Annotated in this window: 50 protein-coding genes (1 of these 50 only partly in view); 30 read left to right on the forward strand and 20 right to left on the reverse strand. The window is 60.9% G+C overall.

The window, feature by feature from the left end:
- Positions 1-338 precede the first annotated feature (338 nt).
- Positions 339-491 carry a hypothetical protein gene (locus tag BLV11_RS18265; RefSeq protein ID WP_175528241.1) on the forward strand — a complete coding sequence of 51 codons (153 nt, stop codon included), beginning with the start codon at positions 339-341 and terminating at the stop codon, positions 489-491.
- Positions 492-557: 66 nt separating this feature from the next.
- A complete protein-coding gene (locus BLV11_RS00010; protein WP_091810896.1) occupies positions 558-3,233 on the forward strand; it encodes a mechanosensitive ion channel domain-containing protein in 2,676 nt (891 codons plus the stop codon).
- A gap of 4 nt (positions 3,234-3,237) precedes the next feature.
- Here the strand turns inward: BLV11_RS00010 and BLV11_RS00015 are convergent, their stop codons facing one another.
- From BLV11_RS00015 to BLV11_RS00025, 3 genes are all read right to left on the reverse strand, one after another.
- Positions 3,238-3,579, reverse strand: a complete 342-nt coding sequence (locus BLV11_RS00015; protein WP_091810897.1) for a hypothetical protein — start codon at positions 3,577-3,579, stop codon at positions 3,238-3,240.
- A gap of 75 nt (positions 3,580-3,654) precedes the next feature.
- Entirely contained in the window at positions 3,655-4,350 is a 696-nt protein-coding gene (locus BLV11_RS00020) for a PspA/IM30 family protein (RefSeq protein WP_091810898.1), read from the reverse strand.
- Positions 4,351-4,365: 15 nt separating this feature from the next.
- Positions 4,366-4,770 (reverse strand): YjfI family protein, encoded by a 405-nt coding sequence (locus tag BLV11_RS00025; protein ID WP_091810899.1) that lies wholly within the window; start codon positions 4,768-4,770, stop codon positions 4,366-4,368.
- 278 nt (positions 4,771-5,048) lie between these two features.
- Here BLV11_RS00025 and BLV11_RS00030 point away from each other — a divergent pair, with 278 nt between their 5' ends.
- From BLV11_RS00030 to BLV11_RS00050, 5 genes are all read left to right on the forward strand, one after another.
- Positions 5,049-5,681 carry a hypothetical protein gene (locus tag BLV11_RS00030; protein ID WP_091810900.1) on the forward strand — a complete coding sequence of 211 codons (633 nt, stop codon included), beginning with the start codon at positions 5,049-5,051 and terminating at the stop codon, positions 5,679-5,681.
- A 29-nt stretch (positions 5,682-5,710) separates the two neighbouring features.
- Entirely contained in the window at positions 5,711-7,648 is a 1,938-nt protein-coding gene (locus BLV11_RS00035) for a flotillin family protein (protein WP_091810901.1), read from the forward strand.
- Positions 7,649-7,748: 100 nt separating this feature from the next.
- Positions 7,749-12,992, forward strand: a complete 5,244-nt coding sequence (locus tag BLV11_RS00040) for a DNA repair ATPase (protein ID WP_091810902.1) — start codon at positions 7,749-7,751, stop codon at positions 12,990-12,992.
- 121 nt (positions 12,993-13,113) lie between these two features.
- Positions 13,114-14,010, forward strand: coding sequence for an esterase/lipase family protein (locus BLV11_RS00045; protein WP_245725863.1), 897 nt, complete (start codon positions 13,114-13,116; stop codon positions 14,008-14,010).
- Complete coding sequence (locus tag BLV11_RS00050) at positions 14,007-14,282, forward strand: hypothetical protein (protein WP_091810904.1); 276 nt, start codon at positions 14,007-14,009, stop codon at positions 14,280-14,282. Before BLV11_RS00045 ends, BLV11_RS00050 begins: the two co-directional genes overlap by 4 nt.
- Before the next feature lie 45 nt (positions 14,283-14,327).
- On the opposite strand, the gene BLV11_RS00055 is transcribed toward BLV11_RS00050, so the two are convergent.
- Positions 14,328-14,579, reverse strand: a complete 252-nt coding sequence (locus tag BLV11_RS00055; RefSeq protein WP_091810905.1) for a thiamine-binding protein — start codon at positions 14,577-14,579, stop codon at positions 14,328-14,330.
- A gap of 219 nt (positions 14,580-14,798) precedes the next feature.
- Here BLV11_RS00055 and BLV11_RS00060 point away from each other — a divergent pair, with 219 nt between their 5' ends.
- Positions 14,799-16,340 (forward strand): flavin-containing monooxygenase, encoded by a 1,542-nt coding sequence (locus BLV11_RS00060; protein WP_091810906.1) that lies wholly within the window; start codon positions 14,799-14,801, stop codon positions 16,338-16,340.
- A 38-nt stretch (positions 16,341-16,378) separates the two neighbouring features.
- Here BLV11_RS00060 and cysK read toward each other — a convergent pair whose 3' ends face one another.
- The 4 genes from cysK to BLV11_RS00080 form a co-directional block, all read right to left on the reverse strand.
- Complete coding sequence (gene cysK, locus BLV11_RS00065) at positions 16,379-17,347, reverse strand: cysteine synthase A (protein ID WP_091810907.1); 969 nt, start codon at positions 17,345-17,347, stop codon at positions 16,379-16,381.
- A gap of 155 nt (positions 17,348-17,502) precedes the next feature.
- Positions 17,503-17,934: a thioredoxin TrxC gene (trxC, locus tag BLV11_RS00070; RefSeq protein ID WP_091810908.1), complete on the reverse strand. Its 432-nt coding sequence runs from the start codon at positions 17,932-17,934 to the stop codon at positions 17,503-17,505.
- Between the two features lie 62 nt (positions 17,935-17,996).
- On the reverse strand, positions 17,997-18,446 hold the full coding sequence (locus tag BLV11_RS00075; protein WP_091810909.1) for a DUF4124 domain-containing protein: 450 nt from the start codon (positions 18,444-18,446) through the stop codon (positions 17,997-17,999).
- Positions 18,447-18,486: 40 nt separating this feature from the next.
- Entirely contained in the window at positions 18,487-18,927 is a 441-nt protein-coding gene (locus BLV11_RS00080) for a methylglyoxal synthase (protein ID WP_091810910.1), read from the reverse strand.
- A gap of 78 nt (positions 18,928-19,005) precedes the next feature.
- Here BLV11_RS00080 and BLV11_RS00085 point away from each other — a divergent pair, with 78 nt between their 5' ends.
- Positions 19,006-19,788, forward strand: coding sequence for an ATP-binding protein (locus tag BLV11_RS00085; RefSeq protein ID WP_091810911.1), 783 nt, complete (start codon positions 19,006-19,008; stop codon positions 19,786-19,788).
- A 10-nt stretch (positions 19,789-19,798) separates the two neighbouring features.
- On the opposite strand, the gene BLV11_RS00090 is transcribed toward BLV11_RS00085, so the two are convergent.
- From BLV11_RS00090 to pdsR, 3 genes are all read right to left on the reverse strand, one after another.
- Positions 19,799-21,112 (reverse strand): DUF3422 family protein, encoded by a 1,314-nt coding sequence (locus BLV11_RS00090; RefSeq protein ID WP_091810912.1) that lies wholly within the window; start codon positions 21,110-21,112, stop codon positions 19,799-19,801.
- Positions 21,113-21,307: 195 nt separating this feature from the next.
- The gene (locus BLV11_RS00095; protein ID WP_091810913.1) at positions 21,308-23,275 is read right to left on the reverse strand and encodes an ATP-binding protein; all 1,968 of its coding nucleotides are present in this window, start codon (positions 23,273-23,275) and stop codon (positions 21,308-21,310) included.
- 3 nt (positions 23,276-23,278) lie between these two features.
- Complete coding sequence (pdsR, locus tag BLV11_RS00100; RefSeq protein WP_091810914.1) at positions 23,279-23,980, reverse strand: proteobacterial dedicated sortase system response regulator; 702 nt, start codon at positions 23,978-23,980, stop codon at positions 23,279-23,281.
- Positions 23,981-24,179: 199 nt separating this feature from the next.
- Here pdsR and BLV11_RS00105 point away from each other — a divergent pair, with 199 nt between their 5' ends.
- The 5 genes from BLV11_RS00105 (at position 24,180) to BLV11_RS00125 (ending at position 28,446) form a co-directional block, all read left to right on the forward strand.
- The gene (locus tag BLV11_RS00105) at positions 24,180-26,330 is read left to right on the forward strand and encodes a marine proteobacterial sortase target protein (protein ID WP_091810915.1); all 2,151 of its coding nucleotides are present in this window, start codon (positions 24,180-24,182) and stop codon (positions 26,328-26,330) included.
- A complete protein-coding gene (locus BLV11_RS00110) occupies positions 26,327-26,908 on the forward strand; it encodes a class GN sortase (RefSeq protein ID WP_091810916.1) in 582 nt (193 codons plus the stop codon). Before BLV11_RS00105 ends, BLV11_RS00110 begins: the two co-directional genes overlap by 4 nt.
- A 49-nt stretch (positions 26,909-26,957) precedes the next feature.
- Positions 26,958-27,665, forward strand: a complete 708-nt coding sequence (locus tag BLV11_RS00115) for a lysophospholipid acyltransferase family protein (RefSeq protein ID WP_091810917.1) — start codon at positions 26,958-26,960, stop codon at positions 27,663-27,665.
- A 131-nt stretch (positions 27,666-27,796) separates the two neighbouring features.
- Positions 27,797-28,042 (forward strand): GlsB/YeaQ/YmgE family stress response membrane protein, encoded by a 246-nt coding sequence (locus BLV11_RS00120; protein ID WP_245725864.1) that lies wholly within the window; start codon positions 27,797-27,799, stop codon positions 28,040-28,042.
- 2 nt (positions 28,043-28,044) lie between these two features.
- Complete coding sequence (locus BLV11_RS00125) at positions 28,045-28,446, forward strand: MAPEG family protein (RefSeq protein WP_091810918.1); 402 nt, start codon at positions 28,045-28,047, stop codon at positions 28,444-28,446.
- Positions 28,447-28,497: 51 nt separating this feature from the next.
- Here BLV11_RS00125 and BLV11_RS18440 read toward each other — a convergent pair whose 3' ends face one another.
- Positions 28,498-29,211, reverse strand: coding sequence for an OmpA family protein (locus BLV11_RS18440; RefSeq protein WP_245725865.1), 714 nt, complete (start codon positions 29,209-29,211; stop codon positions 28,498-28,500).
- Between the two features lie 141 nt (positions 29,212-29,352).
- Between BLV11_RS18440 and BLV11_RS00135 the strand changes: the two genes are divergently transcribed.
- Entirely contained in the window at positions 29,353-30,810 is a 1,458-nt protein-coding gene (locus BLV11_RS00135) for a rhomboid family intramembrane serine protease (RefSeq protein ID WP_091810919.1), read from the forward strand.
- An 11-nt stretch (positions 30,811-30,821) separates the two neighbouring features.
- On the opposite strand, the gene BLV11_RS00140 is transcribed toward BLV11_RS00135, so the two are convergent.
- On the reverse strand, positions 30,822-32,276 hold the full coding sequence (locus BLV11_RS00140; RefSeq protein WP_091810920.1) for a B-box zinc finger protein: 1,455 nt from the start codon (positions 32,274-32,276) through the stop codon (positions 30,822-30,824).
- Here BLV11_RS00140 and BLV11_RS18270 point away from each other — a divergent pair.
- The 7 genes from BLV11_RS18270 to BLV11_RS00170 all read left to right on the forward strand — a co-directional run bounded on the left by BLV11_RS18270 (position 32,208) and on the right by BLV11_RS00170 (position 39,815).
- Positions 32,208-32,417, forward strand: coding sequence for a hypothetical protein (locus BLV11_RS18270; protein ID WP_175528240.1), 210 nt, complete (start codon positions 32,208-32,210; stop codon positions 32,415-32,417). The two genes, BLV11_RS00140 and BLV11_RS18270, sit on opposite strands and share 69 nt — an antisense overlap.
- Before the next feature lie 136 nt (positions 32,418-32,553).
- Positions 32,554-34,248 (forward strand): diguanylate cyclase, encoded by a 1,695-nt coding sequence (locus tag BLV11_RS00145; RefSeq protein ID WP_091810921.1) that lies wholly within the window; start codon positions 32,554-32,556, stop codon positions 34,246-34,248.
- Complete coding sequence (locus tag BLV11_RS00150) at positions 34,245-35,402, forward strand: HDOD domain-containing protein (protein WP_091810922.1); 1,158 nt, start codon at positions 34,245-34,247, stop codon at positions 35,400-35,402. The genes BLV11_RS00145 and BLV11_RS00150 overlap by 4 nt, the downstream gene beginning before the upstream one ends.
- Positions 35,403-35,417: 15 nt before the next feature.
- On the forward strand, positions 35,418-38,048 hold the full coding sequence (locus tag BLV11_RS00155) for a GAF domain-containing protein (protein WP_091810923.1): 2,631 nt from the start codon (positions 35,418-35,420) through the stop codon (positions 38,046-38,048).
- 28 nt (positions 38,049-38,076) lie between these two features.
- Positions 38,077-38,460, forward strand: a complete 384-nt coding sequence (locus tag BLV11_RS00160) for a response regulator (protein WP_091810924.1) — start codon at positions 38,077-38,079, stop codon at positions 38,458-38,460.
- A gap of 74 nt (positions 38,461-38,534) precedes the next feature.
- Positions 38,535-38,861, forward strand: a complete 327-nt coding sequence (locus BLV11_RS00165; protein ID WP_091810925.1) for a DUF2288 domain-containing protein — start codon at positions 38,535-38,537, stop codon at positions 38,859-38,861.
- Positions 38,862-38,906: 45 nt separating this feature from the next.
- Positions 38,907-39,815, forward strand: a complete 909-nt coding sequence (locus BLV11_RS00170) for a LysO family transporter (protein WP_091810926.1) — start codon at positions 38,907-38,909, stop codon at positions 39,813-39,815.
- On the opposite strand, the gene BLV11_RS00175 is transcribed toward BLV11_RS00170, so the two are convergent.
- Both BLV11_RS00175 and BLV11_RS00180 read right to left on the reverse strand, forming a co-directional pair.
- Entirely contained in the window at positions 39,812-41,020 is a 1,209-nt protein-coding gene (locus tag BLV11_RS00175; protein ID WP_091810927.1) for a cyclic di-GMP phosphodiesterase, read from the reverse strand. The two genes, BLV11_RS00170 and BLV11_RS00175, sit on opposite strands and share 4 nt — an antisense overlap.
- Before the next feature lie 76 nt (positions 41,021-41,096).
- Entirely contained in the window at positions 41,097-41,906 is an 810-nt protein-coding gene (locus BLV11_RS00180) for a TatD family hydrolase (RefSeq protein WP_091810928.1), read from the reverse strand.
- 103 nt (positions 41,907-42,009) lie between these two features.
- Between BLV11_RS00180 and BLV11_RS00185 the strand changes: the two genes are divergently transcribed.
- From BLV11_RS00185 to BLV11_RS00195, 3 genes are read left to right on the forward strand one after another with little or no spacing between them, the layout of a single operon-like run.
- Positions 42,010-42,834: a polyphosphate kinase 2 family protein gene (locus tag BLV11_RS00185; RefSeq protein ID WP_091810929.1), complete on the forward strand. Its 825-nt coding sequence runs from the start codon at positions 42,010-42,012 to the stop codon at positions 42,832-42,834.
- 18 nt (positions 42,835-42,852) lie between these two features.
- A complete protein-coding gene (locus BLV11_RS00190; RefSeq protein ID WP_091810930.1) occupies positions 42,853-44,124 on the forward strand; it encodes a D-amino acid dehydrogenase in 1,272 nt (423 codons plus the stop codon).
- Positions 44,125-44,127: 3 nt separating this feature from the next.
- Positions 44,128-45,336, forward strand: coding sequence for a methyltransferase (locus BLV11_RS00195; RefSeq protein ID WP_091810931.1), 1,209 nt, complete (start codon positions 44,128-44,130; stop codon positions 45,334-45,336).
- A 22-nt stretch (positions 45,337-45,358) separates the two neighbouring features.
- Here the strand turns inward: BLV11_RS00195 and BLV11_RS00200 are convergent, their stop codons facing one another.
- From BLV11_RS00200 to BLV11_RS00210, 3 genes are read right to left on the reverse strand one after another with little or no spacing between them, the layout of a single operon-like run.
- Complete coding sequence (locus BLV11_RS00200) at positions 45,359-45,829, reverse strand: DUF4124 domain-containing protein (RefSeq protein WP_091810932.1); 471 nt, start codon at positions 45,827-45,829, stop codon at positions 45,359-45,361.
- Between the two features lie 29 nt (positions 45,830-45,858).
- Positions 45,859-47,088, reverse strand: coding sequence for a DUF445 domain-containing protein (locus tag BLV11_RS00205; RefSeq protein ID WP_091810933.1), 1,230 nt, complete (start codon positions 47,086-47,088; stop codon positions 45,859-45,861).
- Between the two features lie 42 nt (positions 47,089-47,130).
- Positions 47,131-47,859, reverse strand: a complete 729-nt coding sequence (locus tag BLV11_RS00210; protein ID WP_091810934.1) for an Abi-alpha family protein — start codon at positions 47,857-47,859, stop codon at positions 47,131-47,133.
- Between the two features lie 116 nt (positions 47,860-47,975).
- Here BLV11_RS00210 and BLV11_RS00215 point away from each other — a divergent pair, with 116 nt between their 5' ends.
- Together BLV11_RS00215 and BLV11_RS00220 are read left to right on the forward strand one after the other, a co-directional pair.
- A complete protein-coding gene (locus BLV11_RS00215; RefSeq protein ID WP_091810935.1) occupies positions 47,976-48,197 on the forward strand; it encodes a hypothetical protein in 222 nt (73 codons plus the stop codon).
- Entirely contained in the window at positions 48,187-49,626 is a 1,440-nt protein-coding gene (locus BLV11_RS00220; protein WP_091810936.1) for a hypothetical protein, read from the forward strand. The genes BLV11_RS00215 and BLV11_RS00220 overlap by 11 nt, the downstream gene beginning before the upstream one ends.
- Positions 49,627-49,728: 102 nt before the next feature.
- On the opposite strand, the gene BLV11_RS00225 is transcribed toward BLV11_RS00220, so the two are convergent.
- Both BLV11_RS00225 and BLV11_RS00230 read right to left on the reverse strand, forming a co-directional pair.
- The gene (locus BLV11_RS00225) at positions 49,729-50,937 is read right to left on the reverse strand and encodes an OmpA family protein (protein WP_091810937.1); all 1,209 of its coding nucleotides are present in this window, start codon (positions 50,935-50,937) and stop codon (positions 49,729-49,731) included.
- 224 nt (positions 50,938-51,161) lie between these two features.
- Complete coding sequence (locus tag BLV11_RS00230; RefSeq protein WP_091810938.1) at positions 51,162-53,435, reverse strand: ATP-dependent helicase; 2,274 nt, start codon at positions 53,433-53,435, stop codon at positions 51,162-51,164.
- 137 nt (positions 53,436-53,572) lie between these two features.
- Between BLV11_RS00230 and BLV11_RS00235 the strand changes: the two genes are divergently transcribed.
- From BLV11_RS00235 to BLV11_RS00245, 3 genes are all read left to right on the forward strand, one after another.
- Positions 53,573-53,956, forward strand: coding sequence for a DUF2237 family protein (locus tag BLV11_RS00235; protein ID WP_245725866.1), 384 nt, complete (start codon positions 53,573-53,575; stop codon positions 53,954-53,956).
- A gap of 16 nt (positions 53,957-53,972) precedes the next feature.
- Positions 53,973-56,108, forward strand: coding sequence for a tRNA(Met) cytidine acetyltransferase TmcA (locus BLV11_RS00240; RefSeq protein ID WP_091810940.1), 2,136 nt, complete (start codon positions 53,973-53,975; stop codon positions 56,106-56,108).
- 77 nt (positions 56,109-56,185) lie between these two features.
- On the forward strand, positions 56,186-56,850 hold the 5' portion of the coding sequence (locus tag BLV11_RS00245; protein WP_091810941.1) for an ankyrin repeat domain-containing protein. Its footprint extends 34 nt past the window's final position; 665 of the gene's 699 nt are visible here — the first part of the coding sequence; it begins with the start codon at positions 56,186-56,188; its stop codon lies off the right edge, out of view.

The raw sequence follows: 56,850 nt of genomic DNA on the forward strand, positions 1-56,850 counted from the left end.
TTGCCTGGCCCACATCATGAGAAACCGGAATCGGTCGGTATCAGCGCAGGACGTTTTTGTGAACAATTGAGCCTGCAGGTTTCAGAGGGCAGGACGCCCAAGGGAAGAGAACAATGGATGTGTGCAGCAACGGCGCTGACCGACGGGGAGGGGCGCCCAACTCAACGGTCGGTGGCTATTATGGCCTCACAGCCTATCGTCCGGACTCGGTACCGGATCAGCCTGCCCAGCAACAGGACTTTAATCACTCCGCCTTGCGCCGCTCAGCGAGTTTCCGGGTGCCTTGGGGCGGGGCTCAAGACGTTATGCCTGCTAATCTTTAAACCCGAGGATGCAGAATGAGTACACCAGCCCCGTTGCTGGATTACACCTCCACGGCCTTCCTCAGTGAAGGGTGGATGGGGGCGATCATGGTTGAGGGGCCAGAGGGTCGTCTGCTTCGGGTCAGCACTGGCTTTTCTGATGCTGAACGGGCGTCGCTTTCAGCTTGATCACAGTCGCCAGATAAGGTCTGATAAACCATACTCTTTTCGACGAAATATCAGGCGTGTACGAACATGGAACGACGGCAGCTTAGTGGGCGGGGCAGATGGTGGCCTGGTGGTGGCGTTTGGCCATTGCTGATGTGGTTGCTGTTGTCGGTTGCGATGCCTGCGATGGCCCAGGAGCCAGCAGCGGGAGGCGCGGAGGCAGAGGGGCCGGCCCAGAGTACGGTTGTGCAGGCGCCGGAGCCAATCATTGCTGCGCCCGAGGCATCGGATACCCCAGCGCCGTTGCCAATAAAGACGCTGTCCCAATCGGAAACGGGGGTTCGTGAGGAAATTCAGTCCTTGCGGTCGGCGCTATGGGAGCGGCAGGCGGCACTGGCGCAAACCCGTGAGCGACTGACGTATGCAAAGTCTCTGCAGCAGCGGCTGGACAATGAGTTTGCCAGTCTCGAACAGCGGCTGGAGTCTGCCGGTCTGGGATTGTCGGACAACTACGCCAATCTTCTGCGTCGGCGCCTGGATCGGCTGGAACAGCAACACCTCGCGGATAATCTGGTTCCCGCCATCAAGGAGCAGTTGGAAGCGGCTCGTATCGAGCAGTTTCAGCTGGAAGAGTTTGGCGCCGTGCTGGACCCGGATGAGCCGGTCAGTGACCGTCTGATTGACCAGCGGGTTCAGGTCCTGAATCAATTACGCTCGTTGGTTGATGATCATGTGCATGTGCTGACGGAGTACTTTCAGGTGATCACCGCTCTGGAACAACGGCTCAGGGCCTATCAGGAGCTGGTTCGTCGTCGTCTGTTCTGGTTGCCGAGCGTTGAGCCTGCTGGTCCGGCGATGTTTGCCGAGTTACTGCAGGCCGTCAGGAGCATCTTTGATCCATCGGGCCTGATGGAGATCGTTAAAGGTTTTCCTGCCTCCGTCAGCGCCCGGCTGCCACTGCTGGTGTTGCTGGGGCTGCTGTTTGCTGGTCTGTCGTATTCCCGTCGCCGCCTTAAAGAACGGATGAAGGAAGACAACCGGTCCATCGGGAAGGTCGGCAAGGACCGGATCGGACTGACCGTAACGGCGTTGTTGAGCTCGGTGGCTCTGGCACTGCCCGGGGTGCTTTTGTTGTTTGTCGGGGCTCTGCTGGTGGCCGAAGGCGGCCCTCTTGGGCAGGGGTTGGCGAGCGGTCTGGTTGATGCCGCCCTGGTGTTATTCCTGTTGGGATCGGTATCGCAGATTGCACGCCCGCAAGGGGTGGCTGAGTGCCATTTCAAATGGCAAGCGACGGGATTAGCCGCCATTCGTCATGGCATGCCCCGTCTGCTGGTTGTGTTGTTACCGGTGGCGGCCCTGAGTCCGGTTACACAGTCTGGTGCTTTCATGGAGTTCGACGCCAGCTTTGGCCGGATTGCTTTCACCATAGCGTCGCTGGCTTTGGCGATCTTTATTCACCGGCTGGCAGCGGCGTATCGGAGTGTGACGCCTGCCCGGCGTGATTCCCGTGGGTGGCAGGCCGTTCATTTACTGGCGGTGGCGACGCCCCTGATACTGGCGCTGGCGTCGTTGCTGGGTTACCACTACACCGCAGTGCAGTTGGAGGGGGCCCTGTTTATCAGCGTGTGCTGGCTGGTGTTCCTGACCCTGATGCGCTATCTGGGGTTGCGGGCTCTGGCGGTACGGGAGCGGCGGTTGAAAATGGAGCGCTTGCGGGCCAAGCGTGCGAAAGATCAGGAGCTGGAAGCTCAGCTGGAGGCATCTGCGTCCTCGGGGGAGGGGCAGCCTGGCAGCCTGGACCTTCCGGAGATGGATCTGTACGACATCAGTGCCCAGAGCCAGGCGCTGCTGGCGATTTCGACCCTGTTTGTGGCAATAGCCGGGCTCTGGGTACTGTGGGCACCCATCATTCCGGCTCTCCATCTGTTCGACGAAATTACCCTCTGGACAGTGAGTGACGGCGACGCAAGCCTGACTGTCACCCTGTCGGATCTTGGCAAGGCCGCACTGGTCGCATTTGTCACCGTTTACGCGACCCGAAACCTGCCGGGAACGCTTGAGGTGATGATACTCAGCCGTCTGCAGTTGGCACCGGGCTCCGGTTACGCCATTACCACGGTAGTGACCTACCTGATCGTAATCATTGGCGCGATAGCCTCGCTGAATATTCTGGGGGCCGAGTGGTCTAAGTTGCAGTGGCTGGTTGCGGCGCTGGGGGTTGGTCTGGGGTTTGGTTTGCAGGAAATTGTTGCCAACTTTGTGTCTGGCATCATTCTGTTATTCGAGCGGCCCATCCGGGTAGGGGACACGGTGACCATCGGAGGCATTACCGGCACGGTCTCCCGAATCCGTATCCGCGCAACGACTCTGGTGGATTGGGATCGCAAAGAACAGATTATTCCGAACAAGACGTTCGTCACCCAGGATCTGACCAACTGGACCCTGAGCGATTCCATTACCCGGGTGATTGTGCGGGTAGGGGTGGCCTATGGCTCTGATGTTGATGTGGTACGGGAGCTGCTGCTCGGTGTGGCGGCCAACAACGACCGGGTGGTAGAGGAACCTCCACCCGCAGTGTTCTGTGTGGGGCTGGGTGATAGCAGTATTAACTTTGAGATCCGTGCGTTTGTCCGCAGCATGCTGGACATCATGCCGTTGTCTCACGAAATACACTCAGCGATTACCCGCGAACTCGCGAAGTCGGGTATCGAAATTCCATTCCCGCAACGGGATATTCATATCCGCACGGAGGCGGGCAAGTGAATGATTACTTACCGGGAGTGTCCTGGTCGGCAAGAAAGGCGGTGGCGAATTGTCCCAGCTCTTCTGCGACCCGCTGGCGGATAGCGGCGCGATCATCGGCCGGTAGGTTGTAGCGGGCGGCCAGCTGTTCAAAATCCTCTTCGTGCAGGGTCACCGTGATCCGTGGTCGAATCCGTTTTCTGCGATAGGGTAGATTGAGTGCTTTGCGCACCATTGCGGAGGTGTTCAGGTCCTGCATGGCGGCGGCAACACGAAAGGCGCGCTGGATGTCGCTGGACAGATCAAATGCCAGCTGAACGGCCTTCAGCGCTTCGACTTCCTTTGGCCAATCTTTCTTGTCACTCATCTGGGCGCACTTGCATCAAGGCCCGAAGACACTGATGTGCCTTCGGGCGCAGTCATCATGGAGGTCACGGGGGCGTCAGGATGGCTGATCGCCTTTCAGGCGGGCCAGCACATCGTTGACCGAATCCTGCTCGGCATCAATGCCCGCGGCTTTCAGTTTTTCATCCAGGTCCTGTCCGGTGAGTTCCTTCTCCAGCTGCGCACGGGCGCCCTGACGGTCTTCCTCGCGGGCCTGACGCTCGCGAATGCGTTCCAGGGTTTCCCGGGCGGTACTCAGCGACGACTGGTTGCTGTTGATGTTGGTGTCGATCTGGGCGGTGGTGCGAAGTACCCGTTCGTTGGTTTTGACCACCTGCAGTTCGCGGCGGTATTCGGCCAGTTGTTTTTCGGCTTTCTGAACCCGATCTTTAAGCCCGCGGGTGCGCTCCTCAAGCTGGACGCGGGCCTGGGTCAGTTCGGCCTTACGCCGCTCGTGGCCAACAATGCGCTCGGCCACTTCCCGGGCCAGCTCTTCCTGACCGGCGGCCAATGCTTTACGGGCGTCCTGCTCACGGCTTTCCGCGCTGTCGGACTCAGTCTTGATCTGGCGGTTCAGGGAGGCGACTTCCGCCATCAGGGCGGCCAGCTCGTTCTTTGCCTGCTTCAGCTCGTGCTCGGAGTCGCGGAGTTCCTGCTCAAGAATGCGGCTGCCCTGGCTGTCGACCACGGCCTCACCCAACTCATTTACGCTGCCGCGCATGGCAGTCAGTAGCTTTTTCAGTACGGCTTTCATGTCATCGTCCCCTGATTATTCCAGAAAGTCTTCAAACGTCTGTAACAAGTCGATCGCGTTGTCTGCGAGGGTGACCAGTTCCTGCATCACCTCGGTCTGGCTGGAGGTGGGGCTGAGGGAACCGTAGACCACGTAGTGGTTCTCGACTTTGCCCAGTGCACTCAGTGGCATCGGTACGCTGATTCGGAGCATGCTCTCGTGGAGCTCCGGCAGGGCCGAGGCGCGGATTTCGCTTTCCTCGAAAAGATAAACCAGGCACAGAATCTGCGACTCCGTTACCGTAAGGTAAACCGGCGTTTCATCCGCTCCGGAGACCGCGATCTGAAGGACGGGGTCGTCCCCGGCAACCGGCATCACATTGAACGTTCTGCCAGCGTGTGTAGCGTCTCCCAGTGCAAGGATGAGGGATTGAGTGTCCACATTAAGCTCCTTTTCCAGTGGCTCGGCTGCGCCCCGGGGCCCGGTTGTTGCTCCCGATGACAGGCTGGACTCCGGTCGCAGTGAGTTGACATGTTATGTCATGAATTCCAGTCTATACCGGAAATTAAAGAGTTTGCAATAAGCGGGTTTACTGGGGTATAAGAAAAAGGTTTTTGACAGAATATGTCATACAACTGTCGTGGTCGGCCGAAGCCGCTTCTGCTGTCACGGAAGGTTTGATAAAACAGCGTAGTTCAAACCGTGGAAAAGGATTGTTCATGGCAGCATTTCTTGCGATTACTTTCTCATTTCCGACTGTCGTCTTTACCATTTTGTTGGCAGTCGCGGTCATTTACTGGCTCATTTCCCTGTTGGGACTGGTTGATCTCGACGGTGGCGATGGGGATATAGACATTGATCCGTCCGCCGATGTGGGGGGGTTGATGGTGACCCTGGGCCTCCAGGGCGTGCCGTTGCCGCTGGTGCTGACCCTGCTGTTCCTGTCCAGCTGGCTGCTGGCCTACTTTGCTGATTTGCTGTTCGGCGCCGCACTCGGTGGCGGCTGGGGACACGTGGTGTTCGGCTTGCTGGTGATTCCCGGGGCGCTGTTTGCAGGGCTGCTGGTGACGTCAGTGCTGGTGCGCCCGTTGCGCCCCTTGTTCCGTCGTGCTTACAAGCGCCCACTCCAGAAACAGGTGATCGGCACGGCCTGTGTGGTGCTGGCTTTCAACGAAAGCACCGGCAAAGGTCGGGCGGAAGCCCACCGTGACGGTGCCCACCTGATTCTTCAGATTCGCAGTGATGCGTCGCTGGCTCGCCGTGACCGGGTTGTGCTGGTGGAGTATCTGTCCGATCAACAGGCTTACTGGGTCATGCCAGAAGCTGACTTCCTCTCCGGCTCCGCCGGTTAATTTGTTCGTCAACGCAGGAGACACACTAAATGGATTTGTCGTGGGTTATGCCGGTTCTTGTCACCATCGCCGTTCTGGTGGTTTCACTGCTGGCCATTCTGTCGCTGTTCAAAGCGTTCTACCGCAAGGTGGATCAGGGCCAGGCCCTGATCGTCAACGACATGTCGGCAACGCCGAAGGTCTATTTCACCGGAGCCATGGTGCTGCCGGTGATCCACCGTGCGGAAACCATGAAAATTTCCGTCATCACCCTGGAACTGAACCGCACCGGCAAGGACGGCCTGATCTGTAAGGACAACCTGCGGGCCGACATCACCGTGGCGTTTTACCTGCGGGTCAACGAGACCGCTGAAGATGTACTTCGGGTGGCCAAGTCCGTGGGCGTTGGCCGGGCTTCCGATCGCGGCGCGGTCAACGACCTGTTCAACGCCAAGTTCAGCGAGGCGCTGAAGACCGTCGGCAAGAAGCTGGAGTTCATGCAGCTGTTCGAGGAACGTCAGCGTTTCCGTGACGCCATCGTCGAGACCATTGGCGAGGACCTGAACGGTTACATCCTCGAAGACGTGGCCATCGATTACCTGGAACAGACGCCAAAGAGCTCCCTGGATCCCAATAACATCCTCGACTCGGAAGGTATCCGCCGAATTACCGAGATCACCGCCCTGCACAATGTGGAAACCAATCGTCTTGAGCGTGATCAGGAACTGGAAATCCAGCGCAAGAACGTGTCTGCGCGGGAGGCGGCCCTGGAGCTGGAACGTACTCAGGCCGATGCCGAGGCACGCCAGCGTCGTGAGATCGAGACCCTGCAGGCCCGCGAGACTTCGGAAACCGAGCAGGTCCGTCAGCAGGAGCGCGCCAAGGCCGAAGCGGCCCGCATCAAGACCGATGAGGAAGTGGAAATCGCCGAAGAGAACCGCCTGCGTCAGGTGGAAATGGCTACCAAGGCCCGTGAGCGTGCTATTCAGATTGAGGATGTCCGTATCCAGCAGGCCCGTGAGCTGGAAGACGTCAACCGTCAGCGCGCGGTAGAGATCGAGCGCATCGGTATGGAGAAATCCCTGGAGGAAGAGCGCAAGGAAATCGCGGTCATCACCAGTGAACGTATCGCCGTTGAACGCGGCGTGGCGGAGGAAGAAGAGAATATCAAGGACGTGCGTAACCGGTCCGAGGCGGATCGCCTGAAGGTGCAGACGGTGATTGCCGCCGAAGCGGAAGCGGAAGAGCGCAAACTGAAGGAAGTGAAGGCGGCGGAGGCCGCGTATGAACGCGCCAAGCTGGAGTCTGACGAAGTGGTGGTGCGTTCTCAGGCGGAGCTGGATTCAGCCGAGAAGAAGGCGGCTGCGGACGAGAAGCTGGCCCGTGGTCAGCAGGCCCTGGCGGCCGCCGATGGTCTGGCTCAGGCCCAGGTACAGGAAGCCCGAGCCACGGCCCAGCGTGCCGAAGGTCTGGTGGAAGCCGAGGTCAAGACCGCTAACGCCAAGGCCGAGGAAGAAGCCGGTATGGCGGAAGTACGGGTACTCGAGCAGCGCCTCGAAACCGAAGCCATGGGCGAGGAAAAACTCGGTCTGGCCAAGGCCCAGGCCCGCGAAGCCATGGCCAAGGCTGAAGCCAACGGTCTGGTGGAAAAACTCAAGGCTTACGACAACATGTCGGAGGAAGCCCGTCACTTCGAGCAGTTCCGCATGAACCTGGAAGTGCACGAGAAGGAAACCATGGCCAGCATCGATGCCCAGCGCATCGGTATGCTGGAGAACGGCAAGGTCATGTCTGCGGCGCTGAAGGATGCCAAGTTCGAGCTGATTGGCGGCGATGGCGATATCTTCGAGAAGTTCGCCAAGGGGCTGGGTTACGGCAAGACCGTTCAGGGTGTGCTGGACAAGTCGCCTGCCCTGCAGGCCGCACTGGCGGGCATCACCGACCGTGCCTTCAAGGGCCAGTCGACGGGTTCCACCGAAAACGCCTGATGACCCATGCCGGGGACCGGTGGCGACTGCCTGTCGCCGGTTCCCGTATGGCTGAACGCCCCTCCCGTTATTTTCGTGATTTGTTGCCAGGATGAACCCCATGTCGAAGGACCGCAGTCAACTCGAAAACATCGTCAAGGAAGGCACTGCCTTTGAAACCATCCAGCGCCGCCTGAAAGATCAGGGGCAGCAACTCCGCGCTGATGTGGATACCCTCAACAGCGCCCGCTCCGAGGTCTTCGGAGGCGCTGGCATGGGCGTGCTGGGGCGTGGCCGGGTACGGACCGAAAACAACGCCATCGCCCGTGATGTGGTGCGTATTGGTAATCAACTGTTGTTTGGCTTTAACCTGCAGTTGGGCTTGCGCAAGGCGCTGGCCATTGAAGATGTCTTCAGCCTTTACCACCTCAACGACTCCGAGGAGGGCTTCGAGGTCGGGGAGGCATCGGTCGCAGACAGTTTCCTGGCGGATGAGCGTTTCCGCACCGATTTCCGCGAACTCCAGCAGTACTACAGCCACGCCACCCTGGCCCAGCTGGTGGTGCTCAACGGCATGCTGCTGATGGCCTTCCGCATTGGCGAGAAACTCAGTGACCAGCGGGTGTTCCGCTGGGAGCTGACGGCCGCCGGCACGGTGAGTCGTTACATCGACAACCGGGGTGAACGTGACCTGGTGTTTCCAGACCGCTTCAGTTTCGAGTGGCGCTCCGCCGGACGGGACGCCCAGGTGCAGGGGCGGGCGCCACACCTGAACATTGCCGACACCCTGTTTATCGACAACCTGCGTGGCGATATCACCTTCAAGATTGAGAACAACACCAACACCGGCGAGGGGATCTACTCTGACCCGGTGACGTCGGATTCCCAGTCCCTGGACGATGCCACCTTTGAGTATGCCGATCTCAAGGACGTCATCCTGGTTCGCATCCTGCCCTATGGCGAGGATCATTGGCGCTATTACCTCTACAACCGAAGCACCCGTCAGGTGGAGCGTATTGATGCCCTGGGCGGCTCGGTAGTGACGCTGCCGGAAAACCACGGCCTGATTTTCCCGTCTGGCTATTACCTCACCAGCGGAGAACTGAAAACCTTCGAGGTGCCGGACACGGACCTTCGCTTCAAGCGCATGATCCGTTCGCCCAACGGCGAGGACGTGCTGTTTGTGTTCTATGGCGAAGCCGGTGGTGAGGTGGTGCTGTACCGCTACAACCTGATCCGCAAGCAGGCGGATACCCCCATGGTGGGGCATGGTTTCGCGCTGTTTGAGAACGGCCACCTGGCCATTTTCAACGCTGACCGTGAGCCGACGCTGGTTCATCCGCTGCAGGTGTGGAATACCCCGTTTATGTCGGAGAGCTTCCACGCCCGTGACAGTGTCAGGAACGACTCGCTGCTCGGCCGGATCGGCAACCCGGAACTGGTGCGGGGCATTGCCGAGCTCAACACCATTGTGGCGCTGGTCGAGCGGGCCGAAGTGTCCGAGCAGCATTTCACCACACTGATCCGCACCACCGACCGGGTACTGGACCAGTTCTACTGGATTGGTGAGGTCGGCGGTGAGGACGTGCCCGACTGTGCCCTGACCGAGCGCCTGTCGGAGGTGCGTAAGACCGCCGAGCTGATGCTGGATGAGTATGAAAAGGTCCAGAGTATCCGTGCCCAGACGGCGACGGCGGTGCAGGATACCGCCCAGCAGCAGGCGACCCTGCTGCGGGACCTCAAGCCCGACAGCTGGAAAACGCCCGACGTCTTCGTGGCCCACCTGAAAAAACTGCGGGATCACCGCGGCCGGGTACGGACCCTGAGGGATCGCCGCTACATCGATGAAGCCCAGATCGGTGAGCTGGAAGCGGAGCTGGACCAGGCTGAGGCCCGGCTCAGTGACCGTACGTTCAAATTCCTGGCCACCCCCGCGGCCCTGGACGGTTATCGTCAGACCCTGGCGCAACTGGCCACACGCTGCGACGAGGCCGATAACCGCGAAGCGCTGGCCAAGTGCGTGGATGAGTATCGGGAACTGACGGCCGGTCTGGATATGATCCAGGGCATGCTGGCGTCGTTGTCTGGCGATAACGCCAGCCTGGAAACCCAGATCACCGAGAACATTTCCGGTATCTACGCCACCATCAACCAACAGCGCTCGGAAGCGGAGATTCGCCTGAAGGCCCGCGGCAGCGAAGAAGCCAAGGCCCAGTTTGCCGCCCGTATGCGCCTGTTTGAGCAGAGCCTTGCCAATGGCGTGGGCGCGCTCACGGAGCCTGGGGCCTGCGACGGGTTAATGACCCGGATGCTGGATCAACTGCAGGAACTGGAGAGCCAGTTCGGCGAGTACGACGAGTTCCTGAGCGCTATCCTGGAGCAGCGTGAGACCGCCCACGAGAGCATTGAGGCGCGTCGCCAGCAACTGCAGGACCAGCGCCAGCGCAGGATCAACACCCTGACGGACGCCGCCAACCGCATTCTCAAGAACGTCAACCGGCGCACCGAGCGCTTCGAAAGCCAGGAAGAGCTGCACGCCTTCTTCGCCTCCGATGCCATGGTGGCCAAGGTTCGCAGTATGGCGGCGGAGTTGCGGGAGCTGGGCGCCAATATGGAGGCGGACGACTGTGAAGGTCGCCTGCGTTCCCAGCGGGATGCCGCCTTGCGCAGTGTCCGTGACCGTGCCGATATTTACGAGGAAGGTGGCCAGGTGATTCGCCTGGGGCCTCGTCACCGCTTTTCGGTCAATCACCAGGAAGTGGACCTGACGCTGGTACCCCGGGATGGCAAAATCATGCTGCACCTGACCGGAACCCAGTTCTACGAAGCTATTGAGGAGCCCGAGCTGGAGGCCCTGCGTTCCTATTGGGAGCTTAGTCAGCCTTCCGAGTCGGATCAGGTCTATCGCGGTGAATACCTGGCTTACCTGGTGATGGATGAACTGGCCAAGGCCGGAAGCACGCCGGTCAACGTTGCTGACCGGGACGAGCTGATCGATTACATCCGCCGTTTCGCCTCCCCCCGCTATCGGGAAGGGTATGAAAAAGGTATTCACGACCACGACGCGGCCCTGATTGTCGGCACCCTGTGGCCGGCCACCCAGAGTGCCGGTCTGCTGCGGTTCAGCCCCCAGGCCAGGGCCCTGGCCATGCTGTTCTGGGCCCGCCACGCCCAGGACGAGGCCCAGGCCCGTACCCTGCGTTCGCGCTGCCTGTCGGCCGGCATCCTCAGCCGGATGATGCATTCGCGGGAGTTGCTGAGCGCACTGACGGCCGAGATTGAACCAGCGCTTCAGGCCTTCGTCAGTGAACACCAGCTTCCAGGGGACGACAGCACGGTGCGCAATGCCGCGGATTACCTGGTACTGCAACTGGCGGAAGAACACGGCGGTTTTGAAACCACCCAGTATGCGTCGGCATTGGTGGAGGGCTTCGTTGCCGAGATGAAGCGCGAGGGGCACTACAGCCAGTATGAGGAGGCGTTGGTGGTGGTCAGGGATCAGCCCGGTGCCCGCTGGCGGATTACCGGCCACTGGTTAGACGCCTGGGCCCGCAAGACCGGGCGGGAGCAGGACCGTCACTACCTGCCGGAGGCCATTGCCATCCTTAACGCCGGTGAGCGCGTCACCACCCATCCCCGTAATGTTGAGTTGGCGTTTACTGTGGAGGGTCTGCTGGGCCAGCACCCGCGTATCGAGGAGCGGGCTTTCCGGCTGCAGCTTGATGAATTCAATCAGCGCCTGCGCTATCACCAGGAGCAGGTCATCCCGGCCTGGGTCCGGCTCCAGGAAGTTCGCCAGCAAGTCCTGAACAAGTGGCGGGACCGCCTGCGCCTGGAGGAGTTCCGGCCCAAGCCGCTGTCTTCTTTTGTTCGCAACAAGCTGATCAGCGAAAGCTACCTGCCACTGATTGGTGACAACCTCGCCAAGCAGATGGGCACGGTGGGTGAAAACCGCCGCACCGACCTGATGGGCCTGCTGATGATGATTTCGCCGCCGGGCTACGGTAAGACCACGCTGATGGAGTATGTCGCCAGCCGTCTGGGTCTGATCTTCATGAAGATCAACTGCCCGAGCCTGGGCCACGATGTCGCTTCGCTGGATCCGGAGAAGGCCCCCCATTCCACCGCTGAGGCCGAGCTGATCAAGCTCAACCTGGCGTTGGAAATGGGCAACAACGTGATGCTGTACCTCGACGACATCCAGCACACCCACCCGGAATTCCTGCAGAAGTTCATCTCCCTGTGTGACGGCAGTCGCCGCATTGAAGGGGTGTGGCGGGGGCGTACCAAGACGTATGACATGCGGGGCAAGCGTTTCTGTGTGGTGATGGCCGGTAACCCCTATACCGAGAGCGGTGATGTCTTCAAGGTGCCGGATATGCTGGCCAACCGGGCCGATATCTACAATCTGGGGGACGTGCTCAGCGGTATGGCGTCGGTGTTTGAGCTGTCCTACGTTGAGAACAGTCTCAGCTCCAATGCCGTCCTGGCCCCCCTCGCCACCCGGGGCATGGATGACTTCTACCGCTTTGCCGACATTGCCGCCGGCCGCGACGTGGCCAGCTCGGAGTTTGATCACGACTACAGTGGCGCCGAGCGGGAAGAGATCGTCGAACTGTTGCGGAAAATGTTCCGGGTCCGCGAGGTCGTGCTCAAGGTCAATCAGGCCTACATTGCTTCCAGCGCGCAAGCCGAGGCCTATCGCACGGAGCCGCCGTTCAAACTCCAGGGCAGTTACCGCAACATGAACAAGCTGGCGGAGAAACTGTCGCCGGTCATGACCGATGCCGAGCTCGATGCCCTGATTGATGACCATTACCTGGGTGAAGCCCAGCTGCTGACCCACGGCGCGGAGGAGAACCTGCTCAAGCTCAAACAGATGCGGGGCACCCTTAGCGAGGAAGAAGGGCAGCGCTGGCAGTCTATCTGTGACGAATTCCGGCGCCGCCAGCAGGCGGGGGGGGATGAAGAAACCGGCATCAAGGTCGTGCGCCAGTTGGGCCTGATTGTTGAGGCACTGACCCAGCTTCAGACACTGGTGCAAGACGTGCCTGAGGACGCAGGCGAGCGCCCCGAGCCGTCGTCACACGCTGACTCCCTGGCACTGATCGGTGAGCTGGCGACGTCTTTCCGGGATGGTTTCAGGGACCTCCGCGTTGAACCTGCGGTAACCGTCAATGTTGCCAGTCCGCCCGGTCTGGGTGAAGCCCTGCAGGCGTTTGCGGATATTTTTGAGCAATCGCTGATGCCGCTGGTGGAAACTATGCAAGGCAAGCTCGGACTCGACCTCAAGACCCAGAGCGAGATGAGCCGGGTGCTGCGGGTGGTCGACGACCTGCGGGAACGGCTGGGGCAACCGACGTGACCAGGACGTTCCAGGGTCACCATTGATTGTGCTGCCGCTCGAGAGTCCGCGTTAGGCCAATCGATATTGTTCCGGTCCGGTTACACTGACGCCTGCCTCAATCGTTGTGCAGGAGTCACCAGTGAGCTGGCAACACCAAACATCAGCCATCGTCAGCGGTTTTATCGGCGACTGGCTCGAAGCCCAGGGTAACCCGCTGGCGCTTCCGATGACCTTTCAAAGCCTCGGGGTGAAAGTTCCTGAGGCCAGTCCCGCAGCGGCTGTCGCAGACCCCAAGGCGACCCTGATTGTGCTGATTCACGGCCTGATGGAGCTGGACTCCGTATGGCAGTTTTCCGGTCAGCCGGACGCCAACTACGGCACCCGGGTGGGTGATGAACTGGCAACGGGGGCATCCACCCTGTGCCTGCGCTACAACACCGGACGCCCGATTCATGCCAATGGCCAGACTCTGGCCGATGGCCTGGAACGGTTGCTGGGCAGTTGGCCGGTGCCGGTTGAACGGCTGATCCTGATGGGGCACAGCATGGGGGGGCTGGTGATTCGCAGTGCCTGTCATGCGGGTGTCGGGTCCGGGCACCGGTGGGTACGGGCGTTACAGGATTGCGTCTATATTGGCTCGCCCCACGACGGCTCCTGGCTGGCAAAGGGTGCCCAGGCCTCGGCTCGCATCCTCAAGGCCTTGCCGCGTGACTATCTGCGGGTGGCGGGGGAGGTGATCGACCTGCGCAGTGACGGTATCCGCAACCTGACCCGGGGCGATATCCTGGCCGGTGAGGGCGAATTGGCTGGGCTGGTACCGGACGTCCGCCATTATGTGGTGTGTGGTCTGTTAGGGCGGAAGAACAATCCGGTCAATGCCCTGTTCGGTGACGCCCTGGTGCATCAGTCCAGCGCTCGTGGTGAGCGCCAGGGGGGCTGGAACCTGGCTGGGGAAGCATCCTTTGAGGGTATTGATCATATTCGGCTGGCTCATCATGGTGCCGTTGCCGAACAAATCGTGGAGTGGCTGGTATGACAGAAAAACAGCAAGCAAATCGTGACTGGTGGCTGGGTGTGGGGCACATGGTGAGCCACGGTCTGGCCGAAGGGGCTATCAAAGCCCAGCGCGTACACCTGTCGATCGCTGATGAGACCTTCAATATCCTGGCCAGAAATCCGGTCACAGGTCCGGTCAGTGAACAGGTGCGCAGTGTGCACCATGGTGTTTCCCGGCTCTGTTACGGGACGGTGAGTCTGGTGTCAGACGGTCTGGCCAGGCTCAGCCAGCAAGCCCTTCCCAAAGACTGAGCGTGCGGAATCTTCTCCGATTCCCAGCGTAGTGCCAGCCGCTCCCTATTCACGGGGGCGGCGGTCGCCTTCCAGAAAATTCGCCACGAACACGGCCTTGCCGTAGGTCTCGAACGACCATTTCAGCGTGTCTGACAGCACCGTCATCACCGCATCGAACTCGCCAAATACCTGGGTGCTCATCCGGTTCGGATAGACGTCCAGTCCCGACGCCTGCAGGCGTGCAATGACTTCCCGGATGGGGGGCTTGTAGTCCTCAGACAAGGGGTAGTAGCTCAGTTGTACAGACAGGTACATGGCGAAACTCCAGGTGCTTGGGTGGCGGACAGTATCTCGCCATCATGACTAAAAATTGACCTGAATCAAAGCTGTCCGGTCCTGTCCCGGAATGACCCCCGGGTGTCCACAACAGACCATCCTGCGCTGCCCGTACCGTCATACACTCGCCCTACGACAACACATGAAGTGAACAACCTCGCGACGAAGGGTCGTGACAACAACGTAGAGGTGTGACAAATGGCGAACCAAGAAACAACCGCGCAGGGGCCCATCCAGGAAGCCGATGTGGTCATTGTGGGTGCAGGCTTTGGTGGCCTGTGCATGGCCATCAAACTGCGGGAAGCCGGGTTCGAGAACGTGGTGATCCTGGAAAAAGCGGAGGAGGTTGGTGGAACCTGGCGAGACAACACCTATCCCGGGTGTGCCTGTGACGTGCAATCCCATCTGTATTCCTACTCCTTCGCCGGTAAGGCCGACTGGAGCAAGCGTTACGCTCCCTGGAAAGAGATCCAGCAGTACATTCTCGATACCACCCGCCACTATGGGTTGCGGGACCTGGTGCAATTCCGGCAGGAGGTGATCGCGGCCCATTACGACGAGCAAAGGGCCCGGTGGCAGCTGACCACTGAACGGGGCGACCGCTTCGACTGCAAATACTGGGTTCTGGCCTCAGGCCCCCTGCATGTGCCGCAGTACCCCCACCTCAAGGGATTGGAGACGTTCAAGGGCAAGATGTTTCACTCCGCCCGGTGGGATCACGATTACGATCTACGCGGCAAGAAAGTGGTGTCCATTGGCACGGGTGGCAGCGCCATCCAATACTGTCCGGAAATCGCACCTGAGGTGGAGAAGCTGTCCGTATTCCAGCGATCCCCGGCCTGGGTTATTCCCCGCGATGAGCGTCGTTACCTGGGCCTCGAAAAACGGCTGTTCGGACGTTTTCCGGCATTGCGTAAACTGCATCGTGCGCGACTTTACTGGAGCAATGAATCGCGGGTCTGGCCTATCTTCAACCCGGCTCTGGCGCGGAGCCTGCAGCAGCTTGCCAAGCTCTTCATACGAGTTCAGGTCAAAGACCGCGAGGTCGCCCGCCAGCTGACCCCGGACTACACCATCGGCTGCAAGCGGGTGTTGATATCCAACAAGTGGTACCCGATGTTTAACCGGGACAATGTTGAACTGGTCACCGAGGGCATCCGGGAAGTCCGCGAGCACAGTGTGATCACCGCTGACGGCCGTGAGCATCCCGCCGACTGCATCATTCTGGGGACCGGTTTCCAGGTCGATCCGCGCCTGTCCATGAGTGGCTTTGAGCTGACCGGCAAGGATGGCCATTCCCTGGCTGAGGACTGGAAAGACGGTGTCGAAGGCTATATGGGCACCATGGTCCATGGCTATCCCAACCTGTTCCAGCTGGTTGGCCCGAACGTCGGTCTCGGTCACAACTCCATCATTTTCATGATTGAGTGTCAGGCGGATTACATCATCAGCCTGATGAACACCGTGGCGGCCCGGGGGGGTGACTACGTGGATGTGACCGCTCAGGCCCAGCAGGCGTTCAATCAGGAGATGGCCCGGGGCTTGGAGAATACGGTATGGACCTCCGGATGTACCAGCTGGTACCAACAGAGCGACGGTAAGAACTTTGCGGTATGGCCGTTCTCAACCTGGCGGTTCTGGCTCAAAACCCGCTTCCTGGCGCTGGGGGATTTTGATTTTGGCAAGCGGGCGCCAAGAAAGCGCAGACGGTCGGCGCCGAAAACCACCGAGGCGGCCTGACGGGCCGGGGCGGCGAGGCCGCCCCGGCGTTCTGCGGGCTACTGGACGTTTTCCTGGTCACCGAACTGGCCGGCAAACAGTGCAGAGGACAGGTAGCGCTCCGCCGAGTCCGGCAGCACAACCACGATATTTTTGCCCTTGTGTTCCGGTTGCTGGCCAACGCGCACCGCTGCCGCCACCGCAGCGCCACCGGAAATGCCGACGAGGATGCCTTCCTCGCGCATCAGCCGGTGTGCCATGGCCATGGCTTCGTCGTTGCCCACGGTTTCAACCTGATCCACCAGGCTCAGGTCCAGGTTCTTGGGCACGAAGCCGGCCCCGATTCCCTGGATCTTATGAGGCGCCGGCTGGGGGGCCTCGCCGTTCAGGGTCTGGGTGATGATGGGGGAGTCGGTGGGTTCCACGGCCACGGAGGTGATGGCCTTGCCCTGGGCTTTGAGGTGGCGGGAAACACCCGTCAGGGTGCCGCCAGTACCTACGCCGGCGACAAACACGTCGACAGCGCCGTCGGTATCGTTCCAGATTTCCGGCCCGGTGGTAGATTCATGGATTTGCGGGTTGGCCGGATTATCAAACTGCTGGGGCATGAAGCTGTTGTCCGGGTCTTCGGCAACCAGTTCCTCGGCCCTGGCGATGGCGCCGGGCATACCCTTGGCGGGTTCAGTCAGCACCAGTTCGGCACCCAGGGCTTTCAGCACTTTACGGCGTTCAAGGCTCATGGACGCGGGCATGGTGAGGGTCAGCTTGTAGCCGCGGGCAGCGGCAACGTACGCGAGGGCGATGCCGGTGTTGCCGCTGGTGGGCTCGATGATGGTCATGCCGGGCTTGAGTACACCGCGCTTTTCCGCGTCCCAGATCATCGCAGCGCCGATTCGGCATTTCACCGAGTAAGCGGGATTGCGGCCTTCGATTTTGGCCCAGATAGTGGCGCCATCACTGACCCGGTTGAGCTTGACCAGCGGGGTGTTGCCAATGGACAGTGAGTTGTCTTCGTAGATCCGTGCCATGGTGCTCTCCTTCCTCGAAGTTGCAGAATGTGTGTTTGTTATCGGTCCCCGGGAGGCCGGGGAGAAAATCGTCTGATTCGGGGCTTTCCAACTGTACCGCTATTTGACGGCAGCTCCCAGCGGCGGCGACCAGAATGCCAGCGGCTGTCTGCCGGTCACTGTTGCTGCAGCCAGGCGCCAAGCTGGGCGGCGGACATGGCACCACTCTGGCGGGCGACCTCACGGCCGTTGCGGAACAGAATCAGGGTGGGAATGCTGCGGATGCCCAGACGGGCAGATGACTGTTGTGCCTGTTCGGTATTGACCTTGGCAAACGCCACCTTGCCGGCCCAGGTGCGGGCCGCAGTCTGGAATTCCGGTGCCATGGCCTGACAGGGACCGCACCAGCTGGCCCAGAAATCCACCAGCACCGGTAGATCGGATGTGCCGGTGAAGCTGGTCAGGCTGGTATCATTCAGTTCTGCAACGTCGCCGCTGGCCAGGGGCTGCTTGCAGGCGCCGCAATTGGGGCGATCGCCGATCCGCTGCGGCGGTACCCGGTTACTGCGCAGGCAATGGGGGCACACGATGTGCAGGGCTTCGGTCATGTTGGTTCTCCGTCGGTCAGTCCCTTATTTCTGGGCGCCACCGCAGCTAATATCAAGGCCTGTTAACGCCAGCTGCTGAGACAGCCCTGACGAAACCGGTAGCGTCCGGTTTCTTCTCCGCGCCGTTCATAGACCCACCACTGGCCATCCTGCCGTTCCGGATCACCGAGAATATAGCGTACCTGGGCTTCGCTCATACCTTCGTGCACGTGTGCCTGCACCCGCATCCTCCGCAGGTCCGACGACTGGATATAGCCTGCCGGGCATCCGCTGTCGGGGGCAGGACGCCGTTGCGGCGGCTGATAGAACTCGACATCGCTGCCCTGATCGAGGCGGCCACCGGTGCGGACCGGACTGACGTCGATAACCCGGGCATCGCTGCCACAAGGGCGATCGCTGAACACTGTCTGGCCGTGTTGTTGGCACTGATAGATGGCTGCGGTTACGGGTGTTGTGAAGGTGACAATAGTGAAGAGGATCACCCGGGGGGTGATCCGCTGAGCGTTATGCATCCTGCATCTCCTGCCCCATCCGTGGGCATGTTATATCGGGTTAGCTGACCTTGCGGCCGGTGTAGTCGGAAAAGTCCGGTTTCACGGGCTGGTGCTGTTCGTCGGTCATGCACGGGGATGACAGGATGAACTCGGCACTGGCGCGGTTACAGGCCACGGGAATATTCCAGAGGGCGGCAATGCGTAACAGCGCCTTGATGTCTGGATCATGGGGCTGGGGTTCGAGGGGATCCCAGAAAAACACCAGCAGGTCGATCTCGCCTTCGGCGATCTTGGCGCCGATCTGCTGATCGCCACCGAGCGGGCCGCTGAGCAGTTTATGGATGTCGTCCCGTGCCAGGCGTTCAGACAGCAAGCGACCGGTGGTGCCGGTGGCGTATAATCTCAGCGGAGCGAAGCGGGCGCGGTTTTCGTCGGCCCACTCCACCAGTTCCTGTTTCTTGTTATCGTGGGCAACAAGGGCTACAGATCGGACAGCCATGTTCGGTAATGTCTCCGGTTCGGGTGAAAGGACCAGTGTTTCACAACCGCTACCCGGGCGAAATAGTAAGGACGGATAATGACTTCAGAAACCACCATTGATTGGGCTGCCACACCCGCTGCGGTGTGGCGACGTCACCGCCAGGGCCTGCGTGCCATTCGCCGGCTGGATCCGGTGCAGTGGCAGGCTCTGACTGGAATTGAACGTCAACAGGCTGCACTGGCCCGTAACACGGAACGTTTCCTGTCGGGGCAACCCTCGAACAACGCGTTGTTGTGGGGATCCCGCGGCACCGGAAAATCGTCGCTGATCAAGGCCCTGCTCAACCGCTACCAGAGTCAGGGACTGCGGATGATTGAGGTGGACAAGGATGACCTGGTGAACCTCCCGGAAATTGTCGACGACCTCTGGGAGCAGCCCTACCGCTTTGTCATTTTCTCTGACGACCTGTCGTTTGAGACCGGAGAGTCCGCTTACAAGGCCCTGAAGAGCGTGCTGGAAGGCTCGCTGGAACTGCCGCCGGAGAATGTCCGGGTTTACGCCACCTCGAACCGCCGTCACCTGATGCCGGAATACATGGCCGATAATCTCAACAGCGACGTCCGTAACGGCGAGTTGCACCCGGCGGAGGCCATCGAGGAACAGGTGTCGCTGGCGGACCGATTCGGCCTGCAGCTGTCGTTCTATCCCTTCTCCCAGGACGTCTACCTGCAGGCCGTGGATGCGTTGTTCCCGGAGGTGACTGACCGTGCCGAGCTGCACCGGCAGGCGATTCGTTTTGCCACCGGTCGCGGGGTACGCAGTGGTCGCACCGCCCAGCAGTTCTATCGAGAATTCGCCACGGGCGGTTCCGGCAACTGAGCGGCGCCGGCTATTCCTCCCGTCTGGCCATCTTGATAAAGCGGTGGTGGATGGCACGGATGCCGAGGAACACCGTCAGCAGGATGACCGGAATGGCAACGCCCAGTATCAGCGTCTTGTTGAAATGGATGCCGGCGTCGTGGGCGGCGTCCATGGCCAGCTTGAGCAGGCTGATCAGGTAGTAGCTGATGGCCACCACCGAAAAGCCTTCCACGGTGTGCTGCATCATCAGCTGGATCTTGGAGCGGCGGTCCATGGAACTGAGCAGCTGCTGGTTCTGGCTCTGGATCGCCAGTTCCACGCGGGTGCGCATCATGTCCGAGGCCCGGTCCACCCGTCGCGACAGGTCTTCCAGTCGATCGCCGACCGATTCGCAGGTTTTGACCGCCGGGGTCAGCCGCCGGGTCATGAATTCCGTGATGGTCAGGTGCCCGGACAGCTCGTCCTCCCGCAACTCCTCCAGACGGGTCAGTACCAGCCGATGATAGGCCCGGGTGGCGGAAAACCGAAAGGTGGAGCGGGCGCGGTAAGCTTCAATCCGGGCGGCGATCTGGGTCAGTTCGGCCAGGATTTCCTGCTCATCCACATCCTGATTGTCGGACAGGGCCTGGGTAATCACCGCCAGTTGCTGGTCCATCTCGTTGAGGTTCGGTGTGATCTCCCGCGCCAGCGGCAGTGCCAGCAGGGACATCAGGCGGTAGGTCTCAATCTCAATCAGACGATGGCTCAGACGCCCCAGCTGACTGTTGGAGAGGCTGTGGTTCAGCACCATAAAGCGGCCAAAGCCGTCACTGTGCAGCTGGAACGTACCCCACACCCGGGCTTTCCCTTCCAGTGGGCTGCTGCCCACCAGGCGTTGGCCTTCAAACCAGGGCCGTACCACGCCGAGGTCGGTATTGGGGCCGTTCTCAGCCCTCTGCAGGTCGAGGTGGAATGCCGCCACTACCGTGCCGGCAAGCTGATCCAGCCAGCCCTTCGGCAGCAGCGCGAGCGCGGTGTCGCGAAAGGGCTCGGCATCGTTTTTGGGGGCCAGATCGATGAAGGTGTAGGCGGCGAACTCCATGTGCATTTCCCGCCGAATCCGCAAGTTGCCAAAGGTGGCTTCAAAACAGCTGGTGTCCTGCTCAGGTGGGGTTTCATCCAGCAGTTCGTGCAGCTCTTGCAGATGCCGGAACTGCTGCTGGCGCTGCTCATTGGTGGTGAGCAGGGCGATATGAGTCACCTGGGCGGGGCACGGCAGAATCTGGAACGGCCGTGAATGGAGTTCGTTGTACAGTTCGGCCCGCAGTGGGTGCAGGGCGATATTGGGTAACTGTCGGTTCACAGGGAATTCCTATCACTGGGACACCGGTTAGGGTCTGGTGTCAGGCACGCTCACACTACAGACCTTAAGGCATCGTCACCTCCGGCAGAACACGACCAGTGTCGTACGACTTTAGACACCAGCCTCTCAGGGCGGAGCAACTTAGGCGATCCGGGGCCGGCTGGCAAGCCTGTCCGTGCGTCTCCTTGGGCCAGATCATGGTCGCGGCAGGCGAATGGTGAAGGCCACGCCGTTGTCTGCGTTTCTGGCCTGGGCCTGGCCGCGATGGTGTTCGGCAATCAGTCGCACGATCAGTAAGCCCTGGCCGAGGTGGCCTTCGGCCTGACCGGTGCGGAGGGAGACAAAGGGGCTGAAGATCTCGCTGGCAAGGTGTTCGGGCAAGGCGGAGCCTTCATTGAACACAGACAGCTCGTAATGGCCATCCTGCGCGCCAAGCCGGACTTCGATCAGGCCGTTGGCTGGGGTGAAATCGCGGGCGTTGTCCACCAGCTTGTCGAGCATCTGCACCAGCAGTTCCGGGGAGCCATGCATAGGGCAGCCGGAAGCGGGCCCCTGGTAGCGAATTTTATGGCCGGGGTCGAGGCTCTGGTAGGCGGCCGTGGCCTGGGCGGCAACTTCCGCCAGCTCGAAGTCTTCATGCTCGGCGTGATCGAAACTCTGCTCCAGGCGCGCGGCTTCGCTCATGCCCTGGAGGATCTGGCTGAGCCGGTCGGTGGCATGACCGACCCGCTCAAGATAGGCCTGCTGGTCAGTGCTGGTGTCCGTACGGGAGAGGTTTTCCAGGGACGACTTGACGATGGCGACCGGGGTTTTCAGCTCATGGGACAGCCGGCGGGAAAAGCTCTCCAGATACTGGGTGTAGCCCTGGAGCTTGTCGATCATCTGGCGGAACTGCCTGGACAGCTCGCCCAGCTCGTCGCCAGCGCGGCTTTCCGGCATTGCCGCAACGATGCGCCCATCGCTATCGACACTGGCATTGACTGCCCGTTGCAGACGGGTGATGCGCCACGACAGCCAGCTGGAATACCCCAGCAACACCAGCATCAGCGTAATCACCAGCAGGGTGCTGCGGGCAATCACCGTACCCAGAGCGCTGCCGGACAGGGTGAGCAGCTGGTCCAGGGACTGGGTGAGGATCAGCGTGCGCCCATCGGGCAAGGCTTCGGAGATCATCAGCGCCAGCCCGGACTCGGTACGTATCAGAGGGCTGTCCGGCCGGAGCGGCTGGCGTTGTTGGTCGGCCTGCAACGGGTAATACAGCGGCTTGGGCTGATACAGCCGGATCAGGGTGCGAAGGCCGTTAAGGCTGATTCGCTCGGCAATGTCCAGTGGGCTGAGACTGTTGAAGTCGGGGGTGGTGTCCTCAGCCGGCGAGTCATTGCGGGCGATGACCCAGCCACTGGGATCGAGGACCACCAGGTGTTGCCCGGGCGAAAGATGGCCGGACAGGGCCTGTTCCAGTGGACGGGAACGGGTCACCAGTTGTGCCACGGCCGTGCCTGCGACCGTGTGACTGCTACCCTGGTGGTCGGGGCGCTCCACGGTGAAACCAAAACCACCGTCAGTCAGGGGCAGTTGCAGTTCCACCTGATAGCCGCTGCCGTGCGCCTGCCAGACACCGCGAATGCGATAGTCCGGCTGTGGACGCGGGTCGTCAATCCAGCCCACCACCGGTCCCGGAGCCGGGGTGCGTATGAGGCGCTCGTGACGTTCGCCGCGTTCCTGCCAGACCAGCCGCAGGCGTTCCGATGGCTGCTGGGGGCGGCCAAGGTCGAAGTAGACCGGGTCTGGTTTGGCCACTCGCAGCAGCAGATACAGTTGCTCCCCATACACCGCAAGCTGCCACTGGGCGGCTTCGCCGCTGGAGGCCGGGCGCTCGCTGGCGATGTCGTCATCGTAGCCAGGCCAGTCGTCGCCGTACCCGTCAAGATTCAATGGCCGCTTAAGCAGGGGCGCATAGAGGGTTGGTGTGTCTGGCCCGGGGGGCATGTCGTTGTACAACACGGCGGCGGCGGTACTGGCCGTGCGTTGTGCCTGGCTTTGCATCTGCTGCAGGGCCTGCTGCCGCAGGGCGTCGTCCAGTTCCAGCACGAACTGCAGGCCGAGCCAGGGAATCAGCAGGGTCAGCAGGCTGGCAATCAGTAACTGACGTTTCAGCGACAAGGCTCAGACCTCATGGGCATTCCAGCGGTAGCCCATGCCGTAGGCGGTCTGGATGCCGTCAAAGCTGTCGTCGGCTTCCAGGAATTTGCGGCGGATACGTTTGACGTGGGAGGTCACGGTGTTGGGATCCAGGTAGGTATTGGCAGCGGCCATCAGCTGGTCGCGGTTGCGAACATGGCCGGGATGCCGGGCAAGGGCGTGAAGCATCCAGAACTCGGTGACCGTCAGTTCGACGGGCTGGCCCTGCCATTCTGCCGTCATCCGGTCGACATTCAGGTTAAGGCGGCCCCGTTGCAACATTTCATCTGGCTGCTTCAGAGCCTGTGCCCAGGCCTGGGTCCGGCGCAGCAGGGCCGTGACCCGCGCCAGCAGGTGATCCATGGTCATGTCCTTGGTGACGTAATCGTCGGCGCCCAGGCGCAGGCCATACACGGTATCAACGTCGCTGTCGCGGGCGGTCAGGAAAATGATCGGCAGGGTGGGCGACAGCTGGCGCAACTGCTGGCACAGGGTAAAGCCTCCGTCGGGTTCATCGCCAAGGCCGACGTCGATAATGGCCAGATCCGGAAGCTGGGTACGCAGGGCCTGGAAAGCATGTTCCCGGTCGCTGTAGGCCGACACGCTGAAGCCGCGATGTTCAAGGGCATCGCGGTAGTTCTCGCGGATGGCGGGTTCATCTTCGACAAGCGTAATGTGTTGTTTCATGGTCGGGGGTGGGTCCGCTGACGGTTACTTCCTGATTGACCGTAAGTTTTAACCAAGTGTCGTGGCGTCACAAGTCACCGGGGGCAGATTGCCACAATTCATCAGAATTGGATCCGCTTTGATCCCCAATCCGCCACCGGATTGCCGGTTCAGGTCGTTGTAATGAGGGTTATCCCGACAACAACGCAAGGAACCGACCATGTTGCTTACCCATCACTTCCGACCACTGACCTATGCCCGTCAGCGGCCCCGGGATCATCGCCGAGGCCTTGAGGGCCGGCGTCTGCATCACGGCCTGGAAGCCATCAGCCTTTGGCTGGCGATGGCCATGCTGCTGTTTGTACACCCGCTCTATGCTGAAGCGAATACCGAGGCCGGTTCCATGGCCCCTGACGGTGCCGGGGCGTTCCACTTTGTTGACGATGCCGGTCACTGGCAGACGCCGGCTACCCTGCTGACCACGGAGTATCAGGTGACGGTCAGCGGCCTGATCGCCGACACCCGGCTGGTGCAGCGATTTGCAAACACCAGTCAGCAGTGGCGGGAAGGCGTCTATGTGTTTCCCCTGCCAGACAACGCCAGCGTTTACGGGCTGACAATGACCGCCGGCGAAAGGGTCATTGTGGGCGAGATCCATACCCGCGAAGACGCCACAGAGCAGTACGAAAACGCCCGCCGGGAGGGCCGGCAGGCGGCAAAGGTGGAACAGCAGCGACCGAATCTGTTTACCACCCGGTTGGCCAACATCCCGCCGGGTGAGACGGTGTTGGTCGAGCTGCACTATCAACAGTCCGTGCGCTACCAGTCCGGGGAGTTTGAACTTCGCCTGCCCACGACGCTCACCCCCCGCTACATGCCTGGCGAGTTACTGCCGGATCAGCCTGCCAGCTGGCAGGGCGGTTGGGCCACCGCGACCAGTGAGGTTCCGGATGCGGACCAGATCAGCCCGTTCACCGTGGCCGAAGGCGATGTTGCCGCCGGCAGTCACCGCGCCCGGGTTGAGCTGACCCTCAATGCCGGCCTGCCCATTGCCACGGTCACCAGCCCCAGTCATTCGCTGAATTCAGTGTGGGTCGACGATGAAGTCTCGGTCACGCCTCAGGCGGGCGAGATCCTCATGGACCGGGATTTGATTGTGCGCTGGACGCCCCAGCGGGGGCAGGCGCCTTCGGCTGCGCTGTTCCACCAGAGCTGGCAGGGAGAGGACTATCTGTTGGCCCTGGTGGTGCCGGGCGTCAACGGTGAGGCGTTGCTGCCGCGGGAGCTGGTGTTTGTGATCGACACCTCGGGGTCCATGGCCGGCGCGTCTATCCGCCAGGCGAGGGCTTCGCTGTTGCGGGGGCTTGAGACCCTGGGCCCGGATGACCGCTTCAACGTTATCCAGTTCAACAGCCAGACAGAACAACTGTTTATGGCCGCCCGCCCGGCGGACTCCGCCAATCTGGCCCGCGCCCGTCGCTACGTCAGTGAACTGACGGCAGACGGTGGCACCGAGATGGCCCCGGCGCTGGCAGCGGCCTTACACCACGATAACAGCGAGGCGGCAAGCGGCTACGTGCGTCAGGTGGTGTTCATTACTGACGGCGCCGTTGGCAACGAACAGCGGTTGTTCAGCCAGATCAGCCGCCAGTTGGGTGATAGCCGGCTGTTTACCGTAGCGATCGGTTCCGCACCAAACATGCACTTTATGCGCGAAGCCGCTCGCTTTGGCCGCGGGACCTACACTGCGATCAATGATCTGGGCGGCGTCTCGGGCCCGCTGGACGAATTGTTTCGCAAGATGGAGGCGCCAGTGATGACCGCCATCCAGACCCGCTGGCCAGATGGTTTTACGGCCACGGAAGCCTTGCCGCAACGGCCCGGTGACCTGTTTCTGGGTGAGCCGCTGGTGCAGGTGGTTCGCGGACAATTGAAGGGCGGCGAACTGGAGGCCCGCGGGCGCCTGCCGGATGGCCGTGAATGGCAGCAGCAGCTGGCCCTTGCCAACGCGGCGCCAGCACAGGGACTGCACCGGTACTGGGCCCGTGCCCGAATCGACAGTCTGATGGATCAGTCACTGTCCGGTCAGGTGTCGGAGGATGTGCGTGGAGAGGTCACCGGTCTTGGGCTCGCTCATCAGTTGGTCACCCGCTACACCAGTTTTGTCGCGGTCGACCGGACACCGGTTCGGCCCCTGGATGAAAACCTGGAAACCGACCAGTTGCCCACGCTGGCACCGGCAGGCAGTGAGGCGAGTATGTTGAGGTATCCGCAGACCGCGACCTGGTGGCCGCTGTTGACCGCGACCGGCTTGCTTGGACTGATGTTTGCCAGCGCGGTGTTGATGTTGCAGCGGAGGGTCTGGGGATGAAAGTCATGCTGGCAATCGTGTTTATGGTCTCGGGGGCGGTCGTGGTCGCCGGGGTGTGGATTCCCGCCAAGGCCCTGCTGGCCCAGGAGTTGCTGGAGAGGGCCTGGGCGGAAAGCCAGGCACGCCGGGTGGATGCCCGGCCCTGGCCCTGGGCGGATACCTGGCCGGTGGCTCAGCTGGCGCTGCCGGACAGTGGTCTGTCCTGGATCGTACTGAACGGTGTGCATGGCGAAAGTCTGGCTTTCGGTCCGGGGCAGGCGACCCCGGCCGCGGATGACCGTGGTCCGGTGATGATTGCCGGCCATCGTGATACCCACTTCCGTGCCCTGGAAACCGTGGAAACCGGCACCCCCATCCGGCTTCAGCAACGGAATGGCCAATGGCGGGACTACCGGGTGGTGGACATTCGGGTTGTGGACAGCCGTCACGAGTTCATCGACCTGGCCCGTACGCCGCCCGACCGACTCTTGCTGGTGACCTGTTATCCCTTCGACAGTCTTAACAGCAACGGTCCCCTGCGCTATGTGGTCGAGGCCCGGCGTGGGCAACCCCACCCGGGCGCGCTAGCGGACACCTGAATCAATTTGGCGTACACTTGTGCGCCCTATTGATGTTTCAGGTGTTTTCATGGGATTCGTACGCAAATTTTTTGCCTGGCTGATGGTTCCGCTGGTGTGTCTGGTGGGGCTGGTGGTGTGTGTGGCCCGCCCGTTCAACCCGGAAAACAACCGGGTGCTTGGGCGTTGGATGGCGCTGGTTGGTCGTAGCGTGCTCGGTATGGAGCGTCCGATTCAGGGACGGGAATTGATCCCCCAAGGGCGGCCCATGGTGATTATCGCCAATCACCAGCATAACGATGATCTGTTTGTGCTTGGCGACCTGCTGCCGCCACGTACGGTCACCGTGGGCAAATCCATTCTGGCCTGGGCACCCTTCTTTGGTCAGGTCTTCTGGCTCGGTGGTAATGTCCTCATCAACCGGGCCAAGTCTCATCAGGCCGTGGCCGCCATGCAGGCGACCAGCGAGGCCATCAGTCGCGAACACAAGAGTGTGTGGATATTCCCCGAGGGCACCCGTAGCCATGGCAAGGGTCTGGGCCGTTTCAAGAAGGGGGCCTTCCACGCGGCGGTTAACGCCGGTGCTCCGATCAGTATGATTTGTGCGAGTTCCTATTCCGGTCGTACGCTCGGGTGGAGCGGCCGTTTTGAGCCGGTGTCGGTGAGAGTGCTGCCGGCGGTGGAAACCGCAGGCCTGACCGTGGCTGATATTCCCGAGTTGATGGAACGTTGCCGTGTCCAGATGGAGACGGCGATCGCTGAAATGTCACCCAACTGAGTGACAGCATCGCTATTGTAGGAGAAGGGCAGCGGCCGCTGCCGAGCGCCGGACCTGTGCGGGCGTTTTTCATGTAAACCGAGCGGGACCCGCCATGGGCGGATACCCCGTTATTCCTGGGAGAGAATGAGATGATGGGACTGATCTTTTTCCTGATTATTGGCGGTGTGGCGGGCTGGTTGGCCGGTGTCATCATGAAGGGCCGTGGCTTTGGCGTAATGGCCAACATCGGCATCGGTATTGTCGGATCGTTTATCGGTGGTATCGTGTTCCGGCTGCTGGGTCTTGCGTCCCAGAGCATGGTGGGCGAGCTGGTCACTGCCACCGCAGGGGCGATACTGCTGCTCTTTATTGTCGGTAAACTGAGTAAGGCCTGAACATGATTCTTCCGGTAACCGCTGTCTTTGCCAGCGTTTGTGTGCTCCTTCTGATCGTCTTGTCCTACCGGGTGGCGACCTTCCGTCTCAAACATCGCAAGGGCCTTGGCGTCAACGACGATCGTGACTTTGAAGTGGCGGTGAGAACCCAGGCCAACCTGGCCGAATATGCCCCCATCACCCTGGTATTGCTGGCCATTGGCGAGCTTAACGGCGTGTCGGTGGCGTGGATCTATGGTCTGGGGATGGCCTTCGTTGTTGGCCGGTTGCTGCATGCCTGGGGCATGGTTAAAGGCCGCGGCGGCCCTCACAAGGCTCGTCTGGTGGGAATTGTGCTGACCTGGCTGGCGATGCTGGTGCTGGCTGTTGCGGTGCTGCTCAACGTTTTCCTCTTCAGCGCCTGAACCAGCGTACCCGGTGCCTCAAGGGGGTGCCGGGTCGCCTCCAGGGGTGTGCTATTGCGCCTTGGCCATCTGTTCGCTGCGGTACTCCAGCTCCAGGCGGCGATTGGCCGCGTGATCTTCCGGCAGCGCCAGTGGTCGGGTGCTTCCCCAGCCTGACACCCGGATCTGTGATTCCCTCACGCCTTCTTCCCTGAGAATTCGTGCGGCCGATGAGGCCCGCAGACGGGACAGGAACGTGTTGTACTGCTCCGGCCCGAAATTGTCGGTATGGCCGTGAATCTGTAGCACCGTTTCCGGGTGTGCCTGCAGATAGGCGGCGTGCTCACGCAGGATGGCGATGTCTTCTTCGCTCAGCTGGTGCTTATCGAAGCCGTAGTGGAAACGCAGGCGGTGGGGGCGGCGAGGGGCTTCAGCCAGATCCTCGACAGGTACCAGGGGCTGGTGATCCAGATAGGCGGCCTTGGCCAGCAGTTCCGGGTTATCCAGTACGAGAACGGTCATGTCGGCTTCCTCACTCAGGTGGTTCGCTGGTTCTTGTTGTTGCTCATCACTATTCGTGGTCGTTGGCGATGCAGCAATTGGCGATTGGTCGATAATCACATTGGTCTTAGGTGGTAATTCTGTCTCTGCAATCTGTTCACGGCTGTCCGGCTGGACTGCCGTGGCACTGCATCCGACCAGTCCGCTAACCAGCAGTGCACCCAGGGCCGAACGCCACTGGGGCCGGGCAGATTGAACTCGATTAATGTGAAATTCCTGTGACATGGCGGATTGCTCCCGATGATTGTCCGTTGTGTGTGGCCGCTCACAGCGGCGTCTTCAGGAGTTATTACAACGCGAAAAGCAGGCAATGCTGTGGTAAAAAGCAGATACATCCCGACTGATTATGATGAATTGTGACCGCCCATGCTGATTGTTCCTGCCGAGAATGTCATTAACTGGAAACGACCGCCCTGGGCCACCCTGGGTCTGATGCTGGCCTGCTTTCTGGTCTTTGTGTTTTACCAGAGTGACGACGACCGGATTGCCGAGGCCGTGTTGGACAATTACCTGGCATCGGACCTGGTGGACCTCGAGTCGCCGGTTTACGAGAACTACCTGCAACGGCAGATCGGCCTTGAAAATGCCAGCGGGATGACCGATCGGCTGGAGCGGTTCCAGCGGGCCGTCAAGAAACAGGATACGGTCAGCCAGGCCGGCATGATGGCCTTTGATATGTCGTTCTATCGCTATATGCAGGAGAATCGCGACATTCTCTGGGCCAGTGCTGAGCGGGCCCGCTGGCAGGAGCTGCGGGAACCGATCCACACGCAGACCCTGGAACTCAGCAGCTTTCGCTCCGGTCTTGTTCCCGCAGAGCTGACACCATCGACACTGGTCAGTTACCAGTTTCTCCATGGTGGCTGGGGGCACCTGATCGGCAATATGGTGTTCCTGTTCATGCTTGGCTTCACGGTCGAAAAGGCGTTGGGGATCGGACGCTACCTGATCGCGTATCTGCTCTGCGGAATTGTCTCCGGACTGGTTTTTACCGCCTTTTCACTGGGCAGCCCCATTCCTCTGGTCGGGGCTTCAGGGTCTATTGCGGGACTGATGGGCATGTACGTGGCGATCTATGGCCGCCAGACGATACGTTTCTTTGGTTTCTTCTGGGTGTACTTCAACTACTTTCGTGCGCCAGCCCTGGCGATGCTGCCGGTCTGGCTGGGCAAGGAAATCTACGATTACTATTTTGCCGGTGCCACGGGTATCGCGTACATGGCCCACGCTGGCGGCCTGGTCGCCGGCGCCGGGGTGATCCTGCTGCTGGGCCGCAGTTGGTTTCAGGTCAGGGAATCGTTCTATGAGCCGGAACAGGAGGCGCAGGATCAGCGCTTTACGGCCTCTTACGCTCAGGCGATGGCGACACTGGGGCGCATGGAGTTTGATCTTGCCAAGGCCCAGTTCGGGGCGCTTTGGGAACGCTACCCGGAACGACTGGTGCTGCTTGAGCACCTGTACCAGCTCGCCAAGCTGCGTCCGGATCTGCCTGAGTATCGTGCACGTACCTGTGAGTTGATGAATGAGGCGCTGAGGCAAAAGCTGACCGAGCGCCTGGTCGAGGTGTGGCAGGAATATCTGGCCAAGGGCGAGGCTCACCACCCCCTGGCGGCCGGGGACCACAACCGGGTGCTGTTCGCCTGCCTGCGCTCGGATAACCTCAAATTGGCGGAGAAAGCCTTTGAGCGTTTACGGAGCAGTGGAGATTCGTTATTGGTCGAGGAAGCCTGTCAGTTATTGGCCGACGAATTCGACAAGCGTCAGATGTCGCCCAAAGCTCGCCATTACCGGTCGCTCCTCGGAGGCCCGGCGCAGGCGATCTAGTCTCCGGCCTGTCAGTCGCTGATGGTGAAGGTCGCTCTGGGGCCTTTCAGCGGTTCCCGGCGGGCCACCTGTTGCAGGTAGTCATCGACCTGACTGTGCAGCGGATGATTTGGGCAGCGTTTCTTGACGAAGCCGAGGAACGCCGCTGCCTTTTCCCATTGATCCAGCCCGTTGGCCAGTATCTGCGCGGCCAGCACATAGGCCGGTGCCAGGCTATGGCTGTCCGGAAAACGCTTGTGGAAATCCTGAAGCAGGGCGAGGGCCTTGCGGTATTCGCCCTGGTGATAGAGGCAGCGCGCACAGCGTTCCGCCAGCTCGGGATCATCCAGTTTCAGACTGGGGGAGATCGGCTCCAGTCGCGCCAACAGATCGGCGACGCCCGCGCCGTTGTGGGTATCCGCCAGCCAGCCCAGCAGCGCGATATGATGACGGTACAGTTCGCGGTTGTCATTACGGGCCGTCAGCAGCCGGAAGAGTTGTTCCAGACGCTGGCGATTGTCCGGATCTTTCTTGAGTGCCGAGATCAGCGCCCCCTGAACCCGGTCGTAATGACCATCTTTCAGGTCCATGTCGATGTCCGCATCCAGGCGCTGAGATGGGTCACGCTGAGACGTCTCCTGCGGCCCTTCCTCGTCCTGCAGATCGCTGGCAAAACCCAGTTCTTCCTGATACTGGAACAGCAGATAGCCGAGCATGTGGAACAGGATCAGGGTGAAGGTGCTGTTGAGGAAGCCTGCAAGGGTTCCGGCCAGCCAGGGCGAGAAATGGGTCAGGGCAAAATCCTGGGCGGCGCCGGAGGCCAGGGTCAGCAGGACCAGATAGCCATACAGCAGGAAGTACGGCCAGCCAATACGGGCAATCAGGCCGACCAGGTGCAGGGGGTTGATGGCGGCCAGGGCGGATCGCTCCATGGCCAGCACCATGATACTGGCCGGCAGGGTCAGTACCACCAGAGCCAGGGCGAGCATCGCCAGCAACGGGCCGCCGAGCATCGCGGCGCCCGTGACCAGCGCCCCCATGCCAATAAAGACCAGCAACTGCAGGAAGACAATGCTAAAGCCCTCCCCACTGAAGGCGGTAGTGACCGGTGGGGGGGCCATGTGGCCTTCAGCGGTGTGGTTGATGACCGCATACGTATATTTCAGCAGTGCCATGGCCAGCAGCAGACTGACCACGAGACCAATGAGATTCGCCGATAAGGCCAGCGGCACCAGGGTGCAGATGGCAATCACCATCAACGGGTCGGTGTGGAAGGGGTAACGGAAGAAGGCGCCGATACGGTTCCAGAACGGTTCGACCTCTGTGGCCGAGCCGAGATAGCGGAGGTTGCGGCTGCACCTGGGGCAAGCCCCCTGGCCGCCACGGTTGTCGACATCGGGCATGCACCGACTGCAGTAATGGATCTGGCACTCGCTGCAATGCCATTTGGCCGGATCACCGGGGTGGTAGTGGCAGTCGTGTTTCACGGTGTTGAATACGGCCCTGTCAGTGGATGGGAAGACAACGGCGGTGATCCGGAGATCGGCGCACTGCGCTCATCATCGCAAAAGGTGATCTCCGGCTCCACCGGTTGTGAGGCAAAATTCGCATCTGACGCGCAGGTATGAATGTGACAGTCGTCTCCGGTTAAAATGAAGGCTATAGTTTGGCTTGAACACAGGAATCCATCTCGGCCAGGAGCCTGGGCGGTCAGTTGTATCGCCGGTATCTGGTGCACTTATAGGAAGACCAGGGGAGAATTGAATGTCAAACGGCGGTTACCAGGATGTTGTTGCAAAACTGGAGACGCTTAAATCCCAATTCGTTGCCCGTGTGATTGCTGAGCTGGACCTCAATATTGGACGATTGCGAACTGCGGGTCCGGATGAGCCCGGCCTGGCCATCGTCCGGGACGGGCATGACTGGCTGCACCGGCTGGCAGGCTCAGCAGGTACCTTCGGCTTTACCGCTTTTGGAGAGACCGCCAGAGCACTGGAGTTGTGTCTCCAGCCGGTGGTCGATAGCGAGCGCGCTGACCAGCAGGCAATGCTGGCGCAGGTGTTGGATGTCAACTTCTTTACCCGGCTCGATAGCCTGAAGTCGCTACTGGCGGCCGACGCGGGTGACAGTGCTATTCCTGTGCTGCAGAACTCGGTGACGGCAACCGTCCCGGAAGCCCTGCTGCGAGTCGACCTGCTGGAACCGGATCCGGCCCTGAGCCGGGAACTGGCCGACAGCCTGAGCCGTTATGGCTATGAGGTGGTGGCCTTTGACAGTGTCCCGGCGTTCCTGGCCAGTAACCCGAGCGGCGGTATCACGACGATCATTGCCAACATTGAACTGCAGGATGAACTGCAACCGGTCTTTGATCACCAGCGCCAGCTGCACAGGGAGCTGGTGATTTATCTGTCCCGTGACGATTCCTTTGACGTCCGCTACTGCGCGGCAGTGACCGGCGCAGGCGGTTTCTTTCCGCTGCCCGTGGATGTGCCCGCGCTGGCTGATCGCATCGAACAGCTCAGTCAGGAGTGGGAAGAGAGCGCCGGCGGCCGGGTCATGGTGGTGGAAGACGATGAGGAACTCGCGGAGCATTACCGGCTGGTATTGGATCAGGGGGGGCTGAGCGTCTCGACGATTACCCGTCCTGCTGAGGTCATGACTCAGTTGGCCGAATTTCGCCCGGACATCCTGTTGATGGACATCAATATGGCGCCCTATTCCGGGGTCAGCCTGGCCCGGATGGTGCGGTTCCAGCCGGAGTGGCTGGGGTTGCCGATTGTTTACCTGTCCTCAGAGCAGAATCGCGATACCCAGATCTCCGCCGTTGCCCAGGGCGGTGATGACTTCATTGAAAAGCCGATTTCTGACGAGCGCCTTGTGTCGGTGGTCAAGGCCCGCTGTGTGCGGGCCCGTCAGCTGGCAAAGCTGGCGTCCCGGGACAGCCTCACGGGGCTGATGAAACATTCGCTGATCAAACAGGAACTGGCCAAAGAATATTCCCGCTGCCAGCGCTACAGTCAGGTTGCCGCTGTGGCGATGCTGGACCTGGATCACTTCAAGTCGGTCAACGACACCTATGGCCATGCTACCGGCGACACGGTGATTCGATCGCTGGCGAACCTGTTGCGTCACCGATTGCGCAAGAGCGATATCATCGGGCGCTATGGTGGTGAGGAGTTTGTAGTCATTCTGCCGGATTGTGACGAGGTGCAGGCGGAACGGATCCTGCAGGATGTGTGCGATCAGTTCTCCGGCCTGGTGTTCTCCAGCCAGAACACCGAATTTGAGGTCACTTTGAGCGCGGGTATTGCGATTCTCGGAGAGTTTGGCAGTGCCGAAGCGGCCCTGAATGCGGCGGATGAAGCCATGTACCATCGCAAGAATCACGGCCGCAATGGCGTGACGCTGTATTCCTCCATGCGGCAGACGGGTGCTGGGGAAGGGGTAGCCTCCGGATGAAAGCCATGATCCTCGAAGACGATGTGCTGATGGCCGAGTTGCTGGAAACCATTCTGGCGGGGCTTTATACGCGGATGAACGCCGATATCGTGACTTCTGAGGAACAGGCCCTGGCCGCCTGGGAACCGGGGAAATACCAGTTACTGATCTGTGACTGGAACCTGCCGGATGGCTCCGGGCTCGATGTTGTCCGAAAGATCCGTAAGCAGGACCAGGACGTACCGATTCTGATGATTTCTGGCCGCAGTGACCGTGATTCGGTGCTTGCCGCTGCGCACTACCGGATCAGTGGGTTCATTTCCAAGCCGTTTCGGGTGGAAATGGTCCGTGACCGTCTCAAGACGATTTTTCCCCCGGAAACCGACCCTGAAACGAGTAGCGGTGATCTGGAACAGATGCTGGCGGATGTCTGTGAGGGGCCATTCCAGTTGCCCACGACGCTGGAAATCGCCGATATCCTCGAGTTGATGCAGCGTCCCCAGGAGCTGGATGTCTCCCAGCTCGCGGAGCGGTGGCGAGAGGAAACCGGGGTGACCACCCGCTTGCTGGAAGTGGCTAACCGCAGCCGATTCAAAATGACCGGTGAGCCAGTCCGGACACTGGAGGACGCCATCAAGGTCGTGGGTACCCAGATGTCACTGAACCTGGCGCTGGGGCTGGCTCTCGATACCACCCACAGCCTGACCGATAGCCGACTCAGAGAAAGGGCGGAAGGCTTTCAGAGCCAGAGCGAGTCGGTTGGAACTCAGGCTCGGGTCATGTTTCGTGATCTGCAACTGGATAGCGGAAACCAGGCCTACACGGCCGGTTTGCTCAGTCTTGTTGGCGAGCTGGTGGTGTTGAGTGTGCTGCAACAGTATCTGCACAGGGGAGACAGCCTGGACGAGGGGATGATCGACAAGGCCCTGAAGAACTGGGCCCAGCCTTGCGGTAACCGTCTAAAGGTACAGTGGCGTCTTCCGCTCGACCTGCGGGAGCTGATCGGGGCGATCCACTCGCTGCCCCGTGGCGAAACCCATCAGGACCGGATCGTCATGCGGGCGGCAGCGCTGGTTGCCCGGGGGGACGCGGAGTCCAGCGAGTGCCAGCGGCTGCTCAGCTTTGCCGGCCTGGATCCCGGTCACTATACGGGTAACGTGCACCGTGCTGAATAAGGGGAGTGGGGTTTCTTGAAAACACCTGAGCTGCCTGCGAACGAAACTGCCCGTTTGCACTCGTTGCGTGCCACGGGCCTGCTGGACACCCCCGCAGACGAGTGTTTTGATCGTCTGACACGGCTTGCCCAGGGGATCTTCGGGGTCAAGATTGCGCTGGTGTCGCTGGTGGATGAGAAGCGGCAGTGGTTTAAATCCTGTCAGGGCCTGGAGGTCCGGGAAACCTCTCGCGACATTTCCTTCTGTGGCCACAGCATCCTTCAGGATCAGATTTTCGTGGTGCCGAATACCCGGGAGGACGAACGTTTCAGGGATAACCCCCTGGTAACCGGTAGTCCGTGGATCGGTTGCTATGCGGGTGCGCCCCTGGTGTCTCCCGATGGCTTTGCACTGGGGACCCTGTGCATCATTGATGACAAGCCAAGGGAGTTTTCGGCCACTCAGCTGCGTCAGCTGAGGGACCTGGCAGATTGTGTAGAGGAAGAAATACGCCACAGGCAGCGCAAACGCTATTACCGGGCTTTGGAACAGCTCTCCCTGCTGCGTAATGACAGTCGGGGGGATCCCAGGGAACATCTGCGGGCAGGATTACAGCTGGGTTGTGAGTATCTGAGGCTGCCTTTCGGCATTGTCAGCCATATTAGGGATGATGACTACCGGGTGGTTGTGCAGGTCTCGCCCCCCGGGGCTCTTGCCGATGGCCAGACGTTCAGCCTTAAGGACACTTACTGTGCGTTAACCCTGCAGGAGAACAAGGTACTGGCAATTGATCATATGGCGGGTTCCCGCTATGCCTCCCATCCGTGTTATCGACAGTTCGGTCTTGAAAGCTACATCGGAATCTCACTGCAAGTCGCCGGCCGCTGCTATGGCACATTGAACTTTTCCTCTCCGGACGCGAGGACGCCGACGGGTTTTTCTGATTTTGATTACGAGTTTGTTCAGCTGCTGGCGCGTTGGGTTTCGTTCCTGCTTGAGCGTTGGGTTTCGTTCCTGCTTGAGCGTTGGGAGGTGGATACGGAGCTCATGCGATATCGCCAGGTGGAGCAGGCGGTGGCACAGGCACAGGCTTCTTTCATCAATCGCCCGGAGCATCCCCAGGCCTTTGCCGAATTGCTAGAGGAAATCCTGCATTTTACCGGCAGTGAGTATGGATTTATCGGCGAAATTCTGCACGATGGCGACGGTTCCCCATATCTGAAGACCAATACCATTACCAACCTTGCCTGGAATGAGGCCTCCCGCCGGTTCTATGAGGACAACATCGCCGAGGGGCTGGAATTCCGTAATCTCGATAATCTGTTCGGTTCAGTCATCGCTACCGGTCAGCCGGTACTGAGCAATCGCCTGGCCGACGACACGCGCAGCTCGGGGACGCCGGAGGGGCACCCGACAATTCAGAACTTTCTGGGGCTGCCGATTTATCATGGCAATCAGTTTGTCGGCATGATGGGACTGGCCAACCGGGCAGAGGGCTATGAAAAATCCATGATGGAGGACCTGGCGCCACTACTGAGGACCGTGGGTCAGCTGATGGAAGCTTCCCGGGTGCAGCGGCAGCAGCGGGCCTCGGAGCTGAGCCTCAAACGCAGTGAGGCCCGTTTACGGGGACTGTTTGAACTGTCGCCGGTGGGGATTGCGTTGAATGAGCTGGATTCCGGACGGTTCCTGGAGGTCAATGACGCCTACCTGGTGTCTTCCGGTTACAGTCGTGCGGAGCTATTGGCGCTGGAGTACCGGGATATCACCCCGGGGGAGTATGGGGCTGAAGATGCCATCCAGCGGGAGATCCTGATCAGCAAGGGGCAGTTCGGGCCCTATGAGAAGGAGCTCATTCGCAAGGATGGGTCCCATTACCCGGTGATCATTTATGGCATGCTGGTGGAGGATGCGAGCGGCCGTCGCCTGATCTGGTCCATCATTGAGGATATCAGCGAACGGAAACGCCTGGCGGTGATGCAGCGGGAGTTTGTATCCACTGTCAGCCACGAGCTGAGAACACCGCTGACCGCCATCAGTGCGGCCTTGGCGATGGTCAGCAAAGGGGTGGCCGGGGCGTTGCCGGTTCAGGCCGAAACCATGATTGGGCTGGCCCTGCGAAATAGCGAGCGGCTGCAGGAACTGATTGATGACATCCTGGACATGGAAAAACTGGTGGCCGGGAAGATGAGCTTCAGGTTTGAAACCTGCGCCCTGGTGCCATTGCTATCGCGGGTGATTGAGGACAATCACAGTTACGCTGAACGGTTTTCGGTACGCTGTGAACTGGCCGGCGACGCTCCGGATATTCGGGCGATGGCGGACCCTAAGCGGTTGACCCAGGTGGTGGCCAATCTGTTGTCCAACGCCATCAAATTCTCCCACGAGGGTGGCGTGGTGCAGGTCAGGGTTACCAGGGAGGACGGCTATGCCCGTGTTGCCGTGATTGATCATGGCGTGGGGGTGCCGGAGAACTTTCAGCATCGTCTGTTCGGTGCCTTTGCTCAGGCCGACGGTTCGGATTCCCGAAGGGTCGGCGGCACCGGGCTTGGGTTGGCGATCAGTAAAAAGCTGGCGGACAAAATGAATGGGCGCATAGGGTATTGCAACACGGATGGCGGTGGGGCAACGTTCTATATCGATTTACCGGAAGTGTCAGCGCCCTGACCCGATACTGGAGAGCGATAGTTTGGCCATGGAACTTAAACGTATTCTCTATGTGGAAGACGAGCCGGACATTCGTGCGGTGACTGAACTGGCCCTGGTGTCCCTGGGGGGATTCGAGGTGGCGGTGTGTGAGTCCGGAGAAGAAGCGCTGAAGCGGGCGGTCAGTTTCAGCCCCGAACTGATTCTGCTCGATGTCATGATGCCCCACCTGGATGGCCCGGAAACCCTGCAGGCATTGCGGCAGCTGCCTGGCATAGCTGAAGTCCCGGTGGTCTTCATGACGGCGAAGGTCCAGTCATCTGAAGTCGAGGCGTACAAGGACCTTGGGGCCGCCGATGTCATCGCCAAGCCATTTGATCCAATGACACTCTCGGATCAGGTGCGGGAGATCTGGAACCGCAGTCAAATTTGACGGGGGCTCTTGCCAAAGCGCTGAATTTGGCCAACACTCTCGCACCCGGAACTGACAGAGCATTGAGACGAACCATGTCATCGAAACTTTCACGGGAAGAACTCAAGGCCAAGCTGAATCTCGAGACCTCGCAGATTGCCTGGCATGACCTGCAAACCTACTATGCCCGTGGCCATGTTGTCCGTGTGGCCGCCGGACTGGATCTGCTGGATGTAGCCGCCGAGCTGGTGGCTGATAACAAGCCCCAGTTCGATGAATGGATGTCCACCGGTCGGGTGGGTGATGTCCCGCCGGCGATGGCTCAGGCCTGGTACGATCAGAACGCCGAGCTATGGGCGGTGGTGATTGCGCCCTGGGTGCTGGTGCAGGACCGCGATGGTTCGCCGCAGACGAACGCCTGACCGACTGCAGTTACCTGCTAATTTTTCCGCTATTCAGGACTTTCCATGTTGACGGACGCCCTGCTTATTCTGGCGCCGCTGTTTCTTGGTTTCGCCATTGCGCTTGAGCGGCGCTGGCTGATGACGGTGATTCATCACGCGGTTGAGAGCCTGGTGTATCTCATTCTGGCCCTGCTGGGTCTGGGATTGGGGCAGATGGAAGGGCTGGTGGACCAGTTGGGCCAGATGGCGGCTCAGGTCGCCACGCTGGTGCTGACGCTGTTACTGGCCAATATGCTGGGTCTCTGGTTGTGGCACCACTGGCAGCCGATGGCCAGTCGCGATAGCGGCGAGACCGGCGTCACCAACTACCGCAGGCTGTTCCTGGCGGCCTTGAAACCGCTGGCGGCGGTGCTGGTCGGCGTTATTCTGGGGCACTTCCTGCTGCCAGTGGTGACTTGGGTTGAGGACCTGGCCACTTGGGCCCTGATGTTCCTGCTGTTGCTGATTGGCCTGCAATTGCGCAATGCCGGGCTGTCACTGCGCCGTTTGCTGATGAACCGACAGGGCTTGGGGGTGGCGCTCAGTCTGATGCTCAGTTCAATGGTGGCCGGGCTTGTCGCGATGCCGATGCTGGCGCTGCCCTGGCATGATGCTTTGGCGCTGACGTCCGGTTTTGGCTGGTATTCGCTGTCCGGTATTGTCGTGGGGGACGCGCTGGGGCCTGCCTGGGGTGGGGTGGCGTTTCTCAATGACGTGCTGCGGGAAATTATTGCCCTGGCCATCATTCCCTTGCTGATTCCCCGTCGCCCGGCCATGGCCATCGGTTACGGCGGTGCCACGGCGATGGATTTCACCCTGCCGATTATCCGCAGTAGCGGCGGCCTCGACTGTGTGCCAGTGGCGATTGCCTCCGGATTCATCCTGTCGTTCGTTTCCCCGATCCTGATGGGCGTACTGCTGTCGCTGGGCTAGGTCAGGAACTTACGTATGTCGATGCGGTAGGTTTCCGGGTCGACCGCCTGCACGATCCGGTCCTGGTTGCCCGGGCGGGCGAGGTCGATGATCTCCAGGGGAATCGCAGCATTGAACCGGGTGTGATACATCACCCTGACCACCGGCAGGCGCTGGTCACTGTCGTTGGTCTCAATCACCACCCCCAGCCGGCCACTCTCCAATAACACCAGGGATCCGACCGGGTAAATACCGAGGCAGCGGATAAAGCGGTGAACCAGCGATGCGTCCAGGTGATCGCCGCTCCACTCCAGCAGCTTCTTCAGCCCCTGGGTTGGTGTTAAGCCCTTGTGGTAGACCCGGTCAGCAGTAATGGCGTCGTAGACATCGGCAATGGCAACCATGCGCCCGTAGACCGAAATCTCCTCGCCTGCCAACCCAAAGGGGTAGCCAGAACCGTCCATCCGTTCGTGGTGCTGGGCGGCGGTCATCACCGTCAGTTCACCAATGCCGTCGGTGGCCATCAGGATGTCCCGGGAATGGCGGGCATGTTGCTTCATGATCTCGAATTCGGCCGCGCTGAGTTTGCCCGGTTTGTTGAGGACCGCTGCGGGCGTCAGTATCTTGCCGATGTCGTGGAGCAGGGCGCCAACGATGGTCTGGTGCAGCACCTCATGGGGAAAACCCATGGCTTTGCCGAACAGCGACATCAGCACACTCAGATTGACTGAGTGCTCCATCAGGTAATTGTCTTTTTCGCGAATACGGCCCAGGCAGCTGAGTGCATTGGCGTTGCGGAGTACCGACTGTTGCAGGCTCTCAGCGAGCACGTTGATGGATGACAGGTCAATGGCACGGCCGAGTTTTACATCCTGCATGGCGCTGCTGACCAGCCCCTGGGCTTCGCCATGGATCTGCTGGGCGACGACAATCTCTTCCGCCAAAGACAACTGTCGAGGTTGCGTAGGTTTCAGGGCAGCGGCTTGTTCCAGCTGGCTCTGGTTGCGACGGTCGACGTCGGAAACCGGTTCGGCGTCCTGGCTGTCCAGGCCTCGTTCGGTGTCGATGTAAACATAGGCCACCCCCATCTGCTGAATCTTCGCGATGGTGGCGTCGTTGCGGAGGAAGCCGCGACGATTGCGGGTATTGTGAGGAATCCAGTCATTGTTGAGGTCGGTAATGTACATGCCGACCCTGAGGGCAGTAACTGGGATACGTTTGATCATGGCGACAGCAGCGCTCAGGTGAGGCCGGATATCCCTTCACTATACCGGCCCCGGTCCTGCAATCAATGTTGATCTGTCAGCCCAGGCGATGGAATGTACGGCGACTGTTCCGGTACGTCTGCTGTACCACCTCGGTGACATCCAGCCCCTTCACTTCCGCGACTTTTTCCGCCACGAAGGGGATATAGAACGGCGCGTTCTCCCGGCCCCGGTAAGGTACGGGTGTCAGGAACGGGGCGTCGGTTTCCAGTAGAATCTGCCCGATCGGGGTCATGCGGATAATATCGCGGACATTGTCCGCTTTGTTGAAGGTGGCGATACCGTTAAAGCCCAGACACCAGCCCTGATCGAGGGCGTAGCGGGCCAGTCCGGGGCCGGAGGTGAAACTGTGGATGACGCCGCGGCGGGTCAGCGACGATTCAAACTCCCGCAGGATGTCGATTGTGTCGTCGTCGGCATCCCGGCTGTGAATCACGACCGGCAGATCGGCCTCGCAGGCCAGCTGCAGCTGGCGCCGGAACACTTCCCGCTGGACGGCCCGGTCGGCATTGTCGTAGTAGTAGTCCAGACCGATTTCGCCGACTGCGACGATCTTGTCATCGCGACTGTGCTGGCGGATTTCCGCTTCGACATCATCGGTGTATTGTTCAGCATCGTGGGGATGGATGCCCTGGGTGCCGAAAATCCAGGGGGCAGCCTGGGTCAGCTCACGTACCCGGGCCAGATTGTCTGGCGACACCGCAATGGTAATCACCCGCTCGATATTGACCCGCTGGGTCTCTGTTAGGATATCCTCCAGAGGCTGGTCCTTGAGGTAGTCCAGGTGGCAGTGGGTTTCGATGAGTGGGTGCTCAAAGACCGGAATGTCGCGTTTTTTCTTGCTCATGAACGGCTCGGGTGCTGCTAATCTGAAAGGAACCCGCAGTTTACCATCTCCATCCGGTCTGTCCCCAGCCCGGGTGACGGTGGTGTGGTAACAGGAGTATGTGATGACGGAAGTCCCCTGCGGCCGCCGCTGGAATTTCGACCCGGCCCGACCGGACCTCGAAGACTATGCCACCGGGCCCGGTGAGACGGATGGTGTGCCACCTCTGGACGACAGCCTGGCGTTGATTGGCGAGTACCAGCGTCGACTGTGGGCCAACGGCGAACGGGCGCTGCTGGTGATCGTCCACGGCACCGACGCCAGCGGCAAGGATAGCCTGATCCGGACCCTCGCCACCTACGCTGATCCGGCCGGATTTCATGCCTGGTCGTTCAGCCGGCCCAATGACACTGAAGCCCGTCACGACTTTCTCTGGCGCACCGTGCCGTACCTGCCGGAACTTGGCCAGATGGTGGCGTTCAATCGCAGTTATCATGAGGCGGTGATGGCTGAACGCTTGTGGCCGGTGCGGGCGCCGGAACACTATGACTGGCCGGCCCGCTATGATGCGATCCGGAGTTTTGAACGGCACCTGGTCAGGGAAAGCACCACCATCATCAAGATCTGGCTGCGGTTGTCTGAGGATGAGCATCGTAAACGCCTGCTGACGCGACTGGACAAAGTCCGTAAACGCTGGAAGTTTGCTACCTCTGACGTCGAGGCCTGGCGCCGGCGCCGGGAATACCACCGTGTTGCCAGCGAAGCCCTGGCCGCCACCCACACCGACGAGGCGCCCTGGCATATTGTGCCGGGCAACAACAAGGGTGAAGCCCGGGCCATTGTTGCTGCCATTGTTGCCGAGCGCCTGCAGGCGCTGGCACCGGACTACCCCGAGCATGATCCTGATGTGATCGCCCATTATCGTGAGTTACTGACTACAAGTGAGTAAAAGCCAAGGAGAGCGCGAATGCACATCGTTGTGATCGGTGCCGGCGTGGTCGGCGTTACATCTGCCTACGCCCTGGCCCGCCGTGGCCATCAGGTGACGGTGGTGGAACGGTTGGAAGGGGCCGGCCTTGAAACCAGTTTCGGTAACGCCGGACAGCGTTCGTACGGTGTGGTCTATCCCTGGGCCTCAGCCGCCATGGTACGACAGGCGTTGCCCTGGCTGGTCAGCACCGATGGCCCGCTGAAAATGCACCTGCCGCCATCCCCGGCCACGGTCCGTTTCCTGCTGGCGTCACTGCGGTTTGCCTTTGCCCCCGGCGTCTATGGTCTCAACAAGCGGGCGATGTTGCAGATGGGGGTCTATAGCCGCCAGTGTTTTGCGGAACTGGAACAGCAGTTGGCCCTGGATTTCGATGGTGATAGTCGGGGGGTGCTGCAGCTGGCCAGTACGCCGGCAATGATGGCCGAATACCGGAAAACTGCTGCTTTGCTTGAGGAGTTCGGCATCGCCCACCGATTGTTGGGGCCCATTGAAGTGCGTGAGTTGGAACCGGGAATGACCGGCGACGGCCCGTTGCATGGTGGCATCCACTATGAAACCGACGGCACCGGCGATTGTCACCTGTTTTCCCGGAGCCTGGCGGCGGCCTGCAGTGACCAGGGCGTAGCCTTTCTGTATGGCCATCAGGTCGAGCGACTGCTGTGCGATGACCGGCGTGTCCTCGGGGTTCGGCTGTGCCAGCCCGATGGTGCAGCGGAGGACCTGGCTGCCGATGCGGTTGTGGTGTCTGCAGGCTGCTGGTCCCCCATGCTGGTGGCCGACCTGGGCCTGCAACTGCCGATCTATCCGGTTAAGGGCTACTCGCTGACTGCGCCGTTGCTGGAGACGGCGAAAGCACCCCTGTCCACCGTTCATGACGACAACTTCAAGGTGGTCTCGACCCGCTTGGGCTCGCGCCTGCGGGCCACCGGCTTTGTTGAGCTCAGTGACTTCCGCCGTGACACTCCGCAAGCGCGGCTGGCGACCATTCGTAAATCGGTCGCGTCCCGGTTTCCTGGGTGTGCCGACCTTGATCAGGCATCCAGCTGGACCGGTTTCCGGCCGATGACGCCGGATGGTCCCGCCATCCTCGGCCGCGGGCCGAGAGACAACCTCTATCTCAACACCGGGCACGGAACCTTCGGCTGGACCCTGTCCGCAGGCAGTGCCGAGTTGCTGGCCCAACTGGTGGACGGAGAGCCTTCGGCCATCGCGCTGGACGCCTTCCGCGCGGACCGTTTTCGGATCTGAATCATGACCTCAGGCTTTATTGCACCCGCTGAGCTGCGCCAGCGCTGGCAACGGTTGAACCAGTGGCTGCAGGCACATCGCAGTTTCTGGCAGCCGGTTCCGTTTACCACACCCCGGCCGGACTGGCTTGAGCACTATCCAGAGCTGGCCGAGTGGCTGGCTGGTCTGTCGGATGACCTCTGCCAGTCGTACGGTGCTGATATGGAAGCCCTGGGCCGGGCGTTGGTGCCATTGTGGCCGGCGATGGCAGAACGGGAGGGGTTGCTGGCCTGGCCGCAGCTTGCGGACGGTGACGCCAGCCTTCCGGAAGGTCAGGCCCGGGATGTGCCCGGCCGCAAACGCCTGCAGGCGGGCGCTTTTGCCTCTGCGGTGTTGCCACTGGAGGCCCCGGTGCTGGACTGGTGTTGCGGCAAGGGGCATCTGGCACGAACGCTGAGCGTTCACGCGCCGCAACCGGTGGCCGGATTTGAGTGGGATGAGGCGCTGGTTGTCGATGGCAACCGCCTGGCGGTAAAGGCCGGCCGCGGCGTGCAGTTGCAGTGCCAGGATGTCATGGCGGGCAGTCTGGTATTGCCCGGGGGGATCCACGGAGTCGCGCTTCATGCCTGTGGTGAGCTGCATCGTCAATTGCTGCGCCAGGGCGCGGCTCAGGGAGCGGTGCGACTGAGTATTTCTCCGTGCTGCTATCACCTTGGCCACGCCGGTGACTACCGCCCGCTGTCCCGGCAGGTAACGACGGCGCCGGACGCCTGCCAGGTCAGTTTCAGCAGCCTGCGGCTGGTGGTCCAGGAAACCGTCACAGCGCCGGCCCGGGTACGGGGATTGCGGCGTCAGACCGAGATCTGGCGATTGGGCTTCGATGGCTTGCAACGACACTTGCGGGGGTGCGATGACTACCTGCCGGTGCCGTCTCACCCGACAGCGCTGAACCACCGGGGTTTTGCCGATTTTTGCGACTGGGCCGCGCGCACCAAGGGGCTGACGATACCGCCGCAATGGGACCCTGCGCACTGGCTGGCGGCCGGAGAGGCCCGGCAGCGTCAGTTGCGACGCCATGAGCTGGTGCGTCACCTGTTCCGGCGGCCGCTGGAGTGCTGGCTGGTGCTGGACTACGCCCTGTTCCTGCAGGAGCAGGGTTATCAGGTCCGCCTGGGGACGTTCTGCGACCGCCGGCTAACCCCGCGCAACCTGTTGCTGGACGCCCACCGCTAACCCCGTGCGGCTTCACGCATGCCTAGGGTTTTCGGTATACCACGGATTCCACACACCCTTCCCGGAAGTACACATAGGTGAGTTCATACAGCTTGCCGTAGTAATCAGTCTGATAGATCCAGGTTTCCTGAGGGACCGGGTAGGTTTCCGGCGGTGGCCCAAAGGCCTCGCGAACCTGCTCCCGGGTCATGCCGACCACGACCTGGCCGCGAATCAGATAGGTGCGCAGGTCTGTGGAGTTGATGAAGCGACAGGGAGATTCCGGGACAGGGGTGGCTTCGGCTCCGGAGTCTGGCATGGGGGAGGGTTGTTCCGGCGGCAGGTTCTGGTCAAATTGCCCGCCGATGCGATTGTCCTGTACCTCGATCCGGCTGCCCTCACCGCTGCAGGGTCGGTCAGTGAAGGTCGTGCCGTTGGGCCCTTCGCAGCGGTAGACCTCGGCCTGGGTAACACTGGCCAGGAGCAACAGCCACAGTAGTAGCTGGTATCTCATCGGGAGTCCTCCTGTGCGGCCTGGTAGCTTCAGCCGCCAAACATGACGACCAGCTGGAAGAAGCCCACGGCCAGCCCCAGTGCTGCGCCTACGGTTATCAGAATCCACTCGTCCTGCTCGAACGCAGGCCTTAGCATGCCTTCAAACTGTTGCGGCTTGAGACTTTCAAGCCTCGTCGACAGGGTATTTTCCAGGTCCAGTGCCTCATCGGCGTAGTCTTCAATGTGCTTGAGGGTCGTGGGCAGGCTGGCAATCAGTTGCTCTGCCGCCCGCGCTTTCATCTCACGGTAGGTCTGGGTGCCGACGGCAAAGGTAACAAACGGCTTGGCGAGATTGGTCTGTTCATCAACGGCACGCTGAACATGGCGCCCGATCATGTCAAACACCTTATCGGAATAGGGCCCTTTGAGAATGCCCTCGACGATATTGGCGGGTGTGAGTACATAAGACGACACCAGTCGGCCGTAGTCCCGGGACACTTCTTTCTGGCGTTTCATGAACAGCCCCTGGAAGGTCACAGGGCCGACTTTGACAGGCTCTTTCGGGCTGAAGATCATTTTCAGGGCGATGGCATTGGTGGCGTACCCTACCAACAGGCCAAAGGCGGGTAGCAGCCAGCCCTGCTGGAAGAACAACCAGACCAGCATCTGGACCAACCCGAACAGGAAGCCGAAGTACAGGCCGGAGCGGCCAATGAAAGTGAACTCCTGAGCGCCCACCTCACTGAATATGCGGTTGAGCAGGGCCTTGTCCTCACACAGCTTGGTGACCACCATGTCTTCAAGATCATACATCTGGGAAATATTGAGCTTGAGCTGCTGCATGATCTCATTGATCAGCCTGGGGGCGTCGCGCTTGACTCGCTGGTAGATCTGGCGTTTGACGAACTGCGGCAGAGCTTCCCAGAACCCGGGTTCGTACTCGGTCATCACCTGATCGACAATGTTCTCGACCATGTCGTTGAGTACGGGCTCCAGCTCGTCGGCGACCCGTTCAGCGTCCAGCCTGGCAAAGATCTCCTGCTGGGAAATGAGGTGTGTCGTGATGGTTTCCACCGAAATGGCGGCCATTTTTGCCGCCCGCCGCGGAACGATGCCCTGCCAGCCCAGAAATGGAGGCTTACCGATAAATTCCAGCGGTTCGAACATCATTTTGATGGCGAGCACGTTGGTGCCGTAGCCAACAATGCCGCTGATCACTGGCATGGACAAGTACAGCCAAAGATTGTCGATAAACTCCGTGAGTAGTGCTTCCATCATGCTCGTATTGTCCGGACGGCGATTGTGTTCTGAGACGGGTGATTAACCGGAATGCCTGGCGACCAGGGACGCTTCCCAGAATCGTTGTCCCAAACCGGAAAGGCGCACGCTGAAACGTTGAAAACGGGGCTTCAGGTTGCTGCCATTGCCATTGAGGTCAGCGATGGCGGCACGAACATCGAGCCCATTCTCAATGGTGTCATAGCGGGGAGTGTGGCCTGAAACTTCGGGACCGGCTTCCAGCAACCCAAGGTTCAGCAGGTGTTTCAGGTAAACCGGGGCCATCTCAGGCAGCATTATGCCTGACTCTTGCGGCGTCCGGCTGAGATAACTTCTCACCCTGAATGATTTGGTACCGAGCCGGTTTACGGCATCCAGATGGCAGGCGGGGTGTTTGTCACCGTCGGCGAGCGCTGCCAGTACCCGCAGTTCGTCGGGTACCAGTTGCTGGGTCAGCAGGGTCAGCAGGTCGTCCCAGGCCGAATCGGGAGTCTGGTTCAGGGAGCGCTGGTAAAGCTCCGACAACAGGCCGTGAGCGTTCGGGCGCAGCAATTGTGGCAGCGTGCTGCCATCGTGCTCCTGCGCCTGGGAATCGACCTGATCGAGCTTGCGCTTGATGCTCTGCAGAGCCCGTTGTTCGACTTCATCGTAGAGCTGGGTGGCGATCTGGAATCCGGTTGATACCACCCGGCCTGCCAGAAAACGGTTTAATCCCTTGTGTCCGTCTCCCAGGGTAGCAGGGAGGGTGTCTTTGGACTTTCCATTCGTCATAACGCCTAGCCTGACACGGATTGTTGTTTTGTTGGCATGATTGTGACATGCGTCACAGAGCTAAAATAAACTAAGGTAACTAGACTCACAATAAACCCGATAAAAAAAGGTGGGCTATGACCTATTTTGACTCCTCTGGTGTTTCTCCGTCGCCCGATGATGACTTCAGCCGTCAGGTTCAGGCGCAGATTCGGCAGGTACTGAGCGACCATGAGAGCCGGATAGCCGAAGAATGGAGTAAGGCCAAAAAGGGTATGCCACTTTATGCCCGTTGGGCAATGGCGCTGAGCGGCTCTGCAACAACCGGTTCCGGTACGGGGTCGACTGATGATCAGTAATCTGCAACGAGCGGTTGAAATCGACAAGCTGGAGGCTGTTATCGGGACCATGGATCCGGCGTTGCGACGGGCGGCCGGGACCTGCTCAGTGGAGGGGATCCGCTCGCTACGTAACGCCGCTCTGGACGGCCAGGGCCGGCTATACGCTGCCCGCTTCCGCCGTCTTGCCCGGATGGCAAAACTGATGCGTCTGAGCCAGGTGGCCAGCATGGCCCAACGAATGGGGCCGTTGCTGTCCGCGCGGTTGTTGCCATTTTTTGAGCCGCATTATGTTGGCCGGGTTGCCCGCAGGTTGTCTGCAGATTTTATTGCGGCGGCCACCGCTGAGGCTGATCCGCGGGTGCTGAGGTCACTAGTGGCGCATATTGAACCCGATCAGGTGGCTGAGGCCGCAAGCCTGCTGATTACTCAGGAACACTATGTCCACGCCGGCCAGCTCACGGATGCGCTGGACCCTCAGGCGATTCGGGCAATCCTGGACCGGGTCGATGACAATGTTGCTCTACTGCGGACGGTGATCTACATGGAGCAGCCGGACAAGCTGGGGAATGTCATCCGCCTGGTGGATAACGCCCGGCTCAATGAAATTATTCTGGCGGGGGCCGCCGACAGGACGGTCTGGCCACTGATGCTGTGGATGATTGATCAGGTGGGGCGGGATCTCAAGGGCCGTATCACGAACCTGATGGTGGTGCGGGACCCCGAGGTGCTCAACGAACTGATCCGGGTGGCTGATCAACAGGGCCTGTGGGGGCCCATTCTGCGTGCCATCGATACCGTCAAGGCCCGGCATCGGCCAATGCTGGTGCACCTTGAGGCGCTGCGGGATGAGGCGACCCTGGGGCATCTGGTACGGGCGGCCTATGACGAAGGCCTGATGGCGAATACGTTGCCCCTGATCGACGCCATGAACGGCGACCTGCAGGCCTACGTGACCCGGGTAGGGATGAAGATGGGGGGCACGATTCTTGAAACGTTTGTGCAGACGGCCATCCAGGAAAAGCGGGGTGATCTGATTCTGACGCTGATGGGACGGTTGCAGGACCAGGAACTGGACGAGCTGGCCACCTTGTCGGTGTTTACCGACAGCGTGGTTTTGGGGCCGCTGATCCGCGCCGCCATCAGCAGCGGCCAGATTTCCACCCTGATGCGTTTTGCCCGGGTACTGTCTCGACGCAGTCAGGAACTGTTCGCCAGTCTGCTGGCTCTGGATCACGGCGCGTTGTTTGAGCGCCTGCTGAATCGCGCGGATAACCTGCGGGAGGTGGACTGGAAGAACCTGATGTCGGTGCTCGGCCGACTCAAATCTCCCGGCCAGTTCGCCGGTCTCGCCGAAGTGGTGCAGTGGCAGTCGGCCAAAACCTACAGCACCCTGAAAGGTTATGCCGAGAATGCGGGGCTGGCGCTGTTCGGTGGCGCCCGGTCCTAGTACCCGCCGCCATAACAGGTACTGCCCCTACAAAAAAGCCGCGACCAGGGTCGCGGCTTCGAAGGTCGGCGGAGCGGACTCCGCCGGGGTTCTGCGGCTGACTTAGCGGCGAACCTGAATGCGGGCTTCTACCCGACGGTTCTGGGCACGGCCCGCAGCGGTTCCGTTGTCGGCAACCGGCTCGGCCTCACCGTAACCTACGGCGCTGACGCGGTCGGCTTCAACACCCAGATTTTCGGTCAGGCGACGTGCGACGGCTTCGGCGCGACGCTGGGACAGAGCCTGGTTGTAGTCGTCGTTACCTGCGCTATCGGTATGACCGGCGATTTCCACGATGGTCCCCGGGTTCTCGTTCATGAACGAGGCAACCTGCTGGATCTGAGCGTCGTAGCTGTCATCAATGGCAGCACTGTTGGTCGGGAACTGAACCTCGATCTGGAAGGTCTCGACGGTCTCGGCAATACCTTCACAGCCCTTGGCATCTACGTCGGCTCCGGCAGCAGTGTCAGGACACTCGTCCTTGCTGTCGACCACACCGTCGTTGTCACTGTCGGTTTCACAGCCGCGGCCGTCAACGCTGGCACCCGCCGGAGTTGCCGGGCACTGGTCAGCACTGTTGGCGACGCCATCACGGTCGTCATCGAGTTCGCAACCCTTGGCGTCAACGGCAGCACCGGCCGGGGTGTTCTGGCACTGATCCATGCCATCTTCAACACCGTCATTGTCGGAATCGACCACAGCCGCCACGGCTGGCTCGGACTTGCCGGATGCAAGGCCGAACGCCAGGCTCAGACCCAGGGAGACCTGAGTGTCGAAGGTGCTCTCGTCGATGCCGTGGAATTCACGGATATCGCCACGCAGGGACACCATCTCGGAGATGTTGTAGCGAACACCGCCACCAATGTTGACGCGGGTCTCGTCGTGGTTGGTGCCGGAGGTGTAAATCGGCAGTGCGCTGTCGCCGAAATCGGCGTTACCGGCGCCAACGGCCAGGTACGGGTTCCAGGTTTCCTCAGGTGCACCGAAGTAATACAGGCCGTCGAGACGAATTTCTTCAAAGTCGCTGTCGCCCGGATTGTACTTACGGTCGGCGTTGGCGCGGGAGAATACGGCTTCTACGGCCCAGCTCGGGGTGAAACGGTATTCCAGACCGGCACCGAAGGTTCCGGTTTCGCTCAGATCGCGCTTGTCGTCAAAGTACTGATACGCGATGAACGGATTGATGTAGATGTAATCCTTGTCTTCCGCAATGGAAGGGGTACTGATGGCTGCGGCAACAACCGCCAGGGTGAGTGGGCGCATGCTCGGCATTGCGAACCTCCTGTTCGAGAGTTTTAGTCGTCATTTGAGGGCGCCTGGCCCTTGGGCAAGGCGCACTTATTATCGTTAAAAAGGCAAAAAACAGTGTACGGGTGCAAACTTATGCCATCGAGACCTTCTTGCCTAGTCCAGATAAGGACGTATTTCGGGAAAAAGGGTTCACCTGATTTTGGTCACCGGACATCATTGGCCTGATTTGCGCTGCTGACGCACCGTTAGCCTTGCAGGGGCAGGGAAAAATAGAGGTGGGCACTCTTTTTGCTGAAGTTGAGCTGGTCACCGCTGTCAAAACGAACCTCAAACGCGCTTTCGTCTTCACTGATCACATCACCTGGGCCGAAAATGACGTGGTGTAGTCTTGGCTGGGCCCACAGCGGGCCGCCGTTATCGCCGCTGGTGGCCTCGGAATGACTGCTGAGCTCAACCTTGCAGTCCCGGGCGTAGCGTTCGCTGATCGGGGTCAGCGGGTAGTCCAGGGTCAGTTGCCCGCTGGCGGAGCCGTGGCGGCCTTCGTCACGCTGATCCAGCCAGTGTCCGAATTGCTCAGACAGCTTGAAACACAGCTCCGGTACAAAACGGCTGGGGCCGAGGTCACCGTCGAGGTGGGCGGTCTGCCCCTGAGGGCGCGTGATCAGGTGGAGCTGCTGGCGGCTGCGGGTCATGGCCACGTACAGCAGGCGTCGTTCGCTTTCCATCAGTGCCTTGAGATCGTCGCTCTGGCGGGGGCTGTAGGGCAGGTACTTCTCCTGCAACCCCGGAATGATCACCTGCGCCCATTCCAGACCCTTGGTGCGGTGGATTGTCGACAGCAATACCCCGGTCTGTTGGTCCCTCTGGCTGGCCTGCTGACGCAGGGCCTGCAGGTGATTCAGGGCGCGGTTGGCATCAACGTCGAGGCTGCTCAGGTAATGGATAAAGCCATGGACCGTATCGATGCGTTCATCGGCGGTTTCATGGGTCAGGGCCAGGCTGCGTATGCCGTCAAACAGCTCGGTGCTCTCGGCGTAGCGGCGCACCAGTTGCGCGGCGGGGCCCTGGAAACGGTCAAGTTTTACCAGGGTATCGCCCAGCGTCTTGAGCTTGCGGGCTGCCATGGGCGGCAGCGCGGTAAAATCCAGGTCGAGCAGTCGACGCCCCCAGTCGGCGCCAAACTGGCTGAGCATCTGCGCCAGTTGATCGAGTTCAGGTTCCTTGAGGCCGACGTGAGGAAAGCGCAGCAGCTGGCGGGCAAGATCGAGGCGGTCGGCATCCGCCAGTTGCGGCAGCGGGCCGGCTGTTACCGTCAGCAGTGCCGTCACCGCCTCGACCTCGCGGCTGAACAGCGCGCCCTTGCCGGCGTCGATGCGATAGGGAATCTGGCGGGCCAGCAATTGCAGCTCGATGGCCACGCTCTGGCTCCAGACCCGGAACAGGATAGCGGTCTGGGCCAGTGATTCGGCCGATTGTCCACTGAGCAGTCGCAGCACCATCTCACTGTCGTTGCCGTGTTCGTGCAGGGCGACAGCGGTGGCGGGGGTGCTGGGATGGGCGTGGCAGAGCACATCCTTGCGGCCGCGGTTGTGGTGGATCAAATGGTTGGCCAGCAGGGCGACCCGATGACCGTAGCGGAAGCTGTAGCTGAGGGTCTGCTCCCGCGGACTGTCGAACTCCTGGCTGAAACGGGTGAGGATAAACTCGGGGCGGGCGCCGCGGAATTCATAGATGGTCTGGTCCGGATCCCCGACTACGGTCACCCGGGCCCTGTCCCCGGCAACATAACGCAGCAGCAGGTGCTGGATTTCATTGGTGTCCTGGTATTCATCGACCAGGATCAAGTCCATCTTGTTGGCCACCAGTTTCTGCAGTGTTGGGGTCTGGTGGATTGCCATCACCGGTTCATACAGCATGTCGGCATAGCTGATGCGGCTGTGGCTTTTGCGCCATTGTTCAAAGCTGTGAAACAGCTCAATCAGGTAACGGTGCTTGTCGGTATAACCGAGGTCCTCGAAGACCACATCCACCGGCGACAGGGTGGTCTTGACCAGATCAATGAAGCTGGTCGCGGTTTCCACGTAATCTTTCTTGTTGCGGCGAATGTCATCGCTCAGCTCCGCGGGAGCCAGCTCCCGGGTCAGTCGCCACACCTGGAAGTTGATCTCCTGGTCACTGAGGATGTTTTCGGAGAAGGCTGGCAGTATGCCTTCCTGAATGAAGCGACGGTAAAGCCGCAGGCCCATGGCGTGGTAGGTGCGGATCTCTGGTAACGCGAGGCCGCTGCCCTGGGTAACGTCTCGCAACTTGCGCTCGAAATCCACCCGGGCACTCCGATTGAACATCAGCACCAGCAGCCGGTTGGGGTCGTGCCCCTGCTCAAGCAGATGACGAATACGCCAGGCCAGGGTGAAGGTCTTGCCACTGCCAGCCACCGCCGTAATCACCACGTGCTCATAGGGTGCAGTGATGATGGCGCGCTGTTCGTCGGTGAGGAAATCGGGGAGGTGCTCGGACATGGCGGCTATTGTAGTCGGCAACTGGCATCGGTGTCAGGCGTCCACCATAATAGCCGCGCAGGACATAGACAGATGCTGGCGCGAAAGCCGGTGTGGGCACTGGCCCGTAGCCAGACGATGAAAGTGGGAGAAACACAATGGCAGTGGTAATGGACGAGTCGGTAAATGTTTTGGGGGAGGCGCTGGAGCCCTGTGGTAACGAGCCCCTGACTGGGTATTACCGTGACGGCTGCTGCAACACCGGCCCGGATGATCTCGGTCAGCACACGGTATGCACGGTGATGACGGATCAGTTTCTGGCCTTTTCCAAGTCGAGGGGGAACGATCTCAGCACGCCGGTACCGGCTTTTGGCTTTCCCGGGTTGCAGGCGGGTGACAGCTGGTGCCTGTGTGCGTCCCGCTGGCTGGAAGCACTGGATGCTGATTGCGCGCCGCGGGTGCGGGTACGGTCAACCCATCTTGCCACCCTGGATGTCTGTAATCTTGAAGACCTGAAGCGTTACGCCATCGACCTTAACTGATCGCCGGGCGCTGCTGATGAACCACACGGCTGAGGCCGCCCGCTGGGCCCACTTCCAGCGCCAGTTGCGGCAGGCGGGCCAGCGTCGAATGGTGTTGGTGGAAGGCGAACGTGCCCAATGCCTGGCCTGGTTGCGCCCGGTGCTGGCAGCGCTGAGCGGCGGGGTGCGGCTGTGGATCGGCCAGCACCAAGACCCGGTGGCAGCCGATCTGGTTGCGGTGTCCGCGAGCAAGGCACGTCAGTGGCTGGGTCGGGACACGGATGTGCTGGTCTGGGACGGCTGGTCTGGTAACCCTCCCGACAGTCTGGCCGCGTTCGGTGGCACTCTGAACGCCGGTGGTCTGTGGTTCTGGCTGATGCCACCGCTGGCGCAGTGGCCTGCCTTCGCCGATCCGGACTATGGCCGTACCGGTCTTGCCGATGCTCCTGAGCATGCCTTTGCCCGCCGCCTGGCCACTCTCATCGCGCGTGATGCCGATGTCATTCGCGTGAATGCCGACACGGACCCATCGTACTCCTTGCCGGAGCTGACGCCGCGCATACCGCCATTTTCCCCGGCGGCGACGGCAGAACAACAACAGCTGGTCGAGGCCATTGTCCGAACCGGTCAGGGTCGCCGCCGTCGTCCATTGGTCGTTACCGCGGACCGGGGACGCGGAAAGTCCGCGGCGCTGGGAATGGCCGCGGTGCAGTTGTTACAGGCGGGGCGTTCACAGGTGGTGGTGACCGCACCGTCGCCGGATGCGGTGGCCACGCTGTTTCATCATGCCCGGGCAGCTGCGGGTGAGGACGCACTGGCGGCCACTGGCAGCAATGAATTGGTGCTGAGGGAGGGCGGTACGCTGCGCTTCTGGGCGCTGGATGAACTGCTGCAGCAGCGGCCGTCGGCGGAGCTGGTCCTGGTGGATGAGGCAGCGGCGATACCGGCCAGCCAGTTGCGGGAAGTGCTGCTGGGCTGGCCCCGGTGTGTTTTTGCCAGCACCGTTCATGGTTATGAAGGCGCCGGTCGCGGTTTCGCCATTCGCTTTCGCGCCGAGTTGCAGCAACATACTCCCCAATGGCAGGCCATCAGCCTGTCGGCGCCCATCCGTTGGGGGCCGGGTGATCCTCTTGAACGGCTGACGGCGGAGCTGTTTCTGCTCAACGCTTCGGCCAGTGCCGGCGCCGCCACAGGGGAGCTGACGCTGGAACCCTGGAGGCCCGCCTCGGCCTCCGACAGTGAGCTGAAGGCGGCCTTCGGATTACTGATTGATGCGCATTACCGCACGACGCCCGGTGACTTGCGGCAATGGCTGGACGATCCGGCGGCGGTGAGTTGGAGGGTCGTCTGTAACGGCGAGTTGGTGGCGGTGCTGTGGGCCACGGTCGAAGGCGGTTTGCCCATAGATCTGGCCCAGGCCGTGGCAGCAGGGCAGCGACGGCTGCGGGGCCATCTGTTACCCCAGTCGCTGGCGAATCACAGTGGCTTTGCCGAGGCAGCCTGCCTGCGCCTGTTGCGGGTGGTCCGGGTGGCGGTAAGGGATGACTGCCGCCGCCGGGGGCTGGGCCAGAAGCTGGTAGCGGCGGCGGGCGACCATGCCCGCGCCGCCGGTCTCGATGCCATCGGAACCAGCTACGGTGCCAGTGAGGAGCTGTTGGCGTTCTGGCAGAACTGCCACCTGCCCCTGGTGCGCCTGGGACTCCAGCGCGAGGCCAGCAGTGGCGAATATACCGTGCAGCGCCTGCTGGGGCTGAGCGCTGCCGGTGTGGACTTGCAGTGGCGCATCGGTCGCCGTTTTTCCGAGCACTGGCCGGTGCTGGTGCCGGCGGTATGGCCGCAACTGGCCCCGCCTCTGGTGTTGGCAGTGATGGCGCAACTGACTCCGGGCCCAGACCTATCGGAGCAGGATCGTATTGAGTTGTTTGCTTTTGCCGAAGGCTGCCGCGGTTTTGAACTGACGTTGCCGGTGCTGAGACGTTTCAGTGCCTGTGCGGGTGTTGCGGTGGCGATTTCCGGCAAGCCGGCCGCAGCGCTGTGGTGTCGTGGTGTGGTTCAGGGCTGGAGTTGGGCGCAGCTGCAGGCGGCAGGCGATTGTCAGGGGCGTCGTCATGGTGAGCAGCTGTTGCGGGCTTTGGTCCGGGAAACCCTGGAACTTGTGAACCGCTCGATGTAATTGTCGTTGCTAACGGCCCAGAATGCGTCAACAACATCGCACGCGTTCTGATACGCACTGACAGAGACACCCACACCATGCCGGCCAAAGGATTTGCCCTCGGTTTTCTCACCCTTGCTCTTGTGACTCTCGGACTCGCCAGCCAGAGCGGTTGCAGCAGTCAGCCCACGCCCGCCAACCTGACGCCTGCCGCGGCTGCAGCGGCCGATACACCGTTGATGCAGGCGGTTGGCAGCGGAGAACTGGCCCAGGTACAGGCGCTGGTGGAGCAGGGCGCGGCCCTTAACACGGTGACGGAGCAGGGCACGCCGCTGGCGTTGGCCGTTACCCGGAGTGAGCGCGAAATCGCCTGGTACCTGCTCAGTCGTGGCGCGTCCGCCGACCTTGCCGGCCGTGACGGTGTCACACCGCTGATGATTGCTGCTCGGGCGGGTGACCGCCGTATGGTGCAGATGCTGCTCTCGGCAGGCGCTGCGGTGAATGCCGAAGCGCGCGATGGCCGCACCCCGGTGTTGGTGGCGGCCAGGGCCGGTCAGCTGTCGGTGGTCAAGGTATTGCTGGCGGCGGGGGCCAACGTCAATGTCAGCCAGGATGGCCGTTCCCTTCTGATGCATCTGGTGGCGGCCGGTGACCTGCTGACCGCTGAGTCGGTGCTGGCGGCGGGGGCCGATGTCAGCTACCGCTCGCCGGACGGAACCAGCGCGCTGGATCTCGCCCGGGCCAGCCACAATGACGATCTGCA

Origin of the sequence: Marinobacter mobilis, from assembly GCF_900106945.1 — a bacterium.
Classification (GTDB): domain Bacteria; phylum Pseudomonadota; class Gammaproteobacteria; order Pseudomonadales; family Oleiphilaceae; genus Marinobacter; species Marinobacter mobilis.

Bases quoted from the DNA above. Each gene is read 5' to 3' on its own strand.
- BLV11_RS00085 (WP_091810911.1), top strand. From the start codon at position 19,006: ATGACTTCAGAAACCACCATTGATTGGGCTGCCACACCCGCTGCGGTG.
- BLV11_RS00190 (WP_091810930.1), top strand. From the start codon at position 42,853: ATGCACATCGTTGTGATCGGTGCCGGCGTGGTCGGCGTTACATCTGCC.
- BLV11_RS00165 (WP_091810925.1), top strand. From the start codon at position 38,535: ATGTCATCGAAACTTTCACGGGAAGAACTCAAGGCCAAGCTGAATCTC.
- cysK (WP_091810907.1), bottom strand. From the start codon at position 17,347: ATGGCACGGATCTACGAAGACAACTCACTGTCCATTGGCAACACCCCG.
- BLV11_RS00050 (WP_091810904.1), top strand. From the start codon at position 14,007: ATGACAGAAAAACAGCAAGCAAATCGTGACTGGTGGCTGGGTGTGGGG.
- BLV11_RS00115 (WP_091810917.1), top strand. From the start codon at position 26,958: ATGGGATTCGTACGCAAATTTTTTGCCTGGCTGATGGTTCCGCTGGTG.
- BLV11_RS00055 (WP_091810905.1), bottom strand. From the start codon at position 14,579: ATGTACCTGTCTGTACAACTGAGCTACTACCCCTTGTCTGAGGACTAC.
- BLV11_RS00105 (WP_091810915.1), top strand. From the start codon at position 24,180: ATGTTGCTTACCCATCACTTCCGACCACTGACCTATGCCCGTCAGCGG.
- BLV11_RS00160 (WP_091810924.1), top strand. From the start codon at position 38,077: ATGGAACTTAAACGTATTCTCTATGTGGAAGACGAGCCGGACATTCGT.
- BLV11_RS18265 (WP_175528241.1), top strand. From the start codon at position 339: ATGAGTACACCAGCCCCGTTGCTGGATTACACCTCCACGGCCTTCCTC.
- BLV11_RS00205 (WP_091810933.1), bottom strand. From the start codon at position 47,088: ATGATGGAAGCACTACTCACGGAGTTTATCGACAATCTTTGGCTGTAC.
- BLV11_RS00110 (WP_091810916.1), top strand. From the start codon at position 26,327: ATGAAAGTCATGCTGGCAATCGTGTTTATGGTCTCGGGGGCGGTCGTG.
- BLV11_RS00125 (WP_091810918.1), top strand. From the start codon at position 28,045: ATGATTCTTCCGGTAACCGCTGTCTTTGCCAGCGTTTGTGTGCTCCTT.
- BLV11_RS00035 (WP_091810901.1), top strand. From the start codon at position 5,711: ATGGATTTGTCGTGGGTTATGCCGGTTCTTGTCACCATCGCCGTTCTG.
- BLV11_RS00240 (WP_091810940.1), top strand. From the start codon at position 53,973: ATGAACCACACGGCTGAGGCCGCCCGCTGGGCCCACTTCCAGCGCCAG.
- BLV11_RS00235 (WP_245725866.1), top strand. From the start codon at position 53,573: ATGGCAGTGGTAATGGACGAGTCGGTAAATGTTTTGGGGGAGGCGCTG.
- BLV11_RS00080 (WP_091810910.1), bottom strand. From the start codon at position 18,927: ATGGCTGTCCGATCTGTAGCCCTTGTTGCCCACGATAACAAGAAACAG.
- BLV11_RS00120 (WP_245725864.1), top strand. From the start codon at position 27,797: ATGATGGGACTGATCTTTTTCCTGATTATTGGCGGTGTGGCGGGCTGG.
- BLV11_RS18270 (WP_175528240.1), top strand. From the start codon at position 32,208: ATGGATCTGGCACTCGCTGCAATGCCATTTGGCCGGATCACCGGGGTG.
- pdsR (WP_091810914.1), bottom strand. From the start codon at position 23,980: ATGAAACAACACATTACGCTTGTCGAAGATGAACCCGCCATCCGCGAG.
- BLV11_RS00180 (WP_091810928.1), bottom strand. From the start codon at position 41,906: ATGAGCAAGAAAAAACGCGACATTCCGGTCTTTGAGCACCCACTCATC.
- BLV11_RS00200 (WP_091810932.1), bottom strand. From the start codon at position 45,829: ATGAGATACCAGCTACTACTGTGGCTGTTGCTCCTGGCCAGTGTTACC.
- trxC (WP_091810908.1), bottom strand. From the start codon at position 17,934: ATGACCGAAGCCCTGCACATCGTGTGCCCCCATTGCCTGCGCAGTAAC.
- BLV11_RS00150 (WP_091810922.1), top strand. From the start codon at position 34,245: ATGAAAGCCATGATCCTCGAAGACGATGTGCTGATGGCCGAGTTGCTG.
- BLV11_RS00145 (WP_091810921.1), top strand. From the start codon at position 32,554: ATGTCAAACGGCGGTTACCAGGATGTTGTTGCAAAACTGGAGACGCTT.
- BLV11_RS00220 (WP_091810936.1), top strand. From the start codon at position 48,187: ATGATCAGTAATCTGCAACGAGCGGTTGAAATCGACAAGCTGGAGGCT.
- BLV11_RS00075 (WP_091810909.1), bottom strand. From the start codon at position 18,446: ATGCATAACGCTCAGCGGATCACCCCCCGGGTGATCCTCTTCACTATT.
- BLV11_RS00215 (WP_091810935.1), top strand. From the start codon at position 47,976: ATGACCTATTTTGACTCCTCTGGTGTTTCTCCGTCGCCCGATGATGAC.
- BLV11_RS00175 (WP_091810927.1), bottom strand. From the start codon at position 41,020: ATGATCAAACGTATCCCAGTTACTGCCCTCAGGGTCGGCATGTACATT.
- BLV11_RS00040 (WP_091810902.1), top strand. From the start codon at position 7,749: ATGTCGAAGGACCGCAGTCAACTCGAAAACATCGTCAAGGAAGGCACT.
- BLV11_RS00210 (WP_091810934.1), bottom strand. From the start codon at position 47,859: ATGACGAATGGAAAGTCCAAAGACACCCTCCCTGCTACCCTGGGAGAC.
- BLV11_RS00020 (WP_091810898.1), bottom strand. From the start codon at position 4,350: ATGAAAGCCGTACTGAAAAAGCTACTGACTGCCATGCGCGGCAGCGTA.
- BLV11_RS00010 (WP_091810896.1), top strand. From the start codon at position 558: ATGGAACGACGGCAGCTTAGTGGGCGGGGCAGATGGTGGCCTGGTGGT.
- BLV11_RS00195 (WP_091810931.1), top strand. From the start codon at position 44,128: ATGACCTCAGGCTTTATTGCACCCGCTGAGCTGCGCCAGCGCTGGCAA.
- BLV11_RS00185 (WP_091810929.1), top strand. From the start codon at position 42,010: ATGACGGAAGTCCCCTGCGGCCGCCGCTGGAATTTCGACCCGGCCCGA.
- BLV11_RS00015 (WP_091810897.1), bottom strand. From the start codon at position 3,579: ATGAGTGACAAGAAAGATTGGCCAAAGGAAGTCGAAGCGCTGAAGGCC.
- BLV11_RS00030 (WP_091810900.1), top strand. From the start codon at position 5,049: ATGGCAGCATTTCTTGCGATTACTTTCTCATTTCCGACTGTCGTCTTT.
- BLV11_RS00060 (WP_091810906.1), top strand. From the start codon at position 14,799: ATGGCGAACCAAGAAACAACCGCGCAGGGGCCCATCCAGGAAGCCGAT.
- BLV11_RS18440 (WP_245725865.1), bottom strand. From the start codon at position 29,211: ATGTCACAGGAATTTCACATTAATCGAGTTCAATCTGCCCGGCCCCAG.
- BLV11_RS00225 (WP_091810937.1), bottom strand. From the start codon at position 50,937: ATGCCGAGCATGCGCCCACTCACCCTGGCGGTTGTTGCCGCAGCCATC.
- BLV11_RS00135 (WP_091810919.1), top strand. From the start codon at position 29,353: ATGCTGATTGTTCCTGCCGAGAATGTCATTAACTGGAAACGACCGCCC.
- BLV11_RS00170 (WP_091810926.1), top strand. From the start codon at position 38,907: ATGTTGACGGACGCCCTGCTTATTCTGGCGCCGCTGTTTCTTGGTTTC.
- BLV11_RS00230 (WP_091810938.1), bottom strand. From the start codon at position 53,435: ATGTCCGAGCACCTCCCCGATTTCCTCACCGACGAACAGCGCGCCATC.